Raw genomic sequence first — 55956 nt, 5'->3', positions numbered from 1 at the left:
GCGCACTCGGTGCGCGCCACCGAGCCGCTGTTCGCGCTGCTCGATGCGCACCTCGCCACCCGCCCCTACATGCTCGGCGAGCACTTCACGATGGCCGACATCCCGGTCGGCTGCGAAGCGCATCGCTGGTTCGGCCTGCCGCAGACCGAATACACGCGGCCCAGCTGGCCGCACGTCGAACGCTGGTTCGCCGACCTGCGCAGCCGCGCCGGCGCGCGCGGCGTGCTCGACCTCGCCCTGGAATGAAAGCCATGAAAACCCGCCCCTTCAAGCAAGTCGATGTCTTCACGGCGAAGCCCTACGCCGGCAACCCGCTCGCGGTGGTGCTCGACGGCACCGGCCTGGACGACGCCGAAATGCAGGAATTCGCCAGGTGGACCAACCTCTCGGAAACCACCTTCCTGCTGCCGCCCAGTGAGCCCTCGGCCGACTACCGCGTGCGCATCTTCACGCCCGGCGGCGAGCTGCCCTTCGCCGGCCATCCGACGCTGGGCAGCTGCCACGCCTGGCTGGAGGCCGGCGGCCGGCCCAAGACCAGCGGCCGCATCGTGCAGCAATGCGCCCAGGGCCTGGTGCCGATCCGGCACGAGGGCGAGCGTCTGGTCTTTGCGGCGCCGCCCTCCCGGCGCAGCGCACCCAGCCCCTCGCTGCTGGCCAAGGTGGCCGGCGCGCTCGGCCTGCGGGCGCAGCAGATCGTGGCCGCGCAGCTGCTGGACAACGGCCCCGTGTGGCTGGGCCTGCTGCTCACCGACGCCGACACGGTCCTCGCGCTCAAGCCCGACCACCGCCTGCTCAAGGAGCTCGGCCAGAAGGTGGGCGTGGCCGGCATTCCCGCGCGGGACGATGACCCGGACACCCCGCTGATCTCGCGCTCCAACCGCGAGGCGCGTGCCTTCGCGCGTGCGGATGCCGATGACGTCGGCCTCGAGGTGCGCGCCTTCGCCGCACCGGTCGGCATCGAGGAAGACCCGGTGACGGGCAGCCTCAACGCCAGCCTTGCGCAATGGCTCATCTCCGAAGGCCACCTGCCCGACCGCTACCTGGCGGCGCAGGGTCAGTGCCTGGGCCGTGCGGGCCGCGTTCACGTCACGCGCGATGCCGAGGGCCAGGTCTGGGTCGGCGGCGATTCCGTCACCTGCATCGACGGCAAGCTCACCCTCTAGGAAAAACCATGTCCGCGCGCATCGACCACCTCGTGATCGCGGCCCGCAGCCTCGACGATGGCGTGGCCTGGTGCGAAGCGACCTTCGGCGTCGCGCCCGGCCCGGGTGGCGTGCACCCGCTGATGGGGACGCACAACCGGCTGGTGAAGATCGCGACGAAGGCCTTCCCGCGCGCCTACCTGGAGATCATCGCGATCGATCCCCAGCAGAAGCCGACCCGGCCCGCGACCTTCCACCGCTGGTTCGACCTCGACGATGCCGAGCTCCAGGCCACGCTGGCGCGCCGGGGACCGCGGCTGGTGCATTTCGTGGTCGAGGTGCCCGACGCCGACGCCGCCGTCCAGGCGCTGGCACGCCAGCGCATCGACCGCGGCCGCCTGCTCGAGGCCTCGCGCGACACACCGGCCGGGCGCCTCGACTGGCGCATCACGGTGCGCGACGACGGCCAGCGGCTCTTCTACGGCACGCTGCCCACGCTGATCGCCTGGGGTGCGGCGCATCCCAGCGACAGCATGGCCGATTCCGGCATCCGGCTGCGCTCGCTGGCGCTGTCGCATCCGCGCGCCGTCGACCTGACGCAGGCCCTGCAAGCCATCGGGCTCACCGACACGCCGCTGGGTGCCGGCCCCCCCAGCCTGCGCGCGGTGTTCGACACGCCGCGCGGCACCGTCACGCTCGATTCCAAGGGGATCTGATGAACCCGCCGCTCCAGCTCTCCGAACTCGCCCTGTTCGCGCTCGCCGCGCTGGTGCTGGTGCTGACGCCCGGCCCCAACATGATCTATTGCGTCTCGCGCACCTTGTGCCAGGGCCGCGGCGCGGGGCTCATGTCGCTGGCCGGCGTGCTGCTGGGCTTCGTGGTGCACCTGATGGCTGCGGCGCTGGGCCTCACGGCGCTGCTGATCGCGGTGCCCTTCGCCTTCGACGCCATCCGCCTGGCCGGCGCGGCCTACCTGCTGTGGCTCGCGTGGCAGGCCGTCAAACCCGGCGGCACCGCCCCCTTCGAGGCGCGCCTGCTGCCGGAGGACCCGCCGGCCAAGCTGTTCAGCATGGGCTTCCTCACCAACCTGCTGAACCCGAAGGTGGCGATGTTCTACCTCTCCTTCTTCCCGCAGTTCCTGCACCCCGAGCGCGATGCCGTGCTGCTGCAGAGCCTGATGCTGGGCGCGGTCCAGATCGGCGTGAGCGGCGCCGTCAATGTGCTGCTGGTGTTCGGCGCCGCCCGGCTCACGGCCTTCCTGTCGCGCAGCGAAGGCTGGCTGCGCGCCCAGCGCTACGTGATGGGCAGCGTGCTGGCCGCGCTGGCCGTGCGCATCGCGCTGCCGGAGCGCCGCTGACCATGCGCTTCACACGGGAAGAGATCGAGGCCGCGCGCCGCACCGTCTACGCGGCAATGCCGCCGACGCCGCAGTACGCCTGGCCGCTGCTGGCGCAGCGCCTGGGCTGCACGGTCTGGGCCAAGCACGAGAACCACACGCCGGCCGGCGCCTTCAAAGTGCGCGGCGGGCTCACCTACTTCGAGACGCTGGCGCGCGAGCAGCCCACCGTGCGCCGCGTGATCAGCGCCACGCGCGGCAACCACGGCCAGTCGGTCGGCTTCGCGGCGCGGCGCCACGGGCTGGACGCCACCATCGTGGTGCCGCACGGCAACTCGGTCGAGAAGAACGCCGCGATGCGGGCGCTGGGCGTCACGCTGGTCGAGCACGGCGACGAGTTCCAGACCGCCAGCGAGCATGCAGGGCAGTTGGCGGAAGCGCAGGGCCTGCACCGCGTGCCCTCCTTCCATCGCGAACTGGTACGCGGCGTGGCCACCGCCTACGTGGAGTTTTTCGAGGCGCTGGCCGCGGCGCCGGGCGGGCCGCCGGACGTGCTGTTCGTGCCGATCGGGCTGGGCTCGGGCTTCGCAGCCGCGGCCGCGGCGCGCGCGCACTGCGGCGTGTCGACGCGGCTCGTCGGCGTGGTGTCGGCGCACGCGACCGCCTACCTCGAATCCTTCCGCGCGGGCCGGGCGCTCGAATCGCCGGTCAGCACGCGGCTGGCCGACGGCATGGCCTGCCGCACGCCGGTGCCCGAGGCGCTGGAGGTGCTGGGGCGCGAGGCCGACGACGTGGTCGCGGTGAGCGACCAGGAAGTGGCCGAGGCGATGCGTGTGCTCTTCACCGACACCCACAACGTGGCCGAGGGCGCCGGCGCCGCCGCGCTGGCGGCCCTGATTCAGCAGCGCACGCGCTGGGCGGGCAAGTCGGTGGGCGTCGCGCTGACCGGCGGCAACGTCGATGCCGCGATGTTCGCGCAAGTGCTCTCGCAGGCCGCCTGAGCGCCGCGCCAGCTAGAAAGAGCCCGGCGGCGCCTTGGCAGCGAGCTTGACGCCGCGCACGGGCGCGAGCGCGCGCGAGAGCGAGGAACGGGCCATGCCGACCACCTCGCCCACAGGGGCCTTGAGCCCATCCATGACCGGCGATCCGCCGGGAAAGGCCGGTGACATCCCCACCTTCCGCAAGAGCCTGTTGATTTGATGGACGCGTGCCATCCTGCGTGTCACCGACGTGTAGAAAGTCACGCCGATCGAGATCGACACGCCGTTTCCGGGCTGCGTCCAGCTGCGGTCGGAGCTCGTCATGTGCGGCGACGTGCTCGGGAAATAGATGGCGTCTCCCGGTTGGGTCTCGAACTGGTGGCTGCGCGCCCGGAACTCTTCCTTGAAACGGACTTTTTTCAGCGAATGTCGGACGATGAACTCCTCGACCGCGTCGGCTGCCACCACGACTCGATCCGTGTGGTCCCACACGTTCATGGTCTTGCGACCGTGCAGTTGCAGCCAGAAGTTGTTCTCGCGATCGATGTGGAACGGCGTCACGGAAGGCGGCGCCGAAATGAAGGCGAAGCCACTGACGTTGAAGATGCCGGGTTGCTCGCGCTCGACATAGGGTCGCATGGTGCCGACGATGCCGGCGAGCAAGCTCGCGTAGCGAGGAATGACTTCGATGTTGTAGAGGGCGACCCAGGAACCCGGTTCCTCGATGCGTTCAAACACCTCGTCGATGCTGCGGCCGTCGGGATGCCGGCTGTCGTGCGTGAAGCAGGACGCGTGCGAGATGCCCGGCCTGATGAACCGGCATTGATCGAAGGGCACGAGTTCCTTCGCCAACTGGGCGAGCTCGGCCACCTGGAAAAGCGGGTGCTCGTGGAAGTTGTGATGCAAGGCGGCGATCTTGTGCGTGGAGAAGCTTCCGGGATCGTCCGCCCACACGCGATAGTTCTGGGTCTGCACGCCAGCCGCGCTGTCGGTCTCGTTCATGTTCCTTCGTTCCTTCTTCCAGCGGAGACGGAACGCCGGCTTCAGCTGCAATCGCTGCAGCGCGGCTTCTGGTTCCGCCTCGAGCCGCGCGTGCGGCCGAAGGTCGGTCCCCCAAAGGCTCGGCCGCCGGACCGCACCAAAAGGTAGTAAATAGTATTAGTTATATCTCGGTGTGTCGAGAAATATCTAATACTATTTACTACATAGACCATCGAAGTGCTGCAAGTCACGTGAGCGCGTGACGCCCAGTTGGCACCAGCGTCCCAGTGACCGTCCGGGCAGCGCTGGCCGCGCCGGGGCGCAGGCGTTCAGACGGCGATGGCGATCGGGAAGCGCGCCTGCCAGCCGTCCGAACCCCGCTCGAAAGGCACCGTCACCGCCTCGCGCGCCGGCTCCGGCAGGTTGCGCCACAGGAAGTCGCGCGCATTGCCCGGGTCGCCGGCCACGTAGAGCTGCGTGGTCAGCAGCTCGCGCCCGCCCAGCTTGACCTTGACGTGGATGTGCGGGGTGCGGCCGCTGTAGGCCACGGGGCGGATGGTGCGAAAGCGCCAGCGGCCCTCGGCATCGACGGCCACGCGGCCGAAGCCCTGGAAGGCGGCGTCGGCACGGTCGCCGTCGCCCGGGTGGTGGTAGTGGCCGCCCTCATCGCACTGCCAGATCTCGACCTGGGCACCGCGCAGCGGTCGGCCGTCGAGGTCGGTCACGCTGCCCTCGACCGAGGCGGGCTGGCCGCCGCGGTAGCTCAGCGTGCCGTTGCGCAGCAGGTCGTTGTCGCTGTCGGCCGGCAGCTTGACCGGGTAGAAGGGACCTTCGGTCTGAGAAGGGGTGGCGATGCGTTTGGGCTGCGGCTGCGCGCGGGCGCCGAGCCAGAGCACCGGCGCCGCGACGAAGGCTGCGGTGACGGCGCGCCGGGGGAGAAGACCGGGGGAGAGGGAGGAGGTCGGCGCAGCCATGGGCGGTGGGAGCCGGCGGCCGCGCCCGAGTTCCGCCCCCTGCCGCGATCTTTTCTCGTTACCAGCGCACGCGCACGCCCACCGCCCCCTGGATCGAGGACTTCACCCGGGTGTCGCCGCCGGTGCTGAAGAGCTTGCCGAGCTCGCCGTACACGCTCACGGTCTTGCTCAGCGTCAGCGTGGCGCCCGCCGCGAGCTCGACCGACGTGTAGCTGCTCGAGCTTGCGATGGGCGTGGAGACGCCGCCGTTGATGAAGCGCGCCGTGTCGCCCGCGTCGTTGGCGTGGATGACGCCGACCCGGCCGTAAGGCTGCAGGCGGCCCGCAGCGGTCGCGAAGTCGCCCTTCACGCGCACGCCCAGGCCGGCGGTCCAGCCGCTGGCGTCGTCCTGCCGCACCAGCGCGCCGGAGATCAGCAGGTCGTCGACCTTGGCCCGTCGGTAGCTGAGGTGCGCCTGCGGCTCGAAGGTCCAGTTGCCGCTGAGCGCGAAGGCCTGGCCGACCTCGACCGCGGCGGTGAGGCTGTTCCCCTTGCCGGACGCGGCGAAGCCGCCGAGCGGACGGATCGTGTAGCGCTGCGAGCCGTACTGGAGCACGGTGTCGACATAGAAGCCGGTGGCGTTGGCGTAGCTGGCGTAGGCGCCCAGATAGCGCGCGCGCAGGTCCGTGCTGCCCACGGTGCGGTAGAGGCCGCTGGCGAAACCGCTCACGTCGGCATTGCCGCCCAGGGTGCCGGCATAGATGCCGGCGCGCCAGTCGCCCAGTTGCGAGACATAGAGATCGGTTCCTGCCTGGACGCCGGCGACGTGGCCCTGTGTCGAGGGATTGACCACGCCCGACTGGCGGATGTCCAGGTCGCTGTAGACCGCGCGCGCCCAGGCGCGGCGCTCGGTCGAGAGCGCGCCGGCCACCGGCGTCAGGCTGGCCATCGCACGGCCGCTGGCATCGTCGTCGCCCATGCGGGTGCGCATGTTGCCGACCATCGCCATGTCGGCGCCGCGCATTTGCGCCGGCAGGGCAGACAGCATCGAGGCCTCGGCGCGGTAGGCCGTGACCGCCACGGGTGCCGGTGCAGGTGCAGGTGCGGGCGCCGGTGCAGGCGCGGGCGCCGGGGGTGCCGGGGGCGCGGGCGGCGCCGGAGGAGCCGGTGGGGCAGGAGGCGCCGGGGGAGCTGGAGGCGCCGGCGGCGCGGGAGGCGGCGGAGGCGGCGGGGGCGGAGGAGGCGGCGACGGAATCACTTCCGAGCGCAAATACCAGTTCTCGCCGGCGCCCGTCGCGTCCGCGGCGTACAGCCGGTACTCGAAGGCGCCTGCATCCACGTGACCCGCGCCACCGAGCGCGAAGGCGTTCTTGGTGGTCTGCGCGGTGGTGGTGGCGCCGTTGAGCGCCGTGATCACCTCGATGCCGTTGCCCAGGGTCTGGCCGCCCAGGCCGCCCAGGTTCGTGATCTGCAGGGTGGTGCTGCCGCTGGCGACGGCGGTGGGACCGTTGAGCACCAGGCGATCGGAAGGCCCGCTGGCGCCGAGCACCGTGCCCAGGCGCAGCGTGCCGTTGTTGCCGACATAGGGGCCGTTGATCGTGAGCGTGGTGCCCGCGGTGGCGCCGGCGAGCGAGACGGTGCCGCTGTTGCTGAGCGAGGCCATGCTCTGGCTGAAGCCCGCCAGATCGAGCGTGGCGCCCGCGGCCACGCTGTGCGCCGAGGCGGCGCTCAGGGTGTTGGCGGCGCCCGCCTGGAGGGTGCCGCCGGCGACGGTGGTGCTGCCGGTGTAGGTGTTGGAGCCCGACAAGGTCAGCGTACCGGTGCCCGCCTTGACCAGCAAGCCGGGGCTCGCCGAGAAAGCCGGGCTGTCGGCGATCGAGCCGGAGAAGCTTCCGGCGCCGACCGTCAGCTCGGAGCCGCCGAGGCCGACCGTGCCGCTGCCGTTGAGCTGAGCCACGGTCTGGGTGGCGTTGAGCAGGAGCAGGCCAGGCTGCGCCTGCCCGTTCACCGTGTTGCCGGTCGAATTGACCGTGACGTTGGCCGCCGGCGACAGCCGGTTGTTGCCATCCGCGAAGACCGTCCCGTTGCCGTTCACCAGGAGGTCGCCGGGAACGTTGCCGGCCCCGTTCACGAGCAGGGCGGCGTTGCCCTGCACGGTGGTCGTGCCGCCGTAATTGTTGGCGGCCTGGTAGTTGAAGCTGCCGAAAGAGCCGGCCGCGCTCGCGTCGAGCGTGATGCCGCCGGCGCCGCCGATGCCGCCGCCGAAGGTGAGCGCCCCTTGCGCCGGGACCATGGTCAGCGTGGAGCTGGTGCTCAGCGTGACCGGGCCGCTCCAGGTCATGGACCCGTTGGGCGCCAGGCTGGCGCTGCCGTCGAGGACGACCGCATTGGGCAGGACCTGGTTGACCGCCGTGGTGCCGAGCGTGCCGGCGCGCAGCGTGAGCGTGCCGCTGCCGAGCGTGGCGCCGCTCGCGACCGTGAGCCCACCCGCGTTCAGCACGGTGCCGCCGGTGTAGCCGTTGACCGCCGTGACGGTCGTGGTGCCCGTGCCGGCTTGCGTCAATGTCCCCGAGCCGGTGATCTGGTTCGCCAGCGAGTAGTTGTCCGAGCGGTTGACGATCAGCGACGCGTTGTTGGTGATGGCGCCCAGCACGCTGCCGCTGGCGGTGCCGTTGCCCAGCTGCAGCGCGCCGCCGCTGATGGTGGTGCCGCCGGTGTAGGTGTTGTCGCCGGTGAGGGTCAGGGTGCCGGCGCCGACCTTGACCACCGAGCCGCTGCCGGCGCCCAACACCGGGTTGATGTAGATGCCGCTCCCGCTGTCGAAGAGCCCCGGGCCGGTGCTCGCGATCACGCCGCTGAGGGTGTCGTTCTTGCCCAGCGCCCCGATTTCCAGCGTGGCGTCGCCGAGCACGACATTCCCCGAGCCCGACAGGGAGCCCACCCTTGCGGGCGTGCCCGTCGTCATGCCGTTGACGTAGACCTGGCCGGTCAGGCCGTTGCCGGTGTCGTTGTTGTTGACGACGGTGGCGCCGCTCAGGTCCGCCGTGTTCGAGATCTGGACGGCGCCGCCGTTGTTGTTGATGGTCGCACTGCCGCCGGAGCTGGTCTCCTGGAAGATCACGCGTCCGCCGTTGTTGTTGAGGGTGGCCTGCTGCGCGTTGGAGCCACCGCTGCCGAACAGGACGTAGGAGCCCTCCCCGTTGGTGTTGATCGTCGCCGTGCCGCCCTGCGCGCCGCCCTGGAACTGGACGCCGCTGTTGCTGCCGTTGACGTTGGTGTTGGCCTGCACCGAGATGGTCAAGTTACCGGCGCTCGCGGCCCCGTCCTGGAAGCGCACTTCGGCGTTCTGGAGCAGCGTGATCGGGCCGGTGCCGAAGGAGCCGGCCGTGCGCGTCCAGACGTTCAGGCGTCCGCTCGTCCCGTTGCCCTGCAGCACGGTGCCGCCGGTGTAGTTGCTGGTGGCGTTGTCGAGGGTCAGGCGCTGCGTTTCTGCGCCCAGGACGTTGGTGCCGGTGTTGCGCAGCGTGAGCACGCCGCTGCCCGTGATCTGGCCGGTGAGCGTATTGCCGCTGGTGCCGGCGACGTCGATGGTCCCGCCGGTGGCGCCCAGCGCGATGGCGCGGCCGCTCGCGAAGTTGTCGGCGCCCAGGCGCAGCGTGCCGCCGCCGAAGACGATGCCGCCGCCCGTGCCCAGGTTGGCATCCGAGCTCACCTGCAGCGTGCCCACATTGATCGTCGTGGCGCCCTGGTAGGTGTTGGCAGCGCCCAGCACGATGATGCCGGCACCGGTCTTGATGATGCCGTTGGCCCCGCTGATGGCGCCGCTCTGCGTCGCCGTGCCCGCGCCGAGGCTGTTGAGGGTCACGTTCGACGGCGTGGTGTCGATGGTCGCGCCCAGGTTGTCGCCGTCGTTGTAGTTGACGGTCTGCGCGGCGCCCGAGGTCGCCAGCACGCTCAGGCCCGCCGCCACCAGCCCGGTGGCCAGGCCGCTCGCGCGCTTGCCGCGCGCCGCGGTGATTTCGGACACCGCGACCCAGGCGCCAAGCGCGTGGTTCCAGACACTCCGATAAGTCTTGTTCATGTTCTGTGCAGTCCCTCTCCGGTGGATGAAGCGGCATTGCGGCACGGAAGGGCTCGCGCGGCAATGTCAACGAAAGTTTGCATTCTTACACAATGAACACTTTAGGATTCATCCACTTACAAGAATCGTTGCTTATTTCACGCAAGTGCGCGGTCGATGCGCGAGAGCAACGGTCACGGCCGTGACGGCATCGGGCCGTGCGCCCCGGCAGAATTCCGCGCATGGGAACCCTCTATCTCGTGCGTCACGGCCAGGCCAGCTTCGGCGCGGACGACTACGACCAGCTCAGCGAGCTCGGCCGACGGCAGTCGCGGCGGCTGGGCGAGTACTGGCGCGAGCGCGGGATGCAGTTCGACGCGGTCATCACCGGCACGCTGAAGCGCCACCGCCAGACTTGGGAGGGGATCGCCGAGGGCCTGGGCCTGGTGCGCGACGACGTCTTGCCCTGGCCGGGGCTCAACGAGTACGACGCGGATGCCGTCATCGCCACGATCCATCCGGAAAAGCTGCAGAAGCCCGACTCGCCCGAGATGTACCGCCATCACTTCCGGCTGCTGCGCGATGGCCTGGGCGCCTGGATGCAGGGCCGCACCGCGCCCGTGGGCATGCCGAGCTACGTCGACTTCCTGGCCGGCGTGACCACGGCGCTCGACCATGTCCGCGGCAAGCACCACGGGGCCCGGGTGCTGGTGGTCTCCAGCGGCGGGCCGATCAGCACCGCGGTGGGCCATGTGCTGGGCACCAGCCCCGAGACCACGATCGAGCTCAACCTGCGCATCCGCAACACGGCCGTCACCGAGTTCGCCTTCACGCCCAAGCGCCACATGCTGGTGACCTACAACACGCTGCCGCACCTCGACGGCCCGGCCTACGAGGACTGGGTGAGCTACGCCTGATCGGCGCCGGTGCTGCCGGCGGCGAGCCAGCGCAGGTAGTCCGGCGAGCCGGCCGCGACCGGCACCTGCAGGATCTCCGGCGTTTCATAGCTGTGGCGCTCGCGGATGAAGGCCTCCAACTCCGTGAAGCGCGCTGCCAGCGTCTTGATCAGGAGCAGCCATTCGGGCTCGCGGTGCAGCTTCTCCTGCCAGATGTAGAAGCTGCGCACGCGCTCCACCTGGACGCAGGCGGCGAGCCGGGCCTCGACGATGGCGGCGGCGAGCGCTTCGGCCTCGTCCTCGGTGCTGGCGGTGGTCATCACGATGCAGGCGGGGTGGTCCATGGATGTCTCCGGGGGTTCAGGCTTGCCATACGCCATAGCCGGCTTCTCGCAGGGCGATGCCGAGCTCGACTTCCATCTCGCGCGCCGCCTCGTAGGGCATCGGGTTGTACACGGCGTACAGCGCCGGCAGCAGCCTGAGGCCATAGTCACGCACGAAGGTGTTGGCCTGGATGCCGGCCTTGTGCTTGTCGAAGCGTACGTCGGGATCCAGCCCCGTCATGCCCACATAGACAAACGGCTGGCCGAGGCGATAGTCGGGATTGGCGCGCCGGAAGCGGCCGATGTTCCAGACCCGGTCGTCGAGCTCGACGACGTAGACATGGTGGTGCGCCCTGGATCGACGGCCCATCGCCGCCCCCGCTTCCTTGCTTTCTACTTGCGCTTGAGCATGCCCCAGATGAACAGCAGCACGATCGCGCCCACCACCGAGGCGATGAAGCCTGCGCCCTGCCCCGCCTGGTACCAGCCCATCGCCTGGCCCAGATAGGTCGCGATCAGCGAGCCGGCGATGCCGATCAAGGTGGTCACGATGAAGCCGGCAGAATCGTCGCCCGGTTTGATGGCGCGCGCCACCAGGCCCGCGACGAAGCCGATCAGAATGGTCCAGACGATGCTCATACGCTTCCTTGTGTGGGGGGGGAGAAGGACAGGAGCCGCCCGGCGGGGGCTCGATTCATGATAGCGGAGCACCGCGCCGCTCTCGTGTCCTACACGCCGCCTGCGAGTCGCGCGCTATACCCGCGGGATGCTCGAGAAGCTCCCCGAAGCCATCGGCCAGGCGTTGCACGGCGTGCGTGCCGGCCTCGACGAAATCGCCTTCAACACCCTGGGCCTGCGCCAGGGCATGGCGTCGATCACCGTGGGCAGCCTGGCCTTCGTCGACCATGCGCCCCTGCCGCCGCGCTACACGGCCGACGGCGAGGGCCTGTCGCCGCCGCTGCAATGGACCGGGGTGCCGGCCGGATCGGCATCGCTGGTGCTGGTGGTGGAGGATGCCGATTCGCCCACGCCCCATCCGCTGGTCCATGCCATCGCGGTCGGGCTGCCGGCGGAGGACGGCAACCTCCCCGAAGCCGCTTTCCCCAGCGCCGACAACGCCGGCACCGGCCTGCACGCCGGGCGCAACTCCTACCTCCAGGCCGCCTGGCTGCCGCCCGACCCGCCGCCGGGCCATGGGGTGCACCGCTATGCGTTCCAGGTCTTCGCGCTGGACAGCGCGCCGGCGTTCTCGGCGACACCCGGCCGCGACGAAGTGATGGAGCAGCTGCGCAGCCACGCGGTGGCGAGCGGCCTGCTGATCGGCACCTGCGAGCGGCCCGACGGCACGATCAAGATCCAGGACACCGCGCCGGGCGGCCCGGCGGTCGCGGGCTGAGCGCCTTCTTCTCTAAGGCAGCGGCCCGGTGTGCGCGGTCGCCAGCGGCAGACGCGACACCTCGGCCAGCAGCAAGGCGAGCTGGCGCGCCGCGGTGTCGACCACCGCCCGCCCCTTCTCCGCGCTCGCCGCGGCCGCATTGCCGGCGGCGCCCTCGGGGTTGTAGTCCTCCATGGCCCAGCCGAGCCGGGCGCTCCTGCCGTTGCCCAGCAGCGGGTAGTCAGCCGCCCGCTGGCGCGAGCTCGAGCCGAAATCGCGTGCCGCCTGCATGTCCACCTGCGCCGGCGCCAGCGCCAGCATCATCGAGGTCTCGATCTCGCCCGCATGCACGCCGAAGCGGTGCTCCTCGGCGCTGAACTGCGTGCCGGCCTCGCCCAGCGGCAGGTTGAACCAGCTCGTGCTGTAGACGATCAGCCCATGCGCCGCGCGCAGCTCGCGCGCCACGATCTCCATCGCGCCGGTGTGCCCGCCATGGGCATTGAAGAAGACCAGCTTGCGAACGCCCGCGCGCGCGACGCCGGCGCCGATCTCGCGCCAGAGCCGGATCAGCGTCTCGGCCGACAGGGTCAGCGTGCCGGGGAAGCTTGCATGCTCGGGGCTCAGGCCGATCGCCTGGCTGGGCAGGAAGAGCGCCGGCAGCCCGGCCGGCAGCAGCGGCAATGCTGCGGCGACGATGCCGTCGACCAGCGTCGAATCCACGCCCAGCGGCAGGTGCGGGCCATGCTGCTCGGTCGCGCCCAGGGGCAGCACGGCGACCGTCGCGGCCGGGTCGAGCGCGGCGAAATCGCGCGTCGTGAGCTGGGACCAGAAACGAGGAAGGGCCATGCGGCGATCTTAGGGCCGCTTGGCGGCACGTGCGGTGAGTGCATCCGCACCACCGCCCGGCACGCTACCGCGCCCGCGCCTGCGCCACGCGCCAGACCGTGTTGCCCACGTCGTCGGCCACCAGCAACGCGCCGCTCTTGTCCAGCGCCACGCCGACGGGCCGGCCCTGCGCCTTCTCGTCCGCGCTCAGGAAGCCGGTCAGGAAATCCACCGGCGGCCCGCTGGGCCGGCCGCCGATGAAGGGCACGAACACCACCTTGTAGCCCGAGAGCGGCTTGCGGTTCCACGAGCCGTGCTCACCAATGAACACGCCGCGGGCGAACTCCGGCGGCATGCCGCGCGGATGCGAGAAGGCCAGGCCCAGCGGCGCCACGTGCGAGCCAAGCGCGTAGTCGGGCACCACGGCCTTGGCCACCAGGTCCGGGCGCTGCGGCTCGACGCGCGCGTCCACATGGCCGCCGTAGTAGCTCCAGGGCCAGCCGTAGAAGGCGCCGTCCTTCACGGAAGTCAGGTAGTCCGGCACCAAGTCGCTGCCGATCTCGTCGCGCTCGTTCACCACCGTCCACAGCACCTGGGTATCGGGCTCCCAGCCCAGGCCGTTGGGATTGCGCAGGCCGCCGGCGAACAGGCGCTTGGCGCCGCTCTTGACGTCGACCTCCCAGATCGCCGCGCGGCCCTCCTCGGCGGCCAGGCCGTTCTCGCCGACGTTGCTGTTGGAACCCACCGTCACATAGAGCTTGCTGCCGTCGCGGTTGGCGATCACGTTCTTGGTCCAGTGGTGGTTGATGCCGGCCGGCAGGTCGGTCACCTTCGTCGGCGTCGCGGCGATCGTCGTCTGGCCCTCGGCATAGGGCACCTTGACCAGCGCGTCGGCATTGGCGATGAAGAGCTCGTTGCCGACCAGCGCGACGCCGAAGGGCGAGCTGAGGTTCTGCATGAACACCTGCCGCACTTCGGCCGTGCCGTCGCCGTCGGCATCGCGCAGCAGGGTGATGCGGTTGGGGCTCGGCACCCCCGCGCCGGCGCGCTTCTGGAACATCCCGAAGGCCTGCGACTTGATCCAGCCGACCGGGCCGCCGCCACCCGTCTTCGCTCCTTCGGGCTTGGGCGGCTTGTTGCTCTCGACCGCCAGCACGTCGCCATTGGGCAGGGTGTAGACCCAGCGTGGATGGTCCAGGCCGCGGGCCAGCGCCGTCACGACGAAGCCGTTGGGCGCCGTCGGGCCGGCCGCGTCGCCCCATCCGACCGCCGGCGCGATGCGGACGGTGGGTATCAGCGTCTTGTTGGGCGCGGGCAGTTGGGGCGTGGGGCCGATGCCGGCCTCGGGCGGCAGCTTGGCGGTCTCGCCGCACGCCGCCAGCAACAGGGCCGCCGCCAGCGCGGCAGTGGCTGCAGAAAAATGACTGGATCGCTTCATCGCCATGAATCCTTCATGCGCAGCCGCGAAGCCCGCGGAGCTGCCACGAATGATCCCGCCGGCACAACCCCCGGCTGTCGGCTGTAGGCGCTTTCCGGCGTGGGCGCACCCCGGTGCGGCGCCGCCGCTACCATCGGGCGATGACCGACGACCTGTTCCGCTCCGACGCCTACCTGCGCGAGTGCGAGGCCCGCGTCCTGCGCATCGACGAGGCCGGCATCGTGCTCGACCGCACGGTGTTCTACCCGCTGGGCGGCGGCCAGGCCGGCGACAGCGGGCAGTTGGTGCTGGCAGACGGGCGCGCGCTGGCGATCGCCGACACCCGCAAGGCCAAGGATGCCGAGGGCCGGCCGACGAACGAGATCGCCCATGTGCCGGCGCCGGACCAGGCCGGGCTGCTGGCGGCCCTGAAGGCCGGCGATGCCGTGACGGCCCGCATCGACTGGGACCGTCGCCACAAGTTGATGCGCTTCCACACCGCGACCCACCTGCTGTGCCACCTGGTGCCGCAGCCGGTCGACGGCTGCTCGATCACGCCCGACTACGCGCGACTGGATTTCCACATGACCGACCCGCTGGACAAGGAGGCGCTCAGCGCCGGCCTGGCGCGGCTGGTGGCGGCCGGTCATCCATTGGCCGTGGGCGCGATCACCGACGAAGAGCTCGACGCCAATCCCGCGCTGGTCAAGAGCATGAGCGTGCAGCCGCCGCGCGGCACCGGCACGGTGCGCACGGTCCGGATCGGCGAGGCCGAGGCCATCGACTTCCAGCCTTGCGGCGGCACGCATGTGGCCAACACCAGCGAGATCGGTGCGGTGGTGGTCACCAAGATCGAAAAGAAGAGCGCCAAGACCCGCCGGGTGGTGCTGGGGTGGGCGGCCTGAGCCCGCTGGCCCGGAACTTCGCCCCGCAAGCACGCTCCGACTGACCGGCATGGCCCTCTTCTCCTTCCTCCGCGGCGCAGCCTTCCTGGCCGCCACCCTCGCTGCCAGCCTGCCGGCAGCGGCCCAGCTGGCTTCCCGCATCGGGCCCGTCGTCAGCACCCCGCATGTGCGCGCAGAGCTCATCGCCCAGGCGCCACAGGGCGTCTCGGCCGGCGCACCGGTCTGGGTCGGGCTGCAGATCACGCACCAGCCCGAGTGGCACACCTACTGGAAGAACGCCGGCGACTCCGGCCTCCCGACCGAACTGGCCTGGTCGCTGCCGGCCGGCGTGTCGGCCGGCGAGATCGCCTGGCCGGTGCCCAAGAAGATCCCCATCGGCACCCTGGCCAACTACGGGTACGAGGGCACCGTGCTGCTGCCGGTGCCGCTCACGGTGGCGCCCGACTTCAAGCCGCCTGCCGGACTCGCCGGCGCCGAGGCGCTGGACATCAAGCTCAAGGCCACCTGGCTGGTCTGCCGCAAGGAATGCATTCCCGAAGACGGGGAGTTCCTGCTCAAGCTGCCGGTCCAGGGCTCCACGGCGCTGCACCAGAACGCCTTCGACGCGGCGCTGGCCGCCCGGCCCGAGCCCCTGGCCAAGCCCGGATCGATCCAGATCGAGGGCCAAAAGCTCCAGGTCCGGCTCGATGGCCTGCCGGCCGCCGCGCGCGGCAAGACGCTGGACTTCTTCCCCGAAACCGCCGAGGTGATCCACACCGCGGCCGTCCTCGGCAAGGACTGGACCCAGGCCTGGGACGGCGACACCTGGACCGCCAGCGTGCCGTTGGCCGAGCAGCGCAGCGCCAGCCCCGGCACGATGCCGGTGGTGGTCGCCCTGGCCGAGGCCGACCGGAAGGCGGGCCAGCCCGGGGCCTGGCGCGCCGAGGCGCCGGTCAGCGGCACCTGGCCGGCCGTGGCCCCGCGCGCCGAGGTCTCGCCGGCCCTCCAGGCTGCGCTGGAGTCCAACACCGCGCCCGCCTCGCCGCAACCCAGCGGCAGCTTCGTCATGGCGTTGCTGGGCGCCCTGCTTGGCGGGCTGCTGCTCAACCTCATGCCCTGCGTGTTCCCGGTGCTGGCGATCAAGGTGCTGGGTTTTACCCGGCGTGCCGACGACGACGCCGGCCACCGGATGGCCGCCGTGGCCTACACGGGCGGGGTGATGCTGTCCTTCCTGGCGCTCGGGGCCGCGATGCTGGCCCTGCGGGCGGCGGGCGCGGAGCTGGGCTGGGGCTTCCAGCTGCAGTCGCCCGCGGTGGTGGCGGTGCTGGCCGCTCTCTTCACGCTGATCGGGCTCAACCTGGCGGGCTTGTTCGAGTTCGGCATGCTCGCGCCCTCTTCGGTGTGCAGCGCCCAGGTGCGGCACCCGATGGCCAACGACTTCCTGTCCGGGGTGCTGGCGGTGGTGATCGCCTCGCCTTGCACAGCCCCCTTCATGGGTGCCTCGATGGGCTTCACGATCGGACTGCCGGCCGCGCAGGCCCTGCTGATCTTCGCGGCGCTGGGCTTCGGCCTGGCCCTGCCCTACCTGGCCGCCGGCTTCGTGCCGGGCGTGGCGCGCCTGCTGCCGCGGCCCGGGCCGTGGATGAACATCCTGCGCCGGCTGCTCGCCTTCCCGATCTTCGCCACGGTGGCCTGGCTGGTCTGGGTGCTGGGCCAGCAAAGCGGCATCGACGGCGCGGGCGCGCTGCTGGGTCTGCTGGTGTGCCTGGCGGCCGTCGTCTGGGCCTTCACCCTGCGGGGCCGCACCCGCATCGTGCTGGCCAGCGCGCTGATCGCGGTCACCGCGGTGCTGGCAGGTGCGATCGGCGGCAACGTGGTGCGCAGCGCGGCGCCCGCCATGGCCGCCTCGGCCGGCGAGCGCTGGCAGGCCTGGTCGCCCACGCGCGTGAGCGAACTCGCGGCGCAGGGGCGGCCGGTGTTCGTCGACTTCACGGCCGCCTGGTGCGTCACCTGCCAGTACAACAAGCGCAGCACGCTGGCCGATGCCGTGCTGCTGGCCGAGTTCGACGCGAAGAAGGTGGCCATGCTGCGCGCCGACTGGACCCGGCGCGACCCCGAGATCACCGCCGCGCTGGCCGCGATGGGCCGCAGCGGCGTACCGGCCTATGTGCTGATGGCGCCGGGCCGCACGCCGCTGGTGTTGACCGAGATCCTTAGCAAGGAAGAGGTCCGCGAGGCGCTGGCAAGACTTTGACCCTGCCTCTTCACGGGTTGTCACAAGCAGGTGAGGAAAGCGTTCTAAGCTGTCGCGGTTGTTGATTTTTTGCAAGTGGAGTTCAAGCTGACCATGCCCTCATCGTCAACCGCAGACTCGCGTTCCTACCGTGCCGCGCGCCAGGCGCGCGCTGCCCTGAGCCGAGCCTCCCGCCGCGCCGTGATGGCAGCCGCCGTGGCCCTCGGCGCCACCTTCCTGATGGGCTCCCACGCCGCAGCCGCGCCGGCCGTCGGCCAGAGGGCGCCCGATTTCGTCGCCGTCGACACCGCCGGCAAGCAGCACCGGCTGTCCGATTTCGCCGGCAAGTTCGTGGTGCTCGAATGGACCAACCCGGGCTGCCCCTTCGTGCGCAAGCACTACGGCAGCGGCAACATGCCCGCCACCCAGAAGGCCGCGACCGAGAAGGGCGTGGTCTGGCTGTCCGTCAACTCCACCGAGCGCGCCGCCGGCGACTACCTGAAGCCGGCCGCGCTCGATGCCTGGATGAAGGAGCAGTCGGCCGCCCCCACGGCCGTGCTGATGGACGAGGACGGGGTGATCGGTCGCGCCTATGCCGCGCGCACCACGCCGCACCTCTACATCATCGATCCCAAGGGTGTGCTGGTGTATGCCGGAGGCATCGACAGCATCGCCTCGTCCCGCACCGAGGACATCAAGACCGCGACCAACTACGTGAACCAGGCCCTCGGGGAGGCCTTCGGCGGCAAGCCGATCAGCGCGGCGACGACCAAGCCCTACGGCTGCTCGATCAAGTACAAGGCCTGAACGCCCGGCCCGCGGCGAAGGCCCCTGCGACAATCGCGGGATGCCTTTCGCCCCCCTGAAGAACGACGCTTTCCTGCGCGCCTGCTGGCGCCAGGCCACCGACCACACGCCCGTCTGGCTGATGCGCCAGGCCGGGCGCTACCTGCCTGAATATGTGGCGACGCGCGCGCGGGCCGGCAGCTTCATGGGGCTGGCGACCCACGTGGACTACGCCACCGAGGTCACGCTGCAGCCGCTGGCGCGCTATCCGCTCGACGCGGCGATCCTGTTCTCCGACATCCTCACGGTGCCCGACGCGATGGGCCTGGGCCTGTCCTTCGAGGCCGGCGAGGGCCCGCGTTTTGCGCGGCCGGTGCGCGACGAGGCGGCCATCGGCGCGCTCGAGGTGCCGGACATGGACAAGCTGCGCTATGTCTTCGACGCCGTCGCCTCGATCCGCCGCGCCCTCGACGGCCGCGTGCCGCTGATCGGCTTCTCCGGCAGCCCCTGGACGCTGGCCTGCTACATGGTCGAGGGCGCCGGCTCGAGCGACTACCGCCTGGTCAAGACCCTGCTCTACAGCCGCCCCGACCTCATGCACCGCCTGCTCGCGGTGAATGCCGATGCGGTGGCGGCCTACCTCAACGCCCAGATCGACGCCGGCGCGCAGGCCGTGATGATCTTCGACAGCTGGGGCGGCGTGCTGGCCGACGGCGCGTTCCAGGACTTCAGCCTGGCCTACACCGCCCGTGTGCTGTCGCAGCTCCAGCGCCAGGGCGCGGACGGCCAGCCCGTGCCGCGCATCGTCTTCACCAAGGGCGGCGGGCTCTGGCTGGAGGCCATGCGCGCTCTGGACTGCGAGGTGCTGGGCCTGGACTGGACCGTCAACCTCGGCCGCGCCCGCACGCTGGTGGGCGAAGGCGAGGGCGGCAAGGCCCTGCAGGGCAACATCGATCCCAACGTGCTGTTCGCCCCGCCCGAGCGGATCGAGGCCGAGGTCGCGAAGGTGCTGCAGGCCTTCGGCCGGCCGCACTGCGACACCGCGTCGAGCGGACCGACCCACATCTTCAACCTGGGGCATGGAATCAGCCAGTTCACCCCACCCGACCACGTCGCCGCGCTGGTGGCCGCAGTCCACGCGCAGTCCCGCGCCCTGCGCGGCCTCTGAGGCCGTTATGGCTTGTAAGCACCTGAGATCGCGGGTCGCGCGTTTGTCAAGTTCGAAAATGGTGAGGACGGACTGACTTATGCACAAAACCATGGTAGCGGAGCGAAAAATCATCTGAGGGCCAGCCGCCCCCGCTCCTAAAGCGATAGCGCCGCTAAGTTATTGATTTATATGGATTTTGAGTTTTGCTTTTTTTGCGGGCATTCCAGCGGGAGCCTTGATTCTCAAGGGCTGGCAGCGTGTCGAGGCCCGATATCAACAAAGTTATCCACAGTAACTCTGGATGGCTTTCAAAGCGCAGGCAAATCAACGACTTAGGCTGCTTTGCTCCAAGTTCCTTTAACCATCGCTCCGAACGGAAGGGTGTCTTGAACTGGCGTCTCGAGGTCGCCGTTCAGACTCCGGCGCACAGCGCATTAGGGGATGTACTGAGCTACGCCAGCCCCCTGCCTGTCGCGCCCGGCGCACTGGTGCGGGTGCCGCTGGGCCGCCGCGAGGTGCTCGGGGTGGTGTGGTCGGCCCAGCCCGCCGGGACGCGGGGCGATGCGGCGGCGCCAGTGGAACTCAAGCCCATCGGCGCCGTGCTGGACGCGCTGCCGCCGCTGGGCGCGGGCTGGCGCGACCTGGTGACCTTTGCCGCCCGCTACTACCAGCGCTCGCTGGGCGAGATCGCGCTGGCCGCGCTGCCGCCGCAGCTGCGCGACCTGAGCACGGTGCAGCTGGCGCGACGCCTCAAGCGGCAGACAGCGCCCGCCGCCGCCGCGGCTTCCCCCGGCGGCCCGGCATTGACCCCGGAGCAGGCGCAGGCCCTGGCGCGCTTCGACGCCGAAAGCGGCCCCTTCCTGCTCTTCGGCAGCACCGGCAGCGGCAAGACCGAGGTCTACCTCCAGGCCGTCGCGGCGCTGCTCGAACGCGAGCCGGAAGCCCAGGCGCTGGTGATGGTGCCCGAGATCAATCTGACGCCGCAGCTGGAGGCGCGCTTCAAGGACCGCTTCGGCAGCGGCGCCGTGGTGTCGCTGCACAGCGGCATGACGAATCCCCAGCGCCTGGCCAGCTGGCTGGCGGCCCACGGCGGGGGGGCGCGCATCGTGCTGGGCACCCGGATGGCGGTGTTCGCCTCGATGCCCGCGCTCAAGCTGATCGTGGTCGACGAGGAGCACGACCCCAGCTACAAGCAGCAGGAAGGCGCGCGCTACTCGGCCCGCGACCTGGCCGTCTGGCGCGGCCGGCGCGAGGGCGCGAAGGTGATGCTGGGCTCGGCCACGCCCTCGCTGGAGAGCTGGCACCAGAGCCGGCCGGCCGCGGGCGAGGATGGCGGCGGGCGCTACGTGCGCCTGGCGATGCCGTCGCGCATCGGCACCGCGGCGCTGCCCACGGTGCGGCTGGTCGACATGGGCCTGGAGCCGCCGCGCACCGTGCTGTCCGCCGCGCTGCTCGACGCCATCGGCCAGCGGGTGGCGCGCGGCGAACAGAGCATGGTGTTCCTCAACCGGCGCGGCTACGCGCCGGTGCTGGCCTGCGGCGACTGCGACTGGAAGAGCGAATGCCCGCACTGCAGCGCCTTCCGCGTGTTCCACAAGATCGACCGCACGCTGCGCTGCCACCATTGCGGCTTCACCGAGCGCGTGCCGCGCGCCTGCCCGGCCTGCGGCAACCCCGACATCGCCCCGGTGGGCCGCGGCACGGAGCGGCTCGAGGAGCACCTGGGCGAACTGTTCGCCGGCGTGAAGCGGCCCGACGGCAGCCCGGTGCGCATCGCCCGCATCGACGCCGACAGCACGCGCCGGCAGGGCGCGCTCGAGTCGCAGCTGGCCGCGGTGCACGCCGGCGAGGTCGACGTGCTGGTGGGCACGCAGATGATCGCCAAGGGCCATGACTTCCGGCGCATCACGCTGGTGGCGGCGGCCAACCCCGACGGGGCCCTCTTCTCCAGCGACTTCCGCGCGCCCGAGCGCCTGTTCGGCCTGCTCATGCAATCGGCGGGGCGCGCGGGGCGGGACGCGGCCTATCTGTCGGCGCAGGGAACGACCGCCGAGATGTGGATCCAGACCCACCACCCGCAGCACGCCCTCTTCGCCGCCCTTCGCCGACACGACTACCCCGCCTTCGCCCAGCGCGAGCTGGAGGAGCGCGCCGCCGCCGGGATGCCGCCCTTTGCCTTCCAGGCCCTGCTGCGCGCCGATGCCCGCACGCAGGAGGCGGCGCAGGGCTTCCTCAATGCCGCCGGCGCGGCGGCCGAGGGGCTGGAGGGTGCGCAGCATGTGACCCGCTATTGCGCCGTGCCACATGCGATCCAGCGTGTGGCCAACGTGGAACGGGCGCAGCTGCTGGTCGAGAGCGCTTCGCGCGCCGCGCTGCAGCGCCTGCTTGCGGCCTGGCAGCCGCTGCTGCACGAACTGCGCAAGCAGCCCGAAGGCAAGGGCGTGATCCGCTGGCTGGTCGACGTCGACCCCCACAGCATCTGAACCGGGCGAGGGCCCGGCGAGGCTTCAGTGCAGCCCGATCGGCTGCTTGCCCATCTCGATGTACTGCAAGGCCGTGCGGCGCCTGCGGTGGGGGTGGCCGCGCCAGACGAAGAGAAGAAGGCTGACGGCGCCGGTCGCGAGCGCCGTGCCGGCGCTCAGGGCGCCCGCGTGCCAAAGCCAAGCTACCGTGGCAAGGCATGCCACCCACAGCATCCAGCGCATCCAAGTCGTCATGGCAGTTTTCCCCCAAGGTTTTGACGCCACTTTAGCAGGGCATTTGCAAACAGAAGAATTAGTCGAACGGTATAGCTAGCACTATCAGCCAATAGCCGCCGGGGGTGTGTAGGCAATATTCTGAAACATGGGTTGACGCCGCTCGAAATCGACGTCGAAGCTCTGACATGGCCCTGAACGGGCCGCAACGGAAGGTCCTGGCGTGAAAAGCTGGTCGATGGTCCTCGGGGGTGTGGCTCTGGCGGGCGTGAGCTGGAGCGTGCAGGCGGCGGAGATCGAGCTGGAAGGCAACCGCCTGCTGGTCAGCGGCATGCTCGACGGCAGTGCGGTCCAGCGCTTCGTCGAGCAGCTCGGCAACGGCAAGGTGCGCACGGTGGTGTTCGAGGACTCCCTGGGCGGCACGGCCGAGGCGGCCGGCGAATACGCCCGCGCGATCCGCGCCAGCGGCGTCAACACGGAGATGAAGGGCCAGTGCCACGCGGCCTGCGCCTATGCCTTCCTGGCCCGCAAGGAGCACCGCTTCGGGCGCGGATTCCAGGTCAACGGCCTGCTGATCCCGGTGGCCGCGCGGCCCCGCCCCGAGGAGCTCGCCAGCCGCTGGCGCGGCGAAGAGGCGCAGAAGACCCTGGCCGAATTCACCGCGGCGCCGGCCGAGCAGCCCGAGACCGCCGGCGCGCCCAGGGAACGCTGGCAGCCCGGTCACGGCGTGCTCTTCACCTCCACGCCCACCCTCTTCGGCCGCGTCTGCAACAGCTTCTACTGCGACGGCACGCAGGGGCACGACACGTCGCGCTGCGAGCTGCTGTCCGACGCCGACCCCTACAAGCTCGGCGTGCTCACGCCCTGAAGCTCAACGCACCCAGCCCACCGCGAGCGGAAAGCTGAAGAAGGCCGCCACGGTGGTCCACAAAATGATGCGCGCGATGCGCCCGCTGTCGGCGCCGAAGCGCTCGGCCAGCATGGCCACGTTGCTCGCGCTCGGCAGCGCGGCCACCAGCACGATGGCGACCAGCGCATTGCGCTCGAGCGGCAGGCCCAGCGCCGTCGCGGCGCGCGCCACCCCATAGACCAGCAGGGGATGCACCAGCATCTTGATCGCGGCCACCGACAGCAGGTCGGCAGTCCGCGCCGGCGAAGGCGCCCGCACCCCGCTGCCCATGGCTTCGGCCACGCGCGCGCTGGCGCGATGCTCGCGCGCCAGCAGGGCCGAGCGGGCCAGCACGGCGCCGATGGTGAACAGCGCCACCGGCGAGGCGGCGTCGCCCAGCATCGCGATCGTGCGCTCCGCCGGCCCCGGCAGCGCGAGGCCGGTCGCCGAGACCAGCCCGCCGAGCAGGATCGCCCAGGGCATCGGGTTCTGCACGATGCCGCGCAGCGCCTGCCGCGCCGCCCGGGCCGCGCCCTGCGCGCCGGCCCCGTCGAGGCGCGACAGGGCGATGCACAGCGAGGAGGTCAGCACCAGGTCGAAGGCAATGGTGATGATCATCGGCGAGGCCGCCTGCGCCCCCAGGATGGCGATCAGGAGCGGCAGCCCCATGAAGCCGGTGTTGGGGAAAGCGGCCACCAGCGCGCCGAAGGCCGCGTCGTTCCAGGCCAGGCCCTGGCGGCGCGCCAGCCCCACCGTGGCGCCGACCGCGAGCAGCGCGCAAGTGCCCCACACGAGCGCCACGCCGGCATCGAGCAGCTGTGCGATCGGTGCGCCCGCGCCGAAGCGGAACAGCATGCAGGGCAGCGCGAAATAGAGCACGAAGGCGTTGAGGCCCGGAATCGCCGCCAGCGGCAGCGCGCCGCTGCGTGCGGCCGCATAGCCGGCCGCAATCAAGGCGAAAAAAGGGAGGGTGACGGCGAGGATGTGCAGCACGCGGGCGATTGTCGCCCTGGCACATGGCGACACAGCTTTCACACAGCCTTGCATAACGCCGGCCCCGTATCATTGCCCGCTTTGCGCTCCCCCTTCCCCCCTCCATGTCCTCCGGTCTCAATCTCGCGCAGCAAGAAGCGGTCAACTACCTTCATGGCCCCTGCCTGGTGCTCGCCGGCGCGGGCTCGGGCAAGACGCGCGTCATCACGCACAAGATTGCGCGCCTGATCCAGGCGGGGCTGGAACCGAAGCGCATCGCGGCCATCACCTTCACCAACAAGGCGGCGGCCGAGATGCGCGAGCGCGCCAAGGGCCTGATCGGGCGCGACGCGAACAAGGTGGTGGTCTGCACCTTCCATGCGCTGGGCGTGCGCATGATGCGCGAGGACGGCGGCGTGCTGGGCCTGAAGCCGGCCTTCAGCATCCTGGACAGCGACGACGTCACCAAGATCCTCAAGGATGCCGGCGGCACCACCGATGCCGCGACCGCGCGCATCTGGCAGTGGACCATCAGCAAGTGGAAGAACATGGGCCTCAATGCCGCGCAGGCCGAGGCCCAGGCCGCGGACGACAACGAGCGCATCACGGCGCGCATCATGGCGCGCTACGAGGAGCGCCTGGTCGCCTACCAGAGCGTGGACTTCGACGACCTGATCGGCATGCCGCTCAAGCTGCTGCAGCAGCACGAGGACGTGCGCGCCAAGTGGCAGGCTGCCCTCGGCCACGTGCTGGTCGACGAATACCAGGACACCAACGCCACGCAGTACGAGGTGCTGAAGGCGCTGGTCGGGCAGCGCGGCCGCTTCACCGCGGTGGGTGACGACGACCAGTCGATCTACGGCTGGCGCGGCGCCACGCTGGACAACCTGCGCAAGCTGCCGGTGGACTTCCCCACGCTCAAGGTGATCAAGCTCGAGCAGAACTACCGCAGCACCAGCGCCATCCTGCGCGCGGCCAACAACGTGATCGGCCCGAACCCCAAGCTGTTCCCCAAGACGCTGTTCAGCGAGCTCGGCGAGGGCGAGCCGGTGCGCGTGGTCGATGCCGACACCGAGGCGCACGAGGCCGAGCGCACCGTGGCGCGCATCCAGAGCCTGCGCGGCGGCGACGCCACCACGCAGGGCCAGCAGTTCAAGGAATTCCGCGACTTCGCGATCCTCTACCGCGCCAACCACCAGGCGCGCGTGTTCGAGCAGGCGCTGCGCCGCGCGCAGATCCCCTACAAGGTCTCGGGCGGCCAGAGCTTCTTCGACCGCGCCGAGATCAAGGACCTGTGCGGCTGGTTCCGGCTGTGGGTCAACAACGACGACGACCCGGCCTTTCTGCGCGCCGTGACCACGCCCAAGCGCGGCATCGGCCACACCACGCTGGCCAGCCTGGGCACCTTCGCGAGCCAGTACAAGCTGAGCCTGTTCGAGGCCCTGTTCTCGCCCTCGCTGCCCGCCGTGATGGCCAAGCGGGGCATGGAAGGGCTGCACGAGTTCGGCCGCTACATCAACGACCTCGAATACCGCGCGCGCCGCACCATGGGCGCCGAGGATGCGCGCGCCTTCCTGGCCGACTGGCTCAAGGACATCGAATACGAGAAGCACCTCTACGACGGCGAGGAGAGCGAGCAGGCCGCGGCCAGCCGCTGGACCAACGTGCTCGAGTTCTGCGACTGGATGTCGCAGCGCTGCGGCGGGCAGATCGCCGACGCCTCCGGGGCGACGGTCGAGAACGAGCGCAAGAGCCTGCTGGAGGTGGCGCAGACCATCTCGCTGCTCTCCACCATCAGCGAGCGCGAGAAGGATCAGAACGTGGTCACGCTTTCCACGCTGCATGCGTCCAAGGGCCTGGAGTGGCCGCACGTGATGCTGATCGGCGTGAACGAGGGCCTGCTGCCCTTCAAGCTCGAGGACGACGGCGGCCGCCAGCTGAAGGTCAGCGACGACACCCTGCAGCGCCTGCAGGAGGAGCGCCGCCTGATGTACGTGGGCATCACGCGCGCGCAGCGCAGCCTGGCCGTGAGCTGGACCAAGCGCCGCAAGCAGGGCCGCGAGATGGTGCCGGCGCAGCCCAGCCGCTTCATCGCCGAAATGGCGCTCGACAAGAAGACCATCAAGGAAGATCCGCGCGAGAAGCTCAAGGCCCTGCGCGCCGAGTTCGCGCGCAAGGCCCAGGACAGCGCAGCGGCGGCGGCAGCAGCGGCCGCAGCGGGCTCATGAAGGGCGCGCTGGTGCTGGCGCTGGTCCTGGCCGCGGGCGGCGCCCTGGCCCAGCCGGCCTGCCCCGCGAACGGCCGCGAGCTGCCGGTGGGCGCACTCTACGGCCAGTGGGAGGCGCGCATCGAAGGCGAACCCGGCATCGCGCGCGTGCAGCTGGGGAAGCATCCCGAGTACGAAGGCGTGCGCGGCACCATCACGCGCGAGCGCGGCGGCAGGCCGCCTTCGGTGGCGCAGCTCGCGGGCGACATCGACGACGAGGGCCTGCTCAACATCGACGAGTCGCTGGATGGCCGCGCCATCAGCGGCAACTGGCTGGGCGAGCTGCAGGCGGGCTCCTGCGGCAAGGAATTCAAGGGAACGTGGCGCAACGCGTCCGACGACAGCACGCATCCCTTCGTGCTGAACAAGACTGGCAGTTGGCAATGAAGAACACACGCATCACTCCCCTCGCAGCGCTCATTGCCGGCCTCGGCATGGGGCTCGCGCAAGCCCAGCCGGCGCCGAAGCCGGCGAGCCCGCTGGCCGACGCGGAGCTGACCTGGCAGCAGTGCCAGCGGCTCGCGAACGACAAGGAAGCGCGCCTGGCCTGCTTCGACCGCTGGGCCCAGCAGCAGACGCTCCCGGCGGCCCAGATGCCGGCGGCGCCGCCGGTGCTCGCCACCACGCAGCCGCCCGCGCCGGTGGACGCCGCCGTGCCGGCCACGCGCGTGGTCTCGGTTGCGACCGAGGAGGGCTGCCGCGACAGCCAGTACTCCGCGCTTTCGCGCTTCTGGGAGCTGGAGAACGGCAGCGACTGCGGCACCTTCAGCTTCCGCAGCTACCGGCCGCTCAACGTGTCTTTCTCGACCGCGAACCACAAGCCCGACACCCCGACCTCGCCCGCGCCCGGCCACACCGGCACCTTCATCCCCTACCAGGCCAACGAGATGCGCATCGGCCTCTCCGTGCGCACCAAGCTCGCCCAGGGCATGCTCACGCAGGACGACCCGGTCAAGAAGGACTCGCTGTGGTTCGGCTACAGCCAGCAATCGACCTGGCAGCTTTTCAACGGCGACATCTCGCGGCCTTTCCGCAGCACCGACCACGAGCCCGAGCTGATCTACGTCTACCCCACGGACTACCGGCTGCCGGGCGGCTGGCGCTGGCGCTATGCAGGCGTCGGGCTGGTGCACCAGTCCAATGGCCAGAGCCTGCCCTACTCGCGCAGCTGGAACCGGCTCTACCTGATGGGCGGCGTGGAGCTGGACGACCGCTTCACGATCACCGGGCGCATCTGGAAGCGCTTGCACGAAAGTGCGGCGGACGACGACAACCCCGACATCTCGAACTACATCGGCCGCGCCGAAATCACGGGCCGCTGGAATGTCGACAACGGGAACACGCTGGCCATGACGCTGCGCAACAACCTGCGCGAGAGCGGCCGCGGATCGATCCGGCTCGAGTGGCTCAAGCCCATCGGCGACTCGAACCGGAGCAACCTGCGCTTCCACACGCAGCTGTTCTACGGCTACGGCGACACGCTGGTCGACTACAACCGCAAGCGCGCGGTGCTCAGCATCGGGCTGAGCCTGGTCGACTTCTGAAGCGATCTCTGCGGCCGGTCGACGGCCGCCGATTGCGCCAGGGGAGCGCGTGGACCATAGTGCTCGCCCCACCCCTGCACAAGGAGCTGCCATGCCTGCGAAATTCCTGGCGACGATCGCGCTCGCGTTCATCGGTTCCGTCCATGCGGCGCCGCCCCCCTCGACGCTGATCCCGCTGGGCGTCTCCGGAACCGGCGATTCGTCCGTGGCCTGGATGCTGGATGCCGCGCGCAATCGCATCCTGGTGTGCCGCGTGGAGTACGGCAGCGGCGGCGGAAGCAGCTGCAACGTGATCCAGTTGCCGGCGCGGTAGCGCTTCTAGGCGTCGCGGTCGGCGAGCAGCGCGCTCACTTCGCGCGGCCGAGGCATGCCGCCGATCGCGCCACGGCCTCGCACCGAAAGCGCGGCCGCAGCGTTGGCGCGGCGCATCGCCGGGTGCAGCAACTCGCCGCGCGCCAGCGCAGCGGCCAGGGCGCCGGTGAAGGTGTCGCCCGCGCCGATCGTGTCCACCACCGGCACGCGATGCCCGGGCTCGTTTCGCGGCGCCTCGCCGCGCCGATAGAGCCGGCAGCCGGCGCTTCCCAGCGTGACCACGATGGCCCCCACACCGCGAGCGAGCAACAGCGCCGCCGCCTCGTCGATGGAGGCCGCGCCGGAGCCGGCCAAGGCCATCAGTTCGCCTTCGTTGGGCGTGAGCACGTCGACCAGCGGCAACAGCTCGTCGGGCAAGGGCATCGCCGGCGCCGGATTGAGCAGGGCCAGCGCACCGAGGGCGCGCGCCTGCCGGAAAGCCTGGAGCGTGCAGGCCAGCGGCACCTCGCACGAGGCCATCACCACCCGGCACACCGCCATCGTGCCGGCCGCGGCGCGGGCATGCACCGCGTCGAGGCCGGCGCCGGCGCCGGGGAAGACGGCGATGGCGTTGTCGCCATCGTCGAACACGTGGATCTGAGCGACGCCGCTGCGCTCGCCGGCGGCGATGTCCACATGGCGCACGTCGATGCCTTCGGCGTGCCACAGGCCGAGGGCCATGCGCCCGAACTCGTCGTCGCCGATGCGCGCCACCACGGCCACTGCGGCGCCCTGCCGCGCCGCGGCCACCGCGGCGTTCGACCCCTTGCCGCCGGGGCTGATTTCGAAGGCGTCGGCCAGCAGCGTTTCGCCGCGCGCCAGCGGCCGTGGAATCCGCGACACGAGATCGGCATTCCAGCTCGCGATGCAGACCACGCTGGCAGCCATGCGCTCAGTCCCGCGTGCGATCGATGCCGAAGGCGCGCAACTGCGCGGCCAGCCGTTCGTATTCGGCCGCGTCCAGCGCCACCAGCGGCGGGCGCACGCGCATCCAGCCCGGTGCATCGTCGAGCAGCGCCATCACGCCCTTGAAGGCGGCCGTGAGTCCATAGCCGCCGAGGATCTGGAGCAGCGCGAGCACGCGCTCCTGGTCCACCGCCGGTTCGCCGGAGCCCTTCACCAGCCGCTGCACCAGGCGCGGCATGACGTTGGCGATGCCGCTCACCGCGCCGAGGCTGCCGCGCGCGGCCAGGGTCTGCAGGTCCGGCTCGTTGCCCACCCACACCTGCATCGGCGGCATGAAGGCTTCGGCATAGGCCAGCGAAGCGTCGCGCTGGCAGCCGCTGTCCTTCAGGCCCACGATGGTCTCCGGGTACAGCGTCTTCAGGGTGCGGATCACGTGGTGGCTCAGGCCGACAGCCGCCACCTGGGGGATGTGATAGAGCACCACGCGCAGCCGCGTGTCGCCGACGCCGTCGATGATCCAGCGGTAGGCATCGATCACGCCCTGGTCGGACACGCCCTTCAGGAAGAAGGGCGGCAGCAGCAGGCAGCCGTAGGCGCCCAGCTCGACCGCGTGCCGGGTCAGCGCCAGCGCGTCCGGCAGCGCGGCGCAGCTGGTGGAGGCCAGGATGCGCCCGGCCGGCACGCCCCGCGCCACCAGCCCGGCCAGCGCGTCCATGCGCTCGGCCACGCTGAAGGACGGCCCTTCGCCGGTGGTGCCGAAGGGCGTGATGCCGGTGCAGCCGGCGTCGAGCAGGCGCAGCGCATGGGAGGCGAAGCGCGGGATGTCGACGCCGAGCTTCTCGTCGAGCGGGGTCAGCAGCGCGGGCCAGATGCCGGAATAGGAAACGGAAGTGACGGAGTTCAAGGTCGGGACTTTCGCAGATGAGAAGACAAGGGGCCAGAGAGAGAACGCGCTTCAGCCGTCGGCACCGAACTGCTCGTCGAGGCGCTGGTGATCCGGCAGGCCGACCACGCGGGTGAAGTCGGCATAGGCGAGCGTCGGCACATCGCGTGGCGTGCCGTCCTGCCGCAGGCGCGCGAGCGCCTGCTCGACGGCGAGCGCTGCACTGAAGAGCGCCGTCACCGCGTACAGCACCACGGCGAAGCCCATGGCCTGCAGGTCGGCCGCGCGCAGCGCGGTGGTCTCGTTGCCGTCGACGATGGAGACGATCTTCGGCCCCGGCAGGTGCCGCGCCACGGCTTCCACCTCGGCGATCTTCTTGATGCCGTCGACGAAGACCAGGTCGACGCCCGCGTCCTGCCAGCGCCGGGCGCGCGCCAGCGCCTCGTCGATGCCGGCGGCGGGCAGCGCATCGGTGCGGCCGATGATCAGCATGGGATCGTGGCCGCGCGCGGCCACGGCGCAGCGCAGCCGCCGCTCGTTCTCGCGCGCGTCGATCAGGCGGATGCCGGCCATCTGGCCGCAGCGCTTCGGCGCCACCTGGTCCTCGAGGTGGATGGCGGCCACGCCGGACTGGACGTACTCGCGCACCGTGCGCTCGATGTTCGAGGGGCCGCCGTAGCCGGTGTCGGCATCGGCGATGACCGGCACGCCGACGGCGCGCACCATGTCGCGCGCGTGGCCGGTCATCTCGGTCTGCGTCATGAGGCCGATGTCGGGCTGGCCCAGCCGCGACGCGGTGGCGCCGAAGCCGGTCATGTAGACGGCCGGGAAGCCGGCGCGCTCGATCTGCCGCGCGCTCAGCGCGTCGTAGGCGCCCGGTGCCTCGACGATGGAAGCGCCGGCGAGCAGGGCCTTCAGGGACAGTGCGGGATGCATGGGCCTCAGTTCATCATCAGGCCGCCGTCGATGTTGATCGACTGGCCCGTCATGTAATCCGCCGCGGGCGAGGCGAGGAACATCGCCAGGTCGGCCACGTCTTCCGGCGTCTGCGCCCGGCCCATGGGCACCGCGGCCACACGCTGCTGCCACGCCTGGCCCCGGGGCACGCCTTGCAGCGCACTCCAGTCGCGGTCCATGCGCTGCCACATGTCGGTCTCCACCAGACCGGGGCAGATCGCGTTGACGGTGATCTGCGGCGCGAAGGCGACGGCCGCCGACTGGGTGAGGCTGATCACCGCCGCCTTGCTGGCGCGGTAGTGCGGGATCACCGCGGCGATCGGGCCGGCGCCGCTGCGGCCGGCGATCGACGCCATCAGCAGGATCTTGCCGCGCGGCCGACCTTCGGCCAGCGGCGGCTGCGCCAGCATCTGCCGCGCCGCGGCCTGCAGCGTGAGGAAGCTGCCCTTGACGTTGACGCCGAGCATGCGGTCCCAGTCCTTGCCGTCCAGTTCGAGCAGCGGCTTCAGCTGCATGATGCCGGCGTTGCAGATCATCACGTCGAGGCGGCCATGCACCGCCACCGCGCGCTCGACCAGCGCCGCGCAATGCTCGGCATTCGTCACGTCGGCCGGCACGCCGAGGGCCTGCAGTTCGCTCGCCGCGGACGCGCAGGACATGCCATCGATGTCCGAGACGACAACCCGCGCGCCCTGCCGGGCGAAGGCCCGCGCCAGCGCGCGGCCGATGCCCTGCCCCGCTCCGGTGACGGCCACCACCGGCCCCTCGCTCGCAGCCTGCTTCATGGCGCCGCCTTGCGCTGCAGCGCCTCTCCGGCGACGTAGGTGCGGTTCCACACCGGCGAGATCACCAGCTCGTTGATGCAGACGTGCGGCGGCATCTCGGCAATGAAGCGGATCGTCCGCCCCAGGTCGGCTTCCTGCAGCATGCGCGCCTTGTCGGCCTCGCTCGGCTGGACCGGCCGCTTCTTCAGGATCGGCGTGGCGACTTCGCCCGGGCACAGCGCGGTCGCGCGCAGGCCGTTCACGCACTCCTCGATGTTGAAGGAGTGCGTGAGCGCCATCAGCGCGGCCTTGCTGGCGGTGTAGGCGGGGCCGGTCAGGTACTCGTAGTGCCAGCCCGCGAAGGAGGCGACGTTGATCACCGTTCCCTCGCGGCGCGCGCGCATGCCCTTGGCCACCGCGAGCGTGCAATAGGTGGCGCCGTTCAGGTTGACGGCGACCACCTGATCGAAGGTGGGCCCGTCGGTCTCGCACCAGTAGCGCTTGGGGAAATTGATGCCGGCGCTGTTGACGAGGATGTCGACGCGCCCGAGTTCGGCCTCGATGGTCTGCGCGACGGCCGCGACGGCGCGGGCATCCGCCACGTCCAGCGGCGCGGCCGAGATCGAGCCGCGCGGCGCGCCCAGGCGCTCGGCGGCCGCGATGGCCGAGTCGAGCTTGGGCGCCTCGCGCCCGGAGATGACGACCCGACAGCCCGCTTGCGCCAGCTGCGTGGCACCGGCCAGACCGATGCCGCTGCCGCCCCCGGTGACCCAGGCGACCTTTCCCGAAAGACTCATCGTCGATCCCTTTGCTCAGTTGCCGCGGATGCGCTTGAGCTCGGAGGAGACCATCGTGATCGCCTCGTCGCCGATGGCCTTGGCGTGCCGCTCGTAGATCACGCTCGAGCGCTCGCGGATGCGCTGCATCTCGGCCGGCGCGATCTCGTTGACCGCCATGCCCTTGGCCTTGAGGTTGTCCACGCTGCGCGCTTCCATCGCGCGGTTGGCGCGGCGCTGCTCGTCGCGCCCCTGCAGCGCGCATTCGCGAAGCGTCGTCTGCTCCTGCGGCGAGAGCGTGTCCCAGATCTTCTTGGAGAACAGCACCAGCGTCGGGCTGTAGGCGTGCTTGGTCAGCGTGAGGTACTTCTGCACCTCGTAGAACTTCATGTTCTCGATGTTGGTGAAGGGGTTCTCCTGGCCGTCCACCGTCTTGGTCTCGAGCGCCGAATAGACCTCGGTGAAGGCCATCGGCACGGCGTTGGTGCCCAGGGTCTTGAAGGTGTCGAGGAAGATGGTGTTCTGCATCACGCGCATCTTCACGCCGTCGAAATCCTCGACCTTGGTGATCGGCCGCTTCGAGTTGGTCGTGTGGCGAAACCCGTTCTCCCACCAGGCCAGGTTGACCAGCCCGACAGCCGGCAGCTTGGCGGAGAACCAGTCGCCGACCTTGCCGTCGAGCACCTGGTCGGCCTCGCCGGCGTTGTTGAAGAGGAAGGGCAGGTCGAAGACGCCCAGCGCCGGCACGATGGACACCACGGGCGCGGTCGACGTGATCACCATGTCGAGCGAGCCGGTGCGCACGCTCTGCGTGCCGGTGAGGTCGCTGCCGAGCGCGCCGTCCCAGAAAGCCTGGATCTTCATCTTGCCGCCGCTCTTCTCGAGCGTGCAGGCCCCCATCTTCGCCAGGCCGTTGCCCATCGGGTGTTCCTTGCTCACGCCGTTGGAGACGCGGAAGTTGCGTTCCTTGAACTGGGCCTGCGCGGCACCGGCGGCCAGGCCGGCAGCCAGGGCCACGGCGGCGAAGCGGGAAAGGCGGGAATGGATCGGCATCGGAGGTCTCCTTGTTTGTAAAAAAAATCAGCTCAGCCACTTCAGCGGCACCAGCACCAGCGAAGGGAAGAGCACGAGCAGCAACAGCACGATGAGCTCGGCCCAGAGGAAGGGCCACAGGCCGCGCATCAGCTCCTTCATCGAGATCTTGGCCACGCCGCACATCACGTTGAGCACGATGCCCACCGGCGGCGTGATGAGGCCGATGGCGTTGTTCATGATGAACAGCACGCCGAAGTAGACCGGGTCGATGCCCGCCTGCTTGACCACCGGCATGAGCACGGGCGTGAGGATCATCAGCGTGGGAGCGAAGTCGAGCGCGGTGCCGACGATCACCACGATGACCATGATCACGAACATCAGCAGGATCTTGTTGCCCATGAAGGGCTCGAGCATCGCCGCCACCTGCGCCGGCACCTCGGAGGTGGTGATCAACCAGGCCGACACCAGTGCGGCGGCGATGAGGAACACCACTACGGCCGTGCTCTTCGCGGCCGCCACCAGCAAGCCGTAGCACTGGCGCAGGTTCAGTTCGCGATAGACGAGCGCGCCGAGCACGAAGGCATAGACGCAGGCAGCGACGCCGGCTTCGGTCGGCGTGAACACGCCGAACTTCAGCCCGCCGATGATCCCCAGCGGCATCAGGAGCGCCCAGAAGCCGTCGACCGCGGCGCGGCCGCGCGCGGCCATCGACTGGCGCGGCTGCACGCTCACCTTGTCGCGCCGCGCCACCCACGTCCAGGCGATGACCAGCGACGCGCCCATCATCAGCCCCGGCACGATGCCGGCCAGGAACAGCTTGCCGATCGACACGTTGGCGATGACGCCGAACACGATCAGCCCGATCGAGGGCGGGATCACCGGCGCGATCACGCCGCCGGCCGCGATCAGGCCGGCCGAGCGCGGCACGTCGTAGCCGGCCTGGCGCATCATCGGGATCAGCATCGCGCCTATGGCCGCGGCATCGGCGGCCGCGCTGCCGGAGATCGCCGCCATCACCACCGAGGCGAAGATCGCCACCAGGCCGAGGCCGCCGCGCAGATGGCCGACCCAGGCCAGCGCGAAGTTGACGATGCGCCGCGAGATACCGCCGGCGTTCATCAGCTCGCCGGCCAGGATGAAGAAGGGAATGGCCAGCAGCGGGAAGCTGTCCGCGCCCTCCACCAGCTTCTGCGAGAGGATGGTGGTGTCGATCTGGCCCTGGGCGACCATCAACGCGCCGGCGCAGATCAGCAGGGCGAAGGCGATCGGCGCGCCCAACATCATGGCGCCGAGCAGCGACAGCGTGAAAACGGCGATCGTCATGGCCGTGCCCCCGGGTGGGCGGCGTCGTGCGGGATCTCCTCGCTCTCCGTGACCTGCACCAGTTCGTCGTCGCGCAAGCGGCCGGTGGCGATGCGCCACAGCGCGTGCAAGGCGTGAGCGCCGATGGCCACGCTGGTGAGATAGCCGATGCCGAAGACCCAGATCATGGAGATCTCGGTGACCGGCGCCTTGGTGGTCGCGTTGACTTCGTGCTGCTGCCAGGTGCCCCAGAACAGCATGACGCAGCAGACCAGCACGATGGTCTGGCTGGCCGCTAGGCAGGCGAGCTTGCCACGCCGCGACAGGCGGGTGACGAACCCGTCCATGCCCAGGTGGGTGCCGTCGCGCATCGCAACGATGGCGCCGATGAAGGTGAGCCAGACAAAGAAGAAGCGCGACAGCTCCTCGGACACCTGGATGCCCGAGTTGAACGCGTAGCGCAGCACCACGTTGCCGAACACCATCAGCACCATGCCCAGGAGCAGGGCGGCCAACACCGCTTCGATGCCCTTGAACACGCGGTCGATGAAGACGGCGGCCATGCTCACACCACCTTGCCCGGGTTGAGCAGGCCCGCGGGATCGAGGGCGGCCTTGAGCGTCTTCATCAGCGCGATCTCCTCGGGACTGCGGGCATGGCCGAGCCAGCGCTTCTTGACCGTGCCGATGCCGTGTTCGGCCGACACGGTGCCGCCGAACTCGCGCACCAGGCCGTAGATCACTTCGTCCATCGCCTCCTTGGGCTGATGCTCGATCGACAGGCCGGGAACCCAGGCCACCAGGTGCAGGTTGCCGTCGCCGATGTGGCCGTAATAGACAGCCTCGCAGCCGGGGATGCGCGCGGCCAGTGCGGCTTTGCAGGCTCGCACGTAAACGTCCATCGACTTCACGGCCAGGCCGACGTCGTAGGAGACGTGTGGCCCGAGCGTGGGGAAGAACTCCGCGCAGGCGTCGCGCAGCGCCCAGAAGGACTGCGTGTCTGCTACCGACTGGGCGACTGCCGCATCGGCCAGTGCGCCCTCCTCCATCAAGCGCTCGAGCCAGCGCTGGAAGCGCGGGCCGTCGATGGCCTCGTCGGTTCCCTGGACCTCGACCAGCACGTAGTGGCTGTGCTGCGTGCCAGCTGCGAGCGGGTCGCGCACGCCGACCCGCTGGGTCACCACCTGCCAATAGTCCGGCCACATCACCTCGAAGGCTGAGAGCAGTGGCCCCAGTCCGCCGCGCGCGGCGGCCAGCAGGCGCACCACGCCGTCGTAGTCGGGCAAGGCGCACAGTGCCGAGAGCGTGCAGCCCGGCTGGGGATGCAGGCGCAGCACGATCCGGGTGATGATGCCCAGCGTGCCCTCGCTGCCGATGAACAGGTGCTTGAGGTCGTAGCCGGCGTTGTTCTTCAGCATCTTGTTGAGGCTGGTCATCACCGTCCCGTCGGGCAGCACGACCTCGAGGCCGAGCACCAGCTCGCGCGCCATGCCGTAGCGGATCACGCGGTTGCCGCCCGCATTGGTCGACAGGTTGCCGCCGATGGCGCAGGAGCCGCGCGCGCCGAGATCCAGCGCGAAGTAGAAGCCGGCTTCGGCCGCCGCGCGCTGCACCAGCTCGAGCGGCGTGCCGGCGCGCACCGTCATGGTGGCGCTTGCCGGGTCGATCTCCTCGATGCCGACCATGCGCTCCAGCGACAGCGCCACCCAGCCGTCTTCGGGCCGGGCGCCGCCGCACAGGCCGGTGAGCCCGCCCTGCGGCACCACCGGCAGGCCGGCCTCGCGGCAGGCCACCAGCGCGGCGGAGACGCCCGCCGCATCGACCGGCCGCACGACGGCCAGCGGAAGCGTGGGCGGCTGGGTGCTCCAGTCGTTCCGGTTGCGCTGGGGCACCTCGTCGCCGAAGAGCACCGCGGAAGCGCCGAGTTGGTCGCGCAGTGCCAGAAGGCTCGACGGGACGGCAGGAGAGATGGACGTCATGATTCTCGGTCTGGGAGGACCGGCGAATCATCTTGTATGTAAGGCACTAAGGCACTAGTACTTATCCGAACTGTCCCGGCCTTCGGAGGTCGGCTATAAGCCCCTGACTGCCCCTGACTGCCCGAACCGACTCTTTTTCAGCCCCTAATCGCACCGTGCCCCCATCCAACCGACTCAAGATCGAAGCCCCCAAGTCCCTCGCGACGCTGGTGGCGCAGCGCCTGCGCGAGGCCATCATCGACGGCGAGTTCGCGCTGGGGGAAATGATTCCGGAGGAGACACTGGCAAGCTCCTTCGGCGTGAGCCGTACGCCGGTGCGCGAGGCGCTGAATCAGCTGCAACTGGCGGGATTGGTGGTGATCCGGCCCCAACGCGGCAGCTACGTGTTCGAACCGACCGAGTTCGACATTGCGGCCATCTGCGAATTCCGCTGTCTGCTCGAGCCGCGCGCGGCCGAACTTGCGTACCGGAACGCGCGCGAAGCCACCGCGGCGGCGCTGCAGGCCGCGATCCGCGAGATGGAGGAGGCGCGCGCCGCACGCGACGCGGTGCGCTACGGCCGCGCGGACACGCGGCTGCACGAAGCCTTCTTCGAGCATTGCGGCAATCCGTACATGCAGGCCGCCTACGCCACGGCCGCAACCAAGATCGCGACGCTGCGCACGCACCTGTCCGCGCCGGCGGACGTGCTGCGCGCTGCCGGCTTCGAGCAGCACTCGAAGCTGCTGGCGCTGTTTCGCGCGGGTGAGTTTGCGGAGTTCGAGGCGCTGATGCGCACGCACGTCACGGGCACGCGCAACAGCTACGTCGCCAGCCTCAAGTCGCGTGCCGCTGCATGAGGCGTGCGGAGGGCGATCAACGGCGGATGTAGAAACGCCCCAGAACCCGATCGGGCGCTGGGGCGCATGAAGACTGGTGGCCTGGGGCGGAATCGAACCACCGACACGCGGATTTTCAATCCGCTGCTCTACCAACTGAGCTACCGGGCCTTTACGCCAAGACTGCTGGCGAATCGGTTGGTGTCGTGCGACCCGACCGAGCTAGCGTGCCTTGTGTGCAGCCCGCGATTATACAGTGCCGCGGCGGCCCCTCGACAGATCGACGCCGAGTTGCTTCAACTTGCGATAGAGATGCGTGCGCTCGAGGCCTGTTTTCTCGGCCACGCGGGTCATCGATCCGTTCTCCATCGCGAGATGGAATTCAAAGTACGCCTTCTCGAAGCCGTCGCGCGCATCGCGCAGCGGCCGGTCGAGATCGAAGCTCTGCATGGCCTGCGGGCCCGTGTCGATCGCCGGGCCTTGCGGAGCCGCAGGCACCAGCGCGTTCTCGCCCATCGTGGTGACCACGGTGGCGAGGTTGTTCGCGGTCGTCGGGACAACGCTGGCGGCAGCGCGGCGCGCGGTCTCGCGCGCCAGTCCCTGCTCGACCGCCTTCAGCAGCTTCTGCAGCGTGATGGGCTTCTCGAGGAAGGCAAAGGCGCCGATGCGCGTGGCGTCGACCGCGGTGTCGATGGTGGCGTGGCCGCTCATCATGATCACCGGCATGCTCAGCAGACCGGCGGTGGACCATTCCTTGAGCAACGTGACGCCATCGGTGTCAGGCATCCAGATGTCGAGCAGAACGAGGTCGGGGCGCGCGCGCTGCCGCGCGGCACGGGCCTCGGCCGCGTTTTCCGCGAGCTCCACGTTGTGGCCTTCGTCGTTCAGAATTTCGAAGAGCAGGTCCCGAATGCCCAGCTCGTCGTCGACCACGAGGATGTTTGCCATGAATGCTTGTGTTTTATGCGCCGGTATGGGGTTCGCTTGCCGACCCGCCGCCGCACGTGCAAACGCTCAGGCGACGGGCGAAGTCGAGTCTTTGGCGTGAGCGAGCGCTCCCTGCGCCTGGCCAGCCAGGGCGAATGATAACGAGACTTGTGCCCCGGCCACAGCCCCGTCCACGATGCGGTTGGAAAGTTCGATGCGCGCACCATGCTCGTCAGCGATCTTCTTAACCACCGCGAGCCCGAGCCCGGTGCCCTTGGTCTTGGTCGTGACGTAGGGCTCGAAGGCGCGCTTGAGGATGTTCTCGGCGAAGCCGGGCCCGCTGTCCTGCACCGTGAGCCGCACGCGCTGGCCCGAGTCGGCCAGTCGCGTGCGGATGACGACTTCGCCTGGGCGCCCGCTGCCGTGGGCTGCGACTTCGGCAGCGTCCTGCGCGTTTTGCAACAGGTTGTGAATCACCTGGCGGATTTGCTGTGCGTCGGCGCGGATCGGCGGGCAGCGCTCGTCGAGCTCGCAGCGCAGCGTGATGGGCGCGTTCTCCGCGGCGTAAAGTTGAAGCACGTCGGCGACCAGCGCATTGAGGTCCACCGCCTTCAGATCCGCCGCCGGCAGCCGCGCATAGTCGCGGAACTCGTTGACCAGCCGCTTCATCGCGTCGACCTGGTCGACGATGGTCCGGACTGACTTGGTGAGCACCGCCTCTTCGGCGGGGGCGACCTTGCCGCTGAGCTTCATCTCGAGGCGCTCGGCCGAGAGCTGGATGGGCGTGAGCGGGTTCTTGATCTCGTGCGCCAGGCGCCGCGCCACTTCGCCCCACGCCTGGGCGCGCTGGGCCGACACGATCTCGGAGATGTCGTCGAACACCAGCAAGCGAGCCTCGCCCGGCAACTGCGCACCGCGCGCGACGATGTTGACCGCGTCCTGCGACAGGCCCTCGCCGCTGGTGTGCAGCTCGAAGGCATGCTGCCAATGGTCGAGGCCATGCTGCAGGTGCTCGACCTCGAAGTCGTCGAACTGCTGCTGCACGGCCTGCCCGAACTCGGCCAGCCCGGGCACATCGACCAGCGGCTGGCCCTCGTAGGCCGCGAGCGGCGCGCGCAGCACGCGCGTGGCGCCAGGGTTGGTGGACAGCACGACGCCACGCGGGTCCAGCACCATCACGCCCGAGGTCAGGTTGTCGAGGATGGTCTGCAGGTTGGCGCGCGCCGCATCGAGCTCGCCCAGGGTCTTCTCGACCGCGGCGCGGGCCTCGGCCAGCTGCTGGGTCATGACGGCGAAGGAGCGCGTGAGGCCGCCGAGCTCGTCCCTGCCCTGCACCACCGCGGTGGGCCGCAGATCGCCGCCGGCCACCTGGCGCACCCCGTCGGCGAGCACGAGCAGCGGCCGCGCGAGCTGGGTGCCGAACAGCACCGCGAGGAGCACCGCGCCGAACACGGCGAGAAAGAGCGACAGCGTCAGGGTGCCGATGTACATGCGGCGCAGGCCCTCGCGCGCCAGCGCCCGCTCCTGGTACTCGCGATTGGCCTCCTGCACCGCCAGCGCGTTGGCCACCACGGCCGGCGGCACCGGCTGCGTGACCTGCAGGAAGCGCGGCTCGGTGCCGAAGTCGAAGCCCGGCCGCTGCACCAGCGCAAGGGCGCGCACGCTGGCGGGCGGCGGCACCGCGCTGCCGGGGGCGGGGCTCTCGTCCAGTCCCTCGATATGGGCGATGGCGCGGTCCGCCCGCACCTGGCGCAGCTGCTGCGGCGAGGGCCGGTCGGGATTGAGCTGGAAGCGCGAGGCGCCCGCACCGGCGATCAACTGCCCGTTGCCGGTCCAGAGCACCACGTCGGTGGCACCCAGCTGGTCGCGGATGCGCTCGAGCACCAGCCCGGCACTGGTGTCGGGCACGTCGGCGAGCTGGGTGCTGGCGCTTCGCACCTTGCTCACCAGGTCGTCGGACAGCGAGTCGAGCGTGGCGCGTCCCAGGTTCAGGCCGGCGTCCAGCGCGCCTTCGACCTTGACATCGAACCAGCTCTCGATCGAGCGCGCCACGAACTGGTAGGAGACCACGTACACCAGCGCGCCGGGAACGACGCCCACGAGGGCGAAGATGGCGGCCAGCTTGATCAGCAGGCGGCTGCCGAACTTGCCCTGGCGCAGCCGCCGCAGCAGGCGAAAGGCGACCCAGGCGAGCACCAGCGACAGCACCACCGCCACCACCACGTTGATGCCGAACAGGCGCGCGTAGTTGCGCTCGTAGAGCTCGCGGTTGTTGGTGGACTGGGCGAGCAGGAACATCAGCACCAGGCCGACCGCCGTGACCAGGAAGGCACTGACACCGATGGCCCAGCGGGTTGCGCGGGCGCGGCTGGCTGCCGACGATCTGCCGGCGCCAGCGCGAGAGTCCTTGCTCACTTCATCTTCTCCAGCGACAAGCGCGCGCTGCGCTCGACGGAGATGTTCCAGTCGGCCTGGCCGACCACGCCGATCTGGAAGGGCCGCGGCAGTTGCGAGGTGTCGAGGCGGAAGCGGAAGCTCACCGGGTGGGGGCCCTCCTCGCCGATCTCGGAGATGTCGCCGAGCCGCAGCCGAGCCACGCGCCGCACGCCGTCAAGCGCTTCCGAGAGGGTATCGAAATTCTGGTTCAGCGACACGCCGAAGCCCGAATTGGTGATCGGCACCGGCGAGACATTGAGCCGCCAGCGCCGCGTGAGCGGCTGGTAGGCGAGGCGCATGTGGCGCGTGGCCTGGGCGACTTTCTGGTCGGTCCAGTACCAGCGCTCGCGGTAGAGCTCGGCCTCGGCGACGAAATAGATTGCGATGCCCTTGTCGAGCACCTCCTCGACCAGGTTCGGCAGCTCGAACTGCACCTGGGCGTTGAGATAGATGCCATCGTCCGCCTGTTCGAGCTTCAGTTGGCTGACCGACGCACTCTTGGCGGACTGTGCCGGCGCCGTGGCCGGCCAGCAGGCCAGGAGGCAGGCCAGCACCAGCAGGGCGGCCAGCCATCCCATCCCGCGGTCTTCAGCGGGGCGGTTGCTTTTCGAGCAAGGCGTAGAAAAAGCCGTCGTGGTCACCCAAGGCATTGTCCGGGACGCCACGGGCAATCCCCCCGCTTTGCGGCAGCAAATGCCCCGGCGAGGGCAGCAAACGGGCGTCGGTGTTGTGCGCAAGGAACGCATCGATCTGGTGCGCGCCTTCCTCCCTGAAAACCGAACAGGTGCAATAGAGCAGGCGCCCGCCTTCCCGCACCAGGGGCCAGAGCGCCGCCAGCAGCATGGCCTGCAGCAGTGCCAGTTGCTCGGTGTCGCTTTCGCGCCGCAGCCAGCGCACGTCGGGATGCCGGCGCACGATGCCCGAGGCGGTGCAGGGTGCGTCGAGCAGGATGGCGTCGAAGGTCTGGCCGTCCCACCAGTCCTTCGGCCGACCCGCGTCGGCCACCACGACCTTGGCGCGCAGGCCGAGCCGGACCAGGGTTTCGTCGATGCGGCGGCTGCGCGCAGCATCGACCTCGAGCGCGGTGAGCTCGAGGGCGTCGGGTCCGGCCAGTTCGAGCAGGTGGGCCGTCTTGCCGCCGGGCGCCGCACAGGCGTCGAGCACCCGCAGCGGCGCGGCACCCGGCGCGGCGCCGAGCAGACCGTCGAGCAGCAGGGGCGCGGCGAGTTGGGCGGCGGCGTCCTGCACCGAGCAATGCCCCTCGGCGAAGCCCGGCAGCTCCTGCACCGGCCGGGCGCGCAGCAGCTGCAACCCGGCCGCGGCCACCGGGACCGCCTGCAGGCCCGCGGCCACCAGCGCCGCCTGGTAGGAAGGCCGGTCGCCTTGGCGGGTGTTGACCCGCAGCGTCATCGGCGCCTGCGTGTTGTCCGCCGCCAGCACGCGCTGCCAGTCGCGCGGATGGTCACGGCGCAGGCGCTCGATCCACCAGCGCGGGTGGTTCCATTGCGCGACCGGCTCGCGGTCCGTGGCGGCCACCAGCTCCTCGCGCTCCCGCAGGAAGCGGCGCAGGCAGGCGTTGACGAAGCTGGCTTGCGCCCGCGTGCCGGGATTTCGCTTGGCGGCCTCGACCGTCTGGTCGACCAGCGTGAAGGGCTCGTACGGGGCCTGCGTGGCATCCCAGGCCAGCGCCAGGGCGGTGCACAGCAAGGCATCGGCGGCCGGGGGCGGCGTGCGCTTGGCCAGTTGCCGGCGCAAGGCCTCGGCGCGCCCGAGCCAGCGCAGCACCTGGAAGCCCAGCGCCTGTACCCCCGGCCTGAGGGCCGGCGGCACGGCGTCGAAGGCCACGGTGCCGGAAACGCCGCTGCGGATCGCGGCCAGCGCGACCGCGGTGAGCTGCAACTGGCGCCAGAGCGGCGGCCCGAGGGCCTCCGAGGCATGAAGAGCGTCTGAAGAGTCTGTCAACTTGGAATCGATGATGAGCAAAAGCGATGTCAGCGCAAAGGCGCCGCCGGTCGCAACTGCATGATCCACGCCACCAGCACCGCAGGGAACTGGGCGATGGCCGCGTTGTAGTGCGCCACCGCCTGGTTGAACTGGTTGCGCGCGATCTCGGCGGCGGCCGAGGGCTCGGGCCAGGCGATCGGCGCCGCGGAGCTGTCGTCCCGGCCGTTGAGGGAGGCAGGCCGCGACAGGGTACCGTCGGCCTCGAAACTGACCACCGCATCGGGATGCAGCCGCTGCCAGGCACCGAGCATCACGTGCAGCGCCGTCGCCAGCGCAGCGATGCCGGCAGGGTCGAGCGGCTTCAGGCGCGTGGCTGCCAGCAGCGTCACCAACTGGGCGGCAGACGCCTGCAGCGCGGCATCCTCGCGGCCGGGGCCGTGCGGAACCTGCGCCGTCGCGCCCCCCTCGGCCAGGCGCGCCTGCACGAAATCGATCTGCCGCACCAGCGCGGCGTCGAGCGCCGCATAGGCCTGCAGGGCCCCCGAGCGCAGTCGCACAATGCGGTTGTAGGCGCCGACGAACCAGAAGAGCGCGACTGCCCCGAGGATCCACCACAGGAGCGAATCGGGCACCCCGCTCACGAAAGCCTCCCCCAGAAAAAAGCCCCCGATCCGCGGGCGGAAGGGGGGCGTTCGAGACCGGTCATGCCGGCGATGCTAACCAGTTATTCGGTCGCAGCGCCTTCGCTGGCATCGACCGTGCTCGCGTCCTCGGCCGAGGCGGAGGCGCTGCCGGAGAGTTCGGCGGCTTCCGCTTCGGCGATCGCGCGGCGCTCGGCCTCGTCCATCGCGTCCTTGACCTTGCGTGCCTGGTGGTAGGCCATGCCGGTGCCCGCGGGGATCAGGCGGCCGACGATGACGTTTTCCTTCAGGCCGCGCAGCTCGTCGCGCTTGCCCATGATCGCGGCTTCGGTCAGCACGCGCGTCGTTTCCTGGAACGAAGCGGCGCTGATGAAGCTGTCGGTCGAGAGCGATGCCTTCGTGATACCCAGCAGCAGGTTGGTGTAGGTCGCGGGCAGCTTGTCCTCGGCGCGCAGGGCGTCGTTGGTGTTGAGGATTTCGCTGCGCTCGACCTGCTCGCCGGCGATGTAGTTGGCGTCGCCGGGGTTCTCGACCACGACGCGTCGCAGCATCTGGCGAACGATCACCTCGATGTGCTTGTCGTTGATCTTCACACCCTGCAGGCGGTACACGTCCTGCACCTCGTCCACGATGTAGCGCGCCAGTTCCTCGGAACCCAGCAGGCGCAGGATGTCCTGCGGATCGGCCGGACCGTCGACGATCGACTCGCCCTTGTTCACCACCTGGCCTTCGTGCACCAGGATGTTCTTCTCCTTGGGCACCAGCTCTTCCCAGACCTTGCCGTCCGGGTCGGTGATCTGCAGCCGCACCTTGCCCTTGGTTTCCTTGCCGAAGGACACGGTGCCGGTCATCTCGGCCAGCATGCCCTTGTCCTTGGGCGAACGGGCTTCGAAGAGCTCGGCCACGCGCGGCAGACCGCCGGTGATGTCGCGGGTCTTCTGGCCTTCGACCGGAATGCGCGCCAGCACTTCGCCGGGGCCCACGTCCTGGCCGTCTCGCACCTGCACCAGCGCACCGACGGGGAAGCCGATGGTCACCGAGTGGTCGGTGCCCGGGATCTTCACCTCGTTGCCGGCGACGTCGATCAGCTTCACCTGCGGGCGCACGACCTTGGCCGCGCCGCGGCGCTTCGGATCGATGACCACCAGGGTGGACAGGCCCGTGACCTCGTCGACCTGCTTCGCGACCGTGAGGCCTTCCTCGACGTTCTCGAACTTGGTCTTGCCGGCGAACTCCGTGATGATCGGGCGCGTCAGCGGGTCCCAGTTGGCCAGCACGTGGCCGGCCTTGACCTGCTGGTCGGCCTTGACCGCCAGCGTGGCGCCGTAGGGCACCTTGTGGCGCTCGCGCTCGCGGCCGTGCTCGTCATGGATGACGATCTCGCCCGAGCGTGCAATCACCACCAGCTCGTTCTTGCTGTTGGTCACGTAGCGCATCGTGGCGTTGAAGCCGATCACGCCGTTGGACTTGGCCTCGACGCTCGACGCCACCGCCGCACGCGAAGCCGCGCCGCCGATGTGGAAGGTCCGCATCGTCAGCTGCGTGCCGGGCTCGCCGATCGACTGCGCCGCGATCACGCCGACCGCCTCGCCGTTGTTGACCAGGCCGCCGCGGCCGAGGTCGCGGCCGTAGCACTTGGCGCACAGGCCGAAGCGGGTCGAGCAGGTGAGCGCAGTGCGCACCTTGACCTCGTCCACGCCTTCGTTCTCCAGCGCTTCGATCACGTCCTCGTCCAGCATGTCGCCGGCCTTGGCCAGCACGGCACGCGTCTCGGGGTGCAGCACGTCTTCGGCCGCGGTACGGCCGAGGATTCGCTCGCGCAGCGACTCGATCACTTCACCGCCTTCGACGATGGCCCGCATCACGGTGCCGTCCATCGTGCCGCAGTCCTGCTCGATCACGACCAGATCCTGCGTCACGTCGACCAGGCGGCGCGTCAGGTAGCCGGAGTTCGCGGTCTTCAGCGCGGTGTCGGCCAGGCCCTTCCGGGCGCCGTGGGTGGAGATGAAGTACTCCAGCACGTTCAGACCTTCGCGGAAGTTCGCGGTGATGGGCGTCTCGATGATCGAGCCGTCCGGCTTGGCCATCAGGCCCCGCATGCCGGCCACCTGGCGGATCTGCGCGGCGGAACCGCGGGCACCCGAGTCGGCCATCATGTAGATGGAGTTGAAGGACTCCTGCTCCACTTCCTTGCCGTGGCGGTCGGTGACCTTCTCCTTCGAGAGCTTGGACATCATGACCTTCGACACTTCGTCGCCGGCCTTGCCCCAGATGTCCACCACCTTGTTGTAGCGCTCGCCGGCGGTGACCAGGCCCGAGACGTACTGCTGCTCGATCTCCTTCACTTCCTTGGCGGAGCGTTCGATGATGCCGTGCTTCTCGGAAGGCACCAGCATGTCGTCGATGGCGATCGAGATGCCGGCCTTGGTCGCCAGGCGGAAGCCGTTCTGCAGCAGCTTGTCGGCGAAGACCACGGTCTCCTTCAGGCCGCACTTGCGGAAGGAGGCGTTGATGAGCTTGGAGATTTCCTTCTTCTTCAGCGCCTTGTTGATGTTCGAGAACGGCAGGCCCTTCGGCAGGATCTCGGACAGCAGCGCACGGCCGACGGTGGTGTCGACCAGCTCGATCCTGGACGTGAACTCGCCCGAGTCCTTGTCCTTCGTGTACTCCTTGATGCGCACGCTGACCTTGGCGGTCAGCTCCACCACGTCGGCGTCGAGCGCGCGCTGGACTTCACCGATGTCGGAGAAGACCAGGCCTTCGCCCTTGCCGTTGATGCGCTCGCGCGTCGTGTAGTACAGGCCCAGCACCACGTCCTGCGAAGGCACGATGGAGGGCTCGCCGCTCGCCGGGAACAGCACGTTGTTGGAGGCCAGCATCAGCGTGCGGGCTTCCATCTGCGCTTCCACCGACAGCGGCACGTGCACGGCCATCTGGTCGCCGTCGAAGTCGGCGTTGAAGGCCGCGCAAACCAGCGGGTGCAGCTGGATCGCCTTGCCTTCGATCAGGATCGGCTCGAAGGCCTGGATGCCGAGACGGTGCAGCGTCGGTGCGCGGTTCAGCATCACCGGGTGTTCCTTGATCACCTCTTCCAGGATGTCCCACACCACCGGCGTGCCGGATTCGACTTCCTTCTTCGCGGCCTTGATGGTGGTCGCGATGCCCATGGCTTCCAGGCGCGAGAAGATGAAGGGCTTGAACAGCTCGAGCGCCATCAGCTTCGGCAGGCCGCACTGGTGCAGCTTGAGCGTCGGGCCCACCACGATGACCGAACGGCCCGAGTAGTCGACGCGCTTGCCCAGCAGGTTCTGGCGGAAGCGGCCGCTCTTGCCCTTGATCATGTCGGCCAGCGACTTGAGTGCACGCTTGTTCGCGCCGGTCATGGCCTTGCCGCGGCGGCCGTTGTCCAGCAGGCTGTCGACAGCCTCCTGCAGCATCCGCTTCTCGTTGCGCGCAATGATCTCCGGCGCCTTCAGCTCGAGCAGACGGCGCAGGCGCGAATTGCGGTTGATGACGCGGCGATACAGGTCGTTCAGGTCGGAGGTCGCGAAACGGCCGCCGTCCAGCGGCACCAGCGGACGCAGGTCCGGCGGCAGCACGGGCAGCACGTCAAGCACCATCCACTCGGGCTTGATGCCCGACTTGCGGAAGGCTTCCAGCACCTTGAGGCGCTTGGAATTCTTCTTGACCTTGACTTCGGAGCCGGTCAGGTCGCCGCGCAGCCTCTCGATCTCGCTGTCGAGCTCGATGCCCATCAGCAGGTCCTTGATGCCCTCGGCGCCCATCTTGGCGATGAACTCGTCGCCGTATTCCTTGCGCTTCGCGTCGTAGTCGTCCTCGGACATGATGCCGAACTTCTTCAGCGGGGTCATGCCGGGGTCGGTGATCACGTAGGCTTCGAAGTACAGCACGCGCTCGATGTCGCGCAGCGTCATGTCGAGCACGAGACCCAGGCGCGACGGCAGCGACTTCAGGAACCAGATGTGCGCGCAAGGCGCGGCCAGGTCGATGTGGCCCATGCGCTCGCGGCGCACCTTGGTCTGCGTGACTTCGACGCCGCACTTCTCGCAGATCACGCCGCGGTGCTTGAGGCGCTTGTACTTGCCGCACAGGCACTCGTAGTCCTTGATCGGGCCGAAGATCTTCGCGCAGAAGAGTCCGTCGCGCTCGGGCTTGAAGGTCCGGTAGTTGATGGTCTCGGGCTTCTTCACCTCGCCGAAAGACCACGAACGGATCTTCTCGGGCGAGGCCATGCCGATGCGAATGGCATCGAAATGCTCATCCGGCGTGAACTGCTTGAACAGGTCGAGTAGTGATTTCATTGACTCTTTCCCCTTCTGTTACGAACGCTCGAGCTCGATGTCGAGACCCAGCGAACGGATTTCCTTGACCAGCACATTGAACGATTCCGGCATGCCGGCTTCGATCGAATGTTCGCCCTTGACGATGCTTTCGTAGACCTTGGTGCGGCCCTGCACGTCGTCGGACTTCACGGTCAGCATTTCCTGCAGGACGTAGGAAGCGCCGTAGGCTTCGAGCGCCCACACTTCCATTTCCCCGAAACGCTGGCCGCCGAACTGCGCCTTGCCGCCCAGCGGCTGCTGCGTGACCAGGCTGTAAGGGCCGGTCGAGCGGGCGTGCATCTTGTCGTCCACCAGATGGTGCAGCTTGAGCACGTGCATGTAGCCGACCGTGACCGGACGCTCGAACTGGTCGCCCGTGCGTCCGTCGTACAGGTAAGCCTGAGTGCGCGTCGCGGTCAGGCCCTTGGCCTTGGCGATCTCGTCCGGATAGGCAAGCTGCAGCATGCCGCGGATTTCGTCTTCCGAGGCGCCGTCGAACACGGGCGTCGCGAAAGGCACGCCGGTCGACAGGTTGCCGGCCATCTCGAGCACGTCGGCGTCGCTCAGCTTGGCAAGGTCTTCCTTGCGGCCCGAGCCGTTGTAGAGCTTGTCCATGAACTGGCGCAGCTCGGCCACCTTGGCCTCGGCCTGCAGCAGGTCGCCGATGCGCTGGCCCACGCCCTTGCCGGCCCAGCCAAGATGCACCTCGAGCACCTGCCCGACGTTCATCCGCGAGGGCACGCCCAGCGGGTTCAGGCAGATGTCGCACGGCGTGCCATCGGCCATGTGCGGCATGTCCTCGACCGGAACGATCTTCGACACCACGCCCTTGTTGCCGTGGCGGCCGGCCATCTTGTCGCCGGGTTGCAGGCGGCGCTTGACGGCCAGGTAGACCTTGACCATCTTCAGCACGCCCGCGGGCAGCTCGTCGCCCTGCGTGAGCTTCTTGCGCTTCTCTTCGAACGCGAGGTCGAAGCTGTGGCGCGTCTGCTCCAGCGAGTTCTTGATCGACTCGAGCTGCGAGGCCACCTCGTCTTCCGCCGGGCGGATGTCGAACCAGTGGAACTTCTCGATCGACGAGAGGTACGCCTTGTCGAGCTTGCTGCCCTTGGCCAGCTTGTTCGGGCCACCGTTGGCGACCTTGCCGGTCAGGAGCTTCTCGATCCGGTCGAAGGCGTCGGCCTCGACGATGCGCAGCTGGTCGTTCAGGTCGAGGCGGAAGCGCTTGAGCTCGTCGTCGATGATCTGCTGGGCACGCTTGTCGCGCTGGATGCCTTCGCGGGTGAACACCTGCACGTCGATCACGGTGCCTTGCGAGCCCTGGTCCACGCGCAGCGAGGTGTCCTTCACGTCGGAGGCCTTCTCGCCGAAGATCGCGCGCAGCAGCTTCTCTTCGGGCGTCAGCGTGGTCTCGCCCTTGGGCGTGACCTTGCCGACCAGCGTGTCGCCGGGCTGCACTTCGGCGCCGACGTAGATGATCCCGGATTCGTCCAGGCGGTTGAGCTGCTGCTCGGCCAGGTTCGGGATGTCGCGGGTGATTTCTTCCGCGCCCAGCTTGGTGTCGCGCGCCATGACCACCAGCTCCTCGATGTGGATCGAGGTGTAGCGGTCTTCGGCGACCACGCGTTCGCTGATCAGGATCGAGTCTTCGAAGTTGTAGCCGTTCCAGGGCATGAACGCGACCAGCATGTTCTGGCCGAGTGCCAGCTCGCCCAGATCGGTCGAGGCGCCGTCGGCGATGACGTCGCCCTTGGCGATCGTGTCGCCGCGCTTGACGATCGGACGCTGGTGGATGTTCGTGTTCTGGTTCGAACGCTGATACTTGATCAGGTTGTAGATGTCCACGCCGACTTCGCCCGCCGCCGCTTCGGCGTCGTTCACGCGCACCACGATGCGGGTGGCATCGACATAGTCGACCACGCCGCCGCGGGTGGCCGTGACGACCGTGCCGGAGTCGATCGCGGAGACGCGCTCGATGCCGGTGCCGACGAAGGCCTTCTCGGGACGCAGCACGGGCACGGCCTGGCGCTGCATGTTGGCGCCCATCAGCGCGCGGTTCGCGTCGTCGTGCTCCAGGAAGGGCACCAGCGACGCGGCCACCGACACGATCTGCGCCGGCGACACGTCCATGTACTGCACGCGCTCGGCGGAGACCAGGATCGATTCGCCGGTCTCGCGCGCCGACACCAGGTCGCCCGTCAGGCGGCCATCCTTGTCGAGCGCGGCGTTGGCCTGCGCGATCACGTACTTGCCTTCCTCGATGGCCGACAGGTAGTCGATGTCGTTGGTGACCTTGCCGTCCACCACGCGGCGGTACGGCGTCTCGATGAAGCCGTACTCGTTCAGGCGGGCGTACAGGGCCAGCGAATTGATCAGGCCGATGTTCGGGCCTTCAGGCGTTTCGATCGGGCACACGCGGCCGTAATGCGTGACATGCACGTCGCGCACTTCGAAGCCGGCGCGCTCGCGGGTCAGACCACCCGGGCCGAGGGCCGAGACGCGACGCTTGTGCGTGATCTCGGACAGCGGATTGGTCTGGTCCATGAACTGCGACAGCTGCGAGGCGCCGAAGAACTCCTTCAGCGCGGCCGAGATCGGCTTGCTGTTGATCAGGTCGTGCGGCATCAGCGGCTCTTGCTCGGCCTGGCCCAGACGCTCCTTGACGGCCTTCTCGATGCGGGCGAGGCCGGTGCGGTACTGGTTCTCGGCCAGTTCGCCGACGCAGCGCACGCGGCGGTTGCCGAGGTGGTCGATGTCGTCCACTTCGCCGCGGCCGTTGCGCAGGTCCACCAGGATCTTGACCACGGCGAGGATGTCCTCGTTGGTCAGCACCATCGGGCCGGTCGACTCGTCGCGGCCGACCTTGGCGTTGAACTTCATGCGGCCGACGCGCGACAGGTCGTAGGTGTCGGGGTTGTAGAACAAGCGCTGGAACAGGGCCTGCACCGCGTCTTCCGTCGGCGGCTCGCCGGGGCGCATCATGCGGTAGATGGCCACGCGCGCGGCGAACTCGTCCACCGTCTCGTCGATGCGCAGGGTCTGCGAGATGTACGCACCCTGGTCGAGCTCGTTGGTGTAGATGGCCTGCAGCTCCTGCACGCCGGCGGCGCGCAGCTTCTTCAGCAGCGCCTCGGTCAGCTCGTCGTTGGCCTTGGCCAGGATCTCGCCGGAGTCGGGGTCGACGATGTTGCGTGCCAGCACGCGGCCCACCAGGAAGTCTTCCGGCACGCTGATGTGCGTGGTGCCCGTCTGCTCGAGCTCGCGCGTGTGGCGCGCGGTGACGCGCTTGTCCTTGGCGACCACGACCTTGCCCGACTTGTCGGTGATGTCGAAGCGCGCGACTTCGCCGCGCAGGCGCTCGGAGACGAACTCCATCTGCGCGCCGCTGTCCATCAGGCGGAAGTTGTCGTTGACGAAGAAGTTCGCGAGGATCGATTCCGGGTTCAGGCCGATGGCCTTCAGCAGGATCGTCACCGGCATCTTGCGGCGGCGGTCGACGCGGAAGTACAGCATGTCCTTCGGGTCGAACTCGAAGTCCAGCCAGGAGCCGCGGTAGGGGATCACGCGGGCCGAGAACAGCAGCTTGCCCGAGCTGTGTGTCTTGCCCTTGTCATGCTCGAAGAACACGCCCGGCGAGCGGTGCAGCTGCGAGACGATCACGCGCTCGGTGCCGTTGATGATGAAGGAGCCCTTCTCGGTCATGAGCGGCACTTCGCCCATGTAGACCTCTTGCTCCTTCACTTCCTTGACCACCTTGGACTGCGAGGTCGAGGACTCGCGGTCGTAGATGATCAGCTGCACCTTGGCGCGCACGGCCGAGGCGAAGGTCAGGCCGCGAGTCTGGCACTCGCGCACGTCGAACGCCGGCTTCGCGAGGTTGTACTCGAGAAACTTCATCTCCACGAAACCGTTGTGCGAGACGATGGGGAAGGCGGCGTCGAATGCGGCCTGCAGGCCTTCCACGGTGCGTTTCTGGGGCGGGATCCCTGCTTGCAGGAACGCGGTGTAGGCGTCCTTCTGCATCTGGAGCAGGTAGGGAATTTCGACGACGCTGTCGCGATTGCCGAAGTTCTTTCGGATGCGCTTGCGTTCGGTGTAACTGTACGTGGACGTTTGGGCCATGAGAGCTCCGGAGCTTGAGATCTTCAGCGACTTGTCAGCAGCGCTTTCGCGCCACTGCTTGGCGGCTGGCCACTACCAGCCGTTGGCGGACAGTGATGCGTTGCACATCACCCGAACCAAGGGGTCTTCTGTAGTCGGGGTCAGAAGACACTCAAAAACCGGCTTGATCTTGGTCGGCTTTTGGGTGCGCTCTGAAAGCGGCAAAGGCTGGAGGGCCTTTCGGCACGCTCCAGCCCTGCGTGGGGACCGAATTACTTCAATTCCGCCTTCGCGCCGGCGTCTTCCAGCTTCTTCTTCATCGCTTCGGCGTCGGCCTTGGCCACGCCTTCCTTCACGGCCTTGGGAGCGGCTTCCACCAGGTCCTTGGCTTCCTTCAGGCCCAGGCCGGTGATTTCGCGCACGGCCTTGATCGCGGAAACCTTGTTCGCGCCGGCTTCCATCAGCATGACGTTGAACTCGGTCTTTTCCTCGACGGCAGCGGCAGCGGCACCGCCACCACCGGCGGCCGGGGCGGCCATGGCTGCGGCGCTCACGCCGAACTTCTCTTCGATGGCTTTCACCAGGTCGTTGAGCTCCAGGACCGTCATGCTGTCCAGCGCGGTCAGAAATGCGTCTTTATCGAATGCCATTTTTTGCTTCCTAAATATGTTGGGTGAAAAGTCGCGCGCTTACGCGGCGACTCCTTCTGCGGCCGGAGCCTCGGCCGGGGTTTCGCCGCCGCCACGCTTCTCGGCGAGCGCGGCCAGGACACGGGCCGTGCGCGAGATCGGGGACTGCATCAAGCCCAGCAGTTGTGCCAGCAGCACTTCCTTGGAAGGGATGTTGGCCAGTTGCTTCACGCCTTCGACGTCCAGGGCCTTGCCACCGAAGGCGCCGCCGCGAATGACCAGCTTGTCGTTGGTCTTCGCGAAATCGGCCACCACCTTCGCGGCGGCCACGGCATCCTCGGAGAAGCCATAGATCAGCGGACCGGTCATCTGGTCCCCGACGACTTCGAACGCGCTACCAGCGACAGCACGGCGTGCCAGGGTGTTCTTGAGAACACTCAGGGTCACGCCCTTGCTGCGCGCATCGTTGCGCAGACGGGTCATGTCGGCGACCGTGATGCCACGGTATTCCGCCATCACGAGCGTTTGAGCTTTTGCGGCGAGGCTGGTCACATCACTGATGACCGCTTCTTTCTCACTGCGATTCAGACTCAAGGTCTACTCCTTTTCAATGCATCCTTCGGCTTGAAGCCTCGGGACGCGCTTCATGCAGCGACCAACTGTTTCGGAAACGGATTCCTTGCAGCGGGATCGCCATCTGCGCTGGTTGCCTCGCGAAGGTCGAGGCGATTAAGTGCAGGCCCTCCTGCACGCCAGCGGTCTTGGATGGCCCGAGACAGCGCTTGCGCGCCGCCTCGACCCACCACATCGCCCCGCCGCCCTTTGACAGGCAGCGGAGCCGATCTCATTGGGGCCCTGCCGAGGCAAGGCCCGCCTTCATGCGCTTCAGCCCTGGGCCGAGATGGTCTGCGTGTCCACGCGGACACCCACACCCATCGTCGACGACACGGCCACCTTGCGCAGATAGATGCCCTTGCTCGAAGCCGGCTTGGCCTTGACCAGTGCCTCGATCAACGCGGCCAGGTTGCCCTGCAGCTTGTCGGTATCGAACGAACGGCGGCCGATCGTGCCGTGGATGATCCCGGCCTTGTCGACGCGGAACTGCACCTGGCCGGCCTTGGCGTTCTTGACGGCGGTGGCAACGTCGGGCGTCACGGTGCCGACCTTGGGGTTCGGCATCAGGCCGCGCGGGCCGAGGATCTGACCCAGCGCACCGACCACGCGCATCGCGTCCGGCGCGGCGATCACCACGTCGAAGGGCATGTCGCCAGCCTTCACTTGAGCGGCCAGGTCGTCCATGCCGACGATGTCGGCGCCGGCGGCCTTGGCTTCCTCAGCCTTGGCACCTTGGGCGAACACGGCCACGCGCTTGGTCTTGCCGGTGCCGTTGGGCATCACGACGGCGCCGCGCACCACCTGGTCGGACTTCTTGGCGTCGATGCCGAGCTGCACGGCCACGTCGATCGACTCATCGAACTTCGCAGTGGCGGCTTCCTTGACGATGCCGATCGCGTCGACCAGCGGGTACAGCTTGTTGCTGTCGACCTTGCCTGCCATCGCCTTTTGCTTCTTGGTGATCTTGGCCATTTACACGCCCTCCACATTCACGCCCATCGAGCGGGCAGAGCCGGCGATGGTGCGGACCGCGGCGTCCAGGTCGGCAGCGGTCAGGTCCTTCATCTTGGCCTTGGCGATCTCTTCGAGCTGCGCGCGCGTGATCTTGCCGACCTTGTCGGTGTGCGGACGTGCGGAACCCTTCTCGAGCTTGATGGCCTTCTTGATCAGCGTGATCGCCGGCGGCGTCTTGATGATGAAGGTGAAGCTCTTGTCGGCGAACGCGGTGATGACCACCGGCAGCGGCAGACCGGGCTCGACGCCCTGGGTCTGCGCGTTGAACGCCTTGCAGAATTCCATGATGTTCAAACCGCGCTGGCCCAATGCGGGGCCGATCGGCGGCGACGGATTGGCTTTACCAGCTGGCACTTGCAGCTTGATGAAGCCGACGATTTTCTTCGCCATGCTTTACTCCTTGCGGGTCATAGCGCCTTGGCCTTCTCGACCGCAGCTCCCCGGGGGTTGACGACTCTACGATTGATGTTTCCTGCCGAGTCGGGGGAGCAGAAAACCACACAAGTACGAGGTCAGGACACCTGGCCTTGTTCAGGTCTTTTCGACCTGGCTGAATTCGAGTTCGACGGGCGTCGCGCGGCCGAAGATCATGACCGACACGCGCACCTTGCTCTTCTCGTAGTTGACTTCCTCGACCGTGCCGTTGAAGTCGGTGAACGGGCCTTCCTTGACGCGCACGAATTCGCCCACGATGAACTCGACCTTGTGGCGCGGCTTCTCGGTGCCCTGCTGCATCTGGGAGACGATGTCCTCGACTTCCTTCTGCGAGATGGGGGCCGGCCGGTTCTTCGCGCCGCCGACGAAACCCGTCACCTTGTTGGTGTGCTTCACCAGGTGCCAGCTCTCGTCGTCCATGATCATCTCGACCAGCACGTAGCCCGGAAAGAAGCGGCGCTCGGTGGTGCGCTTCTGGCCGTTCTTGATCTCGACCACTTCCTCGGTCGGCACCAGGATGCGCCCGAACTTGTCTTGCATGCCGGCGCGATTGATGCGCTCGGTGATATTGCGCTCCACGGCCTTTTCCATGCCCGAGTACGCGTGCACGACGTACCAGCGCAGGTCGGGATTTGCGGGTGGCGCCAGCACGGGCGTCTGTTCCGGCGTTGTGTCGACGGCGTCGTCAGTCATCATTTCCTCCAGCCCAGAATGAGGTCGAAAAACACCCATTCGAGCGTCTTGTCCGTGAGCCAGAGGAAGACGGACATGACCGCGACGAAGGCGAACACATAGGCCGTCATCTGGATCGCTTCCTTGCGGGTCGGCCACACGACCTTCTTGACCTCGCGCCACGAATCGCGGCCGAAGGCCCACAACTGGCGACCGTTCTCCGAGCTCGCGAACGCGCCCACGGCGGCCGCCAAGCCCACCAGCAGGACGGCCCACTGCACGAGCGCGCCCTGGCGCGAGAGCAGGTAGAACGCCACGATGGCGCCCACCGCCAGCACGACAGCCACGGCCAGCTTGGCCTTGTCTGCGCCGGTGCTCACGGTTTCGATTTGAGAAGTAGCCATCCTGGGCTTTGTTCCTGTGGCCTTGCGGCCTCTTCAATTCATGGCGTCTTTCCAGACGCCGAAGCCCGTCAGGTCATGACGGGCTCATCGGGTTTCCTCAGCCCGCCGGTTTCGCGACGGGATTTCTCAACGCCACCTTCGGGTGGCAGGGGCAGTAGGAATCGAACCTACAACCTTCGGTTTTGGAGACCGACGCTCTGCCAATTGAGCTATACCCCTCCGCGAAATCTGTCGTTAGACGTCGAGGATCTTCGCCACGACGCCCGAGCCCACGGTGCGGCCGCCCTCGCGGATGGCGAAGCGCAGGCCTTCTTCCA

Annotated in this window: 51 protein-coding genes and 2 tRNA genes (1 of these 53 only partly in view); 18 read left to right on the top strand and 35 right to left on the bottom strand. The window is 69.0% G+C overall.

Going from position 1 to position 55956, the window contains the following annotated elements:
* The 5 genes in view from AC3A6X_RS34840 to AC3A6X_RS34820 are tightly spaced (at most 8 nt apart) and all read left to right on the top strand, a layout consistent with a single transcriptional unit that may run on beyond the window.
* Positions 1-246 carry the end of a glutathione S-transferase family protein gene (locus tag AC3A6X_RS34840; RefSeq protein WP_106561198.1) on the top strand. The gene continues 396 nt to the left of window position 1, outside the view, so only the last 246 of its 642 coding nucleotides appear in the window; the start codon falls outside the window, past its left edge; the stop codon is at positions 244-246.
* Between the two features lie 5 nt (positions 247-251).
* Complete coding sequence (locus AC3A6X_RS34835; protein ID WP_487846440.1) at positions 252-1163, top strand: PhzF family phenazine biosynthesis protein; 912 nt, start codon at positions 252-254, stop codon at positions 1161-1163.
* Between the two features lie 8 nt (positions 1164-1171).
* Positions 1172-1858, top strand: coding sequence for a VOC family protein (locus AC3A6X_RS34830; RefSeq protein WP_487846439.1), 687 nt, complete (start codon positions 1172-1174; stop codon positions 1856-1858).
* The gene (locus AC3A6X_RS34825) at positions 1858-2499 is read left to right on the top strand and encodes a LysE family translocator (protein WP_487846438.1); all 642 of its coding nucleotides are present in this window, start codon (positions 1858-1860) and stop codon (positions 2497-2499) included. The genes AC3A6X_RS34830 and AC3A6X_RS34825 overlap by 1 nt, the downstream gene beginning before the upstream one ends.
* Before the next feature lie 2 nt (positions 2500-2501).
* Positions 2502-3479 carry a threonine dehydratase gene (locus AC3A6X_RS34820; RefSeq protein ID WP_487846437.1) on the top strand — a complete coding sequence of 326 codons (978 nt, stop codon included), beginning with the start codon at positions 2502-2504 and terminating at the stop codon, positions 3477-3479.
* A 12-nt stretch (positions 3480-3491) separates the two neighbouring features.
* Here the strand turns inward: AC3A6X_RS34820 and AC3A6X_RS34815 are convergent, their stop codons facing one another.
* The 3 genes from AC3A6X_RS34815 to AC3A6X_RS34805 form a co-directional block, all read right to left on the bottom strand.
* Positions 3492-4328: a JmjC domain-containing protein gene (locus AC3A6X_RS34815; protein ID WP_487846436.1), complete on the bottom strand. Its 837-nt coding sequence runs from the start codon at positions 4326-4328 to the stop codon at positions 3492-3494.
* Between the two features lie 440 nt (positions 4329-4768).
* A complete protein-coding gene (locus tag AC3A6X_RS34810; protein ID WP_487846435.1) occupies positions 4769-5413 on the bottom strand; it encodes a dioxygenase family protein in 645 nt (214 codons plus the stop codon).
* 58 nt (positions 5414-5471) lie between these two features.
* On the bottom strand, positions 5472-9473 hold the full coding sequence (locus AC3A6X_RS34805; RefSeq protein ID WP_487846434.1) for an autotransporter outer membrane beta-barrel domain-containing protein: 4002 nt from the start codon (positions 9471-9473) through the stop codon (positions 5472-5474).
* 221 nt (positions 9474-9694) lie between these two features.
* Here AC3A6X_RS34805 and AC3A6X_RS34800 point away from each other — a divergent pair, with 221 nt between their 5' ends.
* Positions 9695-10369: a histidine phosphatase family protein gene (locus tag AC3A6X_RS34800; RefSeq protein WP_487846433.1), complete on the top strand. Its 675-nt coding sequence runs from the start codon at positions 9695-9697 to the stop codon at positions 10367-10369.
* On the opposite strand, the gene cutA is transcribed toward AC3A6X_RS34800, so the two are convergent.
* The 3 genes from cutA to AC3A6X_RS34785 are packed head-to-tail and all read right to left on the bottom strand — an operon-like array spanning position 10360 to position 11310.
* Positions 10360-10692 (bottom strand): divalent-cation tolerance protein CutA, encoded by a 333-nt coding sequence (cutA, locus tag AC3A6X_RS34795; RefSeq protein ID WP_487846432.1) that lies wholly within the window; start codon positions 10690-10692, stop codon positions 10360-10362. The genes AC3A6X_RS34800 and cutA overlap by 10 nt on opposite strands.
* Before the next feature lie 16 nt (positions 10693-10708).
* Entirely contained in the window at positions 10709-11041 is a 333-nt protein-coding gene (locus AC3A6X_RS34790) for a hypothetical protein (RefSeq protein WP_487846431.1), read from the bottom strand.
* 23 nt (positions 11042-11064) lie between these two features.
* The gene (locus tag AC3A6X_RS34785) at positions 11065-11310 is read right to left on the bottom strand and encodes a GlsB/YeaQ/YmgE family stress response membrane protein (RefSeq protein ID WP_309974211.1); all 246 of its coding nucleotides are present in this window, start codon (positions 11308-11310) and stop codon (positions 11065-11067) included.
* Between the two features lie 127 nt (positions 11311-11437).
* Here AC3A6X_RS34785 and AC3A6X_RS34780 point away from each other — a divergent pair, with 127 nt between their 5' ends.
* Entirely contained in the window at positions 11438-12067 is a 630-nt protein-coding gene (locus AC3A6X_RS34780) for a YbhB/YbcL family Raf kinase inhibitor-like protein (RefSeq protein ID WP_487846430.1), read from the top strand.
* Between the two features lie 12 nt (positions 12068-12079).
* Here the strand turns inward: AC3A6X_RS34780 and AC3A6X_RS34775 are convergent, their stop codons facing one another.
* Positions 12080-12892, bottom strand: a complete 813-nt coding sequence (locus AC3A6X_RS34775) for a creatininase family protein (RefSeq protein ID WP_487846429.1) — start codon at positions 12890-12892, stop codon at positions 12080-12082.
* 64 nt (positions 12893-12956) lie between these two features.
* Positions 12957-14309, bottom strand: a complete 1353-nt coding sequence (locus tag AC3A6X_RS34770; protein WP_487846428.1) for a PQQ-dependent sugar dehydrogenase — start codon at positions 14307-14309, stop codon at positions 12957-12959.
* A gap of 140 nt (positions 14310-14449) precedes the next feature.
* On the opposite strand from AC3A6X_RS34770, the gene AC3A6X_RS34765 reads away from it, so the two are divergent.
* The 5 genes from AC3A6X_RS34765 (at position 14450) to priA (ending at position 21824) form a co-directional block, all read left to right on the top strand.
* Complete coding sequence (locus AC3A6X_RS34765; protein ID WP_487846427.1) at positions 14450-15193, top strand: alanyl-tRNA editing protein; 744 nt, start codon at positions 14450-14452, stop codon at positions 15191-15193.
* Between the two features lie 49 nt (positions 15194-15242).
* Positions 15243-17426 carry a protein-disulfide reductase DsbD family protein gene (locus AC3A6X_RS34760; protein ID WP_487846426.1) on the top strand — a complete coding sequence of 728 codons (2184 nt, stop codon included), beginning with the start codon at positions 15243-15245 and terminating at the stop codon, positions 17424-17426.
* 93 nt (positions 17427-17519) lie between these two features.
* Positions 17520-18212: a redoxin domain-containing protein gene (locus AC3A6X_RS34755; protein WP_487846425.1), complete on the top strand. Its 693-nt coding sequence runs from the start codon at positions 17520-17522 to the stop codon at positions 18210-18212.
* A 40-nt stretch (positions 18213-18252) separates the two neighbouring features.
* Positions 18253-19359 (top strand): uroporphyrinogen decarboxylase, encoded by a 1107-nt coding sequence (hemE, locus tag AC3A6X_RS34750; protein ID WP_487846424.1) that lies wholly within the window; start codon positions 18253-18255, stop codon positions 19357-19359.
* A 368-nt stretch (positions 19360-19727) separates the two neighbouring features.
* On the top strand, positions 19728-21824 hold the full coding sequence (gene priA, locus AC3A6X_RS34745; protein ID WP_487846423.1) for a replication restart helicase PriA: 2097 nt from the start codon (positions 19728-19730) through the stop codon (positions 21822-21824).
* Positions 21825-21848: 24 nt separating this feature from the next.
* Here priA and AC3A6X_RS34740 read toward each other — a convergent pair whose 3' ends face one another.
* On the bottom strand, positions 21849-22058 hold the full coding sequence (locus tag AC3A6X_RS34740) for a hypothetical protein (protein WP_487846422.1): 210 nt from the start codon (positions 22056-22058) through the stop codon (positions 21849-21851).
* A 202-nt stretch (positions 22059-22260) separates the two neighbouring features.
* Between AC3A6X_RS34740 and AC3A6X_RS34735 the strand changes: the two genes are divergently transcribed.
* The gene (locus AC3A6X_RS34735) at positions 22261-22905 is read left to right on the top strand and encodes a hypothetical protein (RefSeq protein ID WP_487846421.1); all 645 of its coding nucleotides are present in this window, start codon (positions 22261-22263) and stop codon (positions 22903-22905) included.
* A gap of 3 nt (positions 22906-22908) precedes the next feature.
* Here the strand turns inward: AC3A6X_RS34735 and AC3A6X_RS34730 are convergent, their stop codons facing one another.
* Positions 22909-23919, bottom strand: a complete 1011-nt coding sequence (locus tag AC3A6X_RS34730; protein WP_487846420.1) for an AEC family transporter — start codon at positions 23917-23919, stop codon at positions 22909-22911.
* A 104-nt stretch (positions 23920-24023) separates the two neighbouring features.
* Here AC3A6X_RS34730 and AC3A6X_RS34725 point away from each other — a divergent pair, with 104 nt between their 5' ends.
* The 4 genes from AC3A6X_RS34725 to AC3A6X_RS34710 all read left to right on the top strand — a co-directional run bounded on the left by AC3A6X_RS34725 (position 24024) and on the right by AC3A6X_RS34710 (position 28021).
* Positions 24024-26126, top strand: a complete 2103-nt coding sequence (locus AC3A6X_RS34725; protein ID WP_487846419.1) for an ATP-dependent helicase — start codon at positions 24024-24026, stop codon at positions 26124-26126.
* The gene (locus AC3A6X_RS34720) at positions 26123-26551 is read left to right on the top strand and encodes a hypothetical protein (RefSeq protein ID WP_487846418.1); all 429 of its coding nucleotides are present in this window, start codon (positions 26123-26125) and stop codon (positions 26549-26551) included. The genes AC3A6X_RS34725 and AC3A6X_RS34720 overlap by 4 nt, the downstream gene beginning before the upstream one ends.
* The gene (locus AC3A6X_RS34715; RefSeq protein ID WP_487846417.1) at positions 26548-27708 is read left to right on the top strand and encodes a phospholipase A; all 1161 of its coding nucleotides are present in this window, start codon (positions 26548-26550) and stop codon (positions 27706-27708) included. Before AC3A6X_RS34720 ends, AC3A6X_RS34715 begins: the two co-directional genes overlap by 4 nt.
* Positions 27709-27799: 91 nt before the next feature.
* Positions 27800-28021: a hypothetical protein gene (locus AC3A6X_RS34710; protein WP_487846416.1), complete on the top strand. Its 222-nt coding sequence runs from the start codon at positions 27800-27802 to the stop codon at positions 28019-28021.
* Between the two features lie 5 nt (positions 28022-28026).
* Here the strand turns inward: AC3A6X_RS34710 and AC3A6X_RS34705 are convergent, their stop codons facing one another.
* From AC3A6X_RS34705 to AC3A6X_RS34665, 9 genes are read right to left on the bottom strand one after another with little or no spacing between them, the layout of a single operon-like run.
* Entirely contained in the window at positions 28027-28947 is a 921-nt protein-coding gene (locus AC3A6X_RS34705) for a ribokinase (RefSeq protein WP_487846415.1), read from the bottom strand.
* A 4-nt stretch (positions 28948-28951) separates the two neighbouring features.
* Positions 28952-29869, bottom strand: coding sequence for a dihydrodipicolinate synthase family protein (locus AC3A6X_RS34700; RefSeq protein ID WP_487846414.1), 918 nt, complete (start codon positions 29867-29869; stop codon positions 28952-28954).
* 51 nt (positions 29870-29920) lie between these two features.
* Positions 29921-30784, bottom strand: a complete 864-nt coding sequence (locus AC3A6X_RS34695) for an isocitrate lyase/PEP mutase family protein (RefSeq protein ID WP_487846413.1) — start codon at positions 30782-30784, stop codon at positions 29921-29923.
* A gap of 5 nt (positions 30785-30789) precedes the next feature.
* Positions 30790-31590 carry an SDR family NAD(P)-dependent oxidoreductase gene (locus AC3A6X_RS34690; RefSeq protein ID WP_487846412.1) on the bottom strand — a complete coding sequence of 267 codons (801 nt, stop codon included), beginning with the start codon at positions 31588-31590 and terminating at the stop codon, positions 30790-30792.
* Complete coding sequence (locus AC3A6X_RS34685) at positions 31587-32366, bottom strand: SDR family oxidoreductase (RefSeq protein WP_487846411.1); 780 nt, start codon at positions 32364-32366, stop codon at positions 31587-31589. Before AC3A6X_RS34685 ends, AC3A6X_RS34690 begins: the two co-directional genes overlap by 4 nt.
* 15 nt (positions 32367-32381) lie before the next feature.
* Positions 32382-33398 (bottom strand): TRAP transporter substrate-binding protein, encoded by a 1017-nt coding sequence (locus AC3A6X_RS34680; protein WP_487846410.1) that lies wholly within the window; start codon positions 33396-33398, stop codon positions 32382-32384.
* A gap of 27 nt (positions 33399-33425) precedes the next feature.
* Complete coding sequence (locus AC3A6X_RS34675) at positions 33426-34703, bottom strand: TRAP transporter large permease (RefSeq protein WP_309974167.1); 1278 nt, start codon at positions 34701-34703, stop codon at positions 33426-33428.
* Positions 34700-35245: a TRAP transporter small permease gene (locus AC3A6X_RS34670; RefSeq protein WP_487846409.1), complete on the bottom strand. Its 546-nt coding sequence runs from the start codon at positions 35243-35245 to the stop codon at positions 34700-34702. The genes AC3A6X_RS34675 and AC3A6X_RS34670 overlap by 4 nt, the downstream gene beginning before the upstream one ends.
* Positions 35246-35247: 2 nt before the next feature.
* A complete protein-coding gene (locus tag AC3A6X_RS34665; protein ID WP_487846408.1) occupies positions 35248-36660 on the bottom strand; it encodes an FAD-binding oxidoreductase in 1413 nt (470 codons plus the stop codon).
* Between the two features lie 155 nt (positions 36661-36815).
* On the opposite strand from AC3A6X_RS34665, the gene AC3A6X_RS34660 reads away from it, so the two are divergent.
* Entirely contained in the window at positions 36816-37499 is a 684-nt protein-coding gene (locus AC3A6X_RS34660; protein ID WP_487846407.1) for a GntR family transcriptional regulator, read from the top strand.
* 74 nt (positions 37500-37573) lie between these two features.
* On the opposite strand, the gene AC3A6X_RS34655 is transcribed toward AC3A6X_RS34660, so the two are convergent.
* The 16 genes from AC3A6X_RS34655 to AC3A6X_RS34580 all read right to left on the bottom strand — a co-directional run.
* Positions 37574-37649, bottom strand: a tRNA-Phe gene (locus tag AC3A6X_RS34655).
* A 78-nt stretch (positions 37650-37727) separates the two neighbouring features.
* Positions 37728-38426, bottom strand: a complete 699-nt coding sequence (locus AC3A6X_RS34650; protein ID WP_309974159.1) for a response regulator — start codon at positions 38424-38426, stop codon at positions 37728-37730.
* Between the two features lie 66 nt (positions 38427-38492).
* Complete coding sequence (locus AC3A6X_RS34645) at positions 38493-40820, bottom strand: sensor histidine kinase (protein ID WP_487846406.1); 2328 nt, start codon at positions 40818-40820, stop codon at positions 38493-38495.
* Positions 40817-41419 (bottom strand): DUF4390 domain-containing protein, encoded by a 603-nt coding sequence (locus tag AC3A6X_RS34640; RefSeq protein WP_309974155.1) that lies wholly within the window; start codon positions 41417-41419, stop codon positions 40817-40819. Before AC3A6X_RS34640 ends, AC3A6X_RS34645 begins: the two co-directional genes overlap by 4 nt.
* Positions 41420-41429: 10 nt before the next feature.
* Positions 41430-42803, bottom strand: a complete 1374-nt coding sequence (gene rsmB, locus AC3A6X_RS34635; RefSeq protein WP_487846405.1) for a 16S rRNA (cytosine(967)-C(5))-methyltransferase RsmB — start codon at positions 42801-42803, stop codon at positions 41430-41432.
* A gap of 29 nt (positions 42804-42832) precedes the next feature.
* The gene (locus AC3A6X_RS34630) at positions 42833-43426 is read right to left on the bottom strand and encodes a LemA family protein (RefSeq protein ID WP_487846404.1); all 594 of its coding nucleotides are present in this window, start codon (positions 43424-43426) and stop codon (positions 42833-42835) included.
* An 83-nt stretch (positions 43427-43509) separates the two neighbouring features.
* A complete protein-coding gene (rpoC, locus tag AC3A6X_RS34625; protein ID WP_309974149.1) occupies positions 43510-47748 on the bottom strand; it encodes a DNA-directed RNA polymerase subunit beta' in 4239 nt (1412 codons plus the stop codon).
* Between the two features lie 18 nt (positions 47749-47766).
* Complete coding sequence (gene rpoB / locus AC3A6X_RS34620; RefSeq protein ID WP_487846403.1) at positions 47767-51891, bottom strand: DNA-directed RNA polymerase subunit beta; 4125 nt, start codon at positions 51889-51891, stop codon at positions 47767-47769.
* Between the two features lie 251 nt (positions 51892-52142).
* Positions 52143-52520: a 50S ribosomal protein L7/L12 gene (rplL, locus tag AC3A6X_RS34615; RefSeq protein WP_106559733.1), complete on the bottom strand. Its 378-nt coding sequence runs from the start codon at positions 52518-52520 to the stop codon at positions 52143-52145.
* Between the two features lie 39 nt (positions 52521-52559).
* On the bottom strand, positions 52560-53093 hold the full coding sequence (gene rplJ / locus AC3A6X_RS34610) for a 50S ribosomal protein L10 (protein ID WP_309974146.1): 534 nt from the start codon (positions 53091-53093) through the stop codon (positions 52560-52562).
* A gap of 291 nt (positions 53094-53384) precedes the next feature.
* Positions 53385-54086: a 50S ribosomal protein L1 gene (gene rplA, locus AC3A6X_RS34605; RefSeq protein ID WP_487846402.1), complete on the bottom strand. Its 702-nt coding sequence runs from the start codon at positions 54084-54086 to the stop codon at positions 53385-53387.
* Positions 54087-54518, bottom strand: a complete 432-nt coding sequence (gene rplK, locus AC3A6X_RS34600; protein WP_007831051.1) for a 50S ribosomal protein L11 — start codon at positions 54516-54518, stop codon at positions 54087-54089.
* A gap of 141 nt (positions 54519-54659) precedes the next feature.
* Complete coding sequence (gene nusG / locus AC3A6X_RS34595; RefSeq protein WP_309974135.1) at positions 54660-55256, bottom strand: transcription termination/antitermination protein NusG; 597 nt, start codon at positions 55254-55256, stop codon at positions 54660-54662.
* Positions 55256-55639, bottom strand: a complete 384-nt coding sequence (gene secE, locus AC3A6X_RS34590) for a preprotein translocase subunit SecE (RefSeq protein ID WP_309974133.1) — start codon at positions 55637-55639, stop codon at positions 55256-55258. Before secE ends, nusG begins: the two co-directional genes overlap by 1 nt.
* Positions 55640-55782: 143 nt before the next feature.
* Positions 55783-55858 (bottom strand) — tRNA-Trp (locus AC3A6X_RS34585).
* A gap of 15 nt (positions 55859-55873) precedes the next feature.
* A partial coding sequence (locus tag AC3A6X_RS34580; RefSeq protein ID WP_487839816.1) for an EF-Tu C-terminal domain-related protein occupies positions 55874-55956 on the bottom strand: 83 nt, incomplete at its 5' end.

It is taken from the genome of Variovorax sp. Soil_C_12 (genome assembly GCF_057657375.1).
Note: the sequence above shows the minus strand (reverse complement) of the source record. Positions and strands in the feature narration are given on the sequence as shown.

Coding starts and splice junctions, on each gene's coding strand:
- AC3A6X_RS34835 (WP_487846440.1), top strand. CDS start 252: ATGAAAACCCGCCCCTTCAAGCAAGTCGATGTCTTCACGGCGAAGCCC.
- AC3A6X_RS34830 (WP_487846439.1), top strand. CDS start 1,172: ATGTCCGCGCGCATCGACCACCTCGTGATCGCGGCCCGCAGCCTCGAC.
- AC3A6X_RS34825 (WP_487846438.1), top strand. CDS start 1,858: ATGAACCCGCCGCTCCAGCTCTCCGAACTCGCCCTGTTCGCGCTCGCC.
- AC3A6X_RS34820 (WP_487846437.1), top strand. CDS start 2,502: ATGCGCTTCACACGGGAAGAGATCGAGGCCGCGCGCCGCACCGTCTAC.
- AC3A6X_RS34810 (WP_487846435.1), bottom strand. CDS start 5,413: ATGGCTGCGCCGACCTCCTCCCTCTCCCCCGGTCTTCTCCCCCGGCGC.
- AC3A6X_RS34805 (WP_487846434.1), bottom strand. CDS start 9,473: ATGAACAAGACTTATCGGAGTGTCTGGAACCACGCGCTTGGCGCCTGG.
- AC3A6X_RS34800 (WP_487846433.1), top strand. CDS start 9,695: ATGGGAACCCTCTATCTCGTGCGTCACGGCCAGGCCAGCTTCGGCGCG.
- cutA (WP_487846432.1), bottom strand. CDS start 10,692: ATGGACCACCCCGCCTGCATCGTGATGACCACCGCCAGCACCGAGGAC.
- AC3A6X_RS34790 (WP_487846431.1), bottom strand. CDS start 11,041: ATGGGCCGTCGATCCAGGGCGCACCACCATGTCTACGTCGTCGAGCTC.
- AC3A6X_RS34785 (WP_309974211.1), bottom strand. CDS start 11,310: ATGAGCATCGTCTGGACCATTCTGATCGGCTTCGTCGCGGGCCTGGTG.
- AC3A6X_RS34780 (WP_487846430.1), top strand. CDS start 11,438: ATGCTCGAGAAGCTCCCCGAAGCCATCGGCCAGGCGTTGCACGGCGTG.
- AC3A6X_RS34775 (WP_487846429.1), bottom strand. CDS start 12,892: ATGGCCCTTCCTCGTTTCTGGTCCCAGCTCACGACGCGCGATTTCGCC.
- AC3A6X_RS34770 (WP_487846428.1), bottom strand. CDS start 14,309: ATGAAGCGATCCAGTCATTTTTCTGCAGCCACTGCCGCGCTGGCGGCG.
- AC3A6X_RS34765 (WP_487846427.1), top strand. CDS start 14,450: ATGACCGACGACCTGTTCCGCTCCGACGCCTACCTGCGCGAGTGCGAG.
- AC3A6X_RS34760 (WP_487846426.1), top strand. CDS start 15,243: ATGGCCCTCTTCTCCTTCCTCCGCGGCGCAGCCTTCCTGGCCGCCACC.
- AC3A6X_RS34755 (WP_487846425.1), top strand. CDS start 17,520: ATGCCCTCATCGTCAACCGCAGACTCGCGTTCCTACCGTGCCGCGCGC.
- hemE (WP_487846424.1), top strand. CDS start 18,253: ATGCCTTTCGCCCCCCTGAAGAACGACGCTTTCCTGCGCGCCTGCTGG.
- AC3A6X_RS34740 (WP_487846422.1), bottom strand. CDS start 22,058: ATGACGACTTGGATGCGCTGGATGCTGTGGGTGGCATGCCTTGCCACG.
- AC3A6X_RS34725 (WP_487846419.1), top strand. CDS start 24,024: ATGTCCTCCGGTCTCAATCTCGCGCAGCAAGAAGCGGTCAACTACCTT.
- AC3A6X_RS34720 (WP_487846418.1), top strand. CDS start 26,123: ATGAAGGGCGCGCTGGTGCTGGCGCTGGTCCTGGCCGCGGGCGGCGCC.
- AC3A6X_RS34715 (WP_487846417.1), top strand. CDS start 26,548: ATGAAGAACACACGCATCACTCCCCTCGCAGCGCTCATTGCCGGCCTC.
- AC3A6X_RS34710 (WP_487846416.1), top strand. CDS start 27,800: ATGCCTGCGAAATTCCTGGCGACGATCGCGCTCGCGTTCATCGGTTCC.
- AC3A6X_RS34705 (WP_487846415.1), bottom strand. CDS start 28,947: ATGGCTGCCAGCGTGGTCTGCATCGCGAGCTGGAATGCCGATCTCGTG.
- AC3A6X_RS34695 (WP_487846413.1), bottom strand. CDS start 30,784: ATGCATCCCGCACTGTCCCTGAAGGCCCTGCTCGCCGGCGCTTCCATC.
- AC3A6X_RS34690 (WP_487846412.1), bottom strand. CDS start 31,590: ATGAAGCAGGCTGCGAGCGAGGGGCCGGTGGTGGCCGTCACCGGAGCG.
- AC3A6X_RS34685 (WP_487846411.1), bottom strand. CDS start 32,366: ATGAGTCTTTCGGGAAAGGTCGCCTGGGTCACCGGGGGCGGCAGCGGC.
- AC3A6X_RS34680 (WP_487846410.1), bottom strand. CDS start 33,398: ATGCCGATCCATTCCCGCCTTTCCCGCTTCGCCGCCGTGGCCCTGGCT.
- AC3A6X_RS34675 (WP_309974167.1), bottom strand. CDS start 34,703: ATGACGATCGCCGTTTTCACGCTGTCGCTGCTCGGCGCCATGATGTTG.
- AC3A6X_RS34670 (WP_487846409.1), bottom strand. CDS start 35,245: ATGGCCGCCGTCTTCATCGACCGCGTGTTCAAGGGCATCGAAGCGGTG.
- AC3A6X_RS34665 (WP_487846408.1), bottom strand. CDS start 36,660: ATGACGTCCATCTCTCCTGCCGTCCCGTCGAGCCTTCTGGCACTGCGC.
- AC3A6X_RS34650 (WP_309974159.1), bottom strand. CDS start 38,426: ATGGCAAACATCCTCGTGGTCGACGACGAGCTGGGCATTCGGGACCTG.
- AC3A6X_RS34640 (WP_309974155.1), bottom strand. CDS start 41,419: ATGGGATGGCTGGCCGCCCTGCTGGTGCTGGCCTGCCTCCTGGCCTGC.
- rpoC (WP_309974149.1), bottom strand. CDS start 47,748: ATGAAATCACTACTCGACCTGTTCAAGCAGTTCACGCCGGATGAGCAT.
- rpoB (WP_487846403.1), bottom strand. CDS start 51,891: ATGGCCCAAACGTCCACGTACAGTTACACCGAACGCAAGCGCATCCGA.
- rplL (WP_106559733.1), bottom strand. CDS start 52,520: ATGGCATTCGATAAAGACGCATTTCTGACCGCGCTGGACAGCATGACG.
- rplA (WP_487846402.1), bottom strand. CDS start 54,086: ATGGCCAAGATCACCAAGAAGCAAAAGGCGATGGCAGGCAAGGTCGAC.
- rplK (WP_007831051.1), bottom strand. CDS start 54,518: ATGGCGAAGAAAATCGTCGGCTTCATCAAGCTGCAAGTGCCAGCTGGT.
- nusG (WP_309974135.1), bottom strand. CDS start 55,256: ATGACTGACGACGCCGTCGACACAACGCCGGAACAGACGCCCGTGCTG.
- secE (WP_309974133.1), bottom strand. CDS start 55,639: ATGGCTACTTCTCAAATCGAAACCGTGAGCACCGGCGCAGACAAGGCC.